Below are 57,671 nucleotides of genomic sequence, written 5' to 3' on the forward strand. Positions count from 1 at the left end.
GCCGCCGCCTCCTCCGCCACCGCCCAGCAGCGGCGTCGCGTCGGGGTTGAGCACGTTGTACTGGACGGAGACGGTGCCGGTGAGGGTGGGCAGCAACGCGGCCAGGGCGACTCGCTGCACGCCCGCCGCGGACTCCACCTGGGCCAGCGCGGTGTACAGGCGGGTGGAGCGTTGACGCAGCAGGTGCAGCGCCTCCTCCCAGGTCGCCACCTGCATGTCGGCCGGGGGAACGGGCTCCAGCAGCGGGTCGGACACCGGGAACCGCGGTGGCTCGGGTGTCTCCGGGGAGAGGGCGGGAGCGCGAGCCGCGGGGGGCTCCACGCCCGCGTCGGTGCCTGGGCCCGCCTGGGCCAGCAGGAGGCTGGAGGTGTGGGACAGCAGGACTGCGAGCAGCAGGGCATTCATGGGAGCGCGCGCACAGGTAGGAAGCGCGTTGCCCAGCCACCACGGCCGACGGGGCTGCCCTGCGTCTGGTGGACAGAATAAGGGACGGGGCTGTGTGTCAGTGCATGGAGAAGGGCATGACATGCAGCCCCTGGGGCAGGGCTGCTGTCATGCACGGCCTCCAGGGGTGATGCGAATGCGCGAGCTTGGACAACAGCTCAGAGCTCCGCGTCCCAGTCGTAGTCGAAGCGCAGCATCTTCGTGAGGGTGCGTGCGTCCGTTCTCGGGAGGCTGGGCGCGAGAGGGGCCTGTGGCCGGCCGAAAGCGGCGCTGGGGCCAGCACGCCTGCGAAGCCTCGCGCGTTGACGTGCTCGCAGTCGAGGTTGGCGGTCATGTCGAACGAGGGGCCCAGGAAGGCCAGTGCCTTCAATACGCCCGCGCCCGCCGACCAGGCGCGCAGCTCGGACTCCAGGAGGTTCAGGCCTTCGACGTGGGTGAGCGTCGAACCGCTCAGGTGCGCTCGCACGGCGATGGTGGGTCACGCATGCGGATGCCAAGGCGCTGGACAGGGCGCCGCCCCGTGTCGCTGCATCACGGGACCCTCATGGATGGCGTAGCCTTGCGTCCTTCCTCCGCCACCATGGAGTCGGAATGAGAGTGGAAGAGTTTCGCCGTGCCCTCGACAAGCGAAGCGCCTCTCGTGGGCTGGAGGTGGTCTTCCACCCACCCGCTTCAACCGAGGCCCTCCAGGCGCTCTCGGCGCGGCTTGGCGGACCGCTTCCATTCCAGGTCGAGCTCTTCTTGCGCGCGCATGATGGACTCGTCGTGCGGGAGCCCGCGCTGAGCGTCCTGCCCTGTGCACAGTGGGTGCCGGTGGGCGGCTTCGTGCATTTCGCCACGTTCGACGGCAAGCATCGGCTGGGCTTCGACACCCGGAGCCGGAATGTCGCGGACCAGTGGGACATCGTCCATGTCGATACGGGCGACTGCGTGACGCTGACGATGGCCAGCTTCTGGTCCAACAAGGTGTTCGCGTGGGTGGACAAGCGCCGGCCCATCTGGGAGTCCCAGGAGGCCGTGCCGCCGTGCGGCGCGAGTTGACGCTGACGCGCCTGGGGAGCCAGTCTTCCGGCTGATGCTCAAGCTCCAGTGGCTCCAGGTCCACCAGTTCCGCTCCGTGAAGCCCGGGACGCGGTTGCTCTTCAGCCCGTCCCTCAACGTGCTGCTCGGAGAGAACGGCACCGGGAAGTCCACGCTGCTGGACCTCGCTGCCGCCGTGGTCAGCTCGGACTTCACGCCGCTGCGGCATGAGGCGTTCGATCTCGAATATGCGCTGGCCGCGGACACCGGCCGCATCACTGTGCGCGTGCGCAACGTGCCCTCGGGCGCGGAGGGCACGAGCGGCCTGTCCATGGACATCACCGTGGCCCCGCGCGACATGGCCTGGCCGTTGGTCATCCACCGCGAGGGCCAGCAGCTCCGCGTCTCCCGCGAGGACGACACCACGGACGTCGTGCATGAGCGCATCGCCCCCGAAGTCGGTGGCCGGCTCTGGCTCGTTTTGATGTCGGGCGGCATCGCCTGGGTGGAGAAGACGGGCGAGGGCACCGCCGCCGTCGAGCCGATGCTCGCCATGGCGCGCGAGGTCTCCGCGCAGGCCGACCTCCGCCGCTTCGACGAGGGGCTCGCCCACTTCGACCAGCTCTGGCGCGCCGAGCTGCGGCTCTCCCGCCGAACGGAGGGCGTGCTCGCCACGGGCACGGGCGTGGCTTCGGAGGACCTGCTCGACGGCCTGCGCAAGGTCGCCGCCGCGCAGTGGGGTGCCTCCCGCTACGTGTTGTCCTCGGAGAACGTCCCCTTCCTCCGTGACGCCGCCCGGCTCCTCGGCTTCGCGTCCGCGGAGGCGCTCCTGTCCCTGTTGGAGACCCAACCCCAGGGCAAATACGAAACGATGTCCCTGGGAAACCTGGACCTCTGCTTCGTCACCGCCGCCGGCCAGCGCCTCTCCGCCCGTCAGCTCGGCTACGGACAGAAGCGCCTGGTGGCCTTCCTTCACTACCTGGCCCACGCCCGCGCCGTCGTCATCGCGGATGAGGTCGCGCACGCCTTCCACCCCCGGCAGGTCCGCGCCATCCTCGAACAGCTTGAACCCCGGCAGGCCCTGCTCACCAGCCAGAGTCCGGAGCTGCTCGACAGTCTCACCTTCGACTCGCCCGAGCAGGTGCGCTCCACCTTCGTGCGTTGCCGCCGCGAGGAGGACACCGGCCAACTCGTCTGGGAGAACCTGTCCCCCGACGCAGCCGGGGACTTCTTCACCGCCTGGCGCGCCGAGCCCCGCCGCGTGGGCGAGCTGCTTCAAGCCAAGGGTCTCTGGTAGCCAGTCGCGTGGGCCCCGAGGGCCGCGGGACGTCAGCCGGCCAACGGCTCCGCGAAGAGGTGTACCCGTCCGTGCGTGTGGCTCGCCTATCCTCACCAGCCGGGGAGGGTGCCGCGCATGCCGATGCTGACCGTCAACGGAACGGAGCTGTACTACGAGGATTCGGGTGGCACGGGCGTGCCCGTCGTGTTCAGCCACGGCCTGCTGTGGAGCAGTCGCCTCTTCGATCCGCAGGTGGAAGCGCTGTGCGGACGTTACCGATGCATCGCCTATGACCACCGGGGCCAGGGCCAGAGCGCCGTGCCTCCGGCGCGCGTCATCGACATGGAGACGGTGTACCTGGACGCGGTGGCGCTCATCGAGCGGCTGGGCGTAGGGCCCTGTCACTTCGTGGGCCTGTCCATGGGCGGCTTCGTCGGCATGCGCATCGCCGCGCGGCGGCCGGACCTGCTGCGCTCGCTGGTGCTGATGGAGACGTCCGCAGACCCGGAGCCCCTTCACAACGTGCCGCGCTACACGCTGCTCAACCTCACCGCGCGCCTGGCGGGCCTGCGCCCGGTGGCGGACCCGGTGATGCGCATCATGTTCGGCCGCAGCTTCATGACGGACCCCAACCGGGCCGAGGAGCGCAGCCGCTGGCGCACGCGCCTCATGGAGAACCGCCGCGACATCTGGCGCGCCGTCAACGGCGTCATCGAACGGCGCGGCGTGGCCCACGAAATCCCACACATTCGCGTGCCCACGCTCGTCGTCGTCGGCGCCGAGGACACGGCCACTGTCCCCGCCAAGGCGCAGCGCCTGCACCGGCTCATCCCCGGCTCACGCCTGGTGACCCTGCCGCGCGGAGGGCACTCCTCCACCGTGGAGGAGCCCGCGCTCGTCAATGCCACCTTGGGAACATTCCTGGACGCGCAATCCGAGACGCGGACCTCCAGGGCGGTGTGACGGACTGCCGCCAGCGGGAACGAAATGCCAGCTCAGCGTGGCGTATTCCTGCTGTCAGTCGCCCGCGTCACGGGCGAGAGGAGCTGGGCCCAGAAGCGCCGGGGAAACGGCTCCACGAGCCCGAGCGGATACTGCTCGGGCCCGGTGGGCCGGTGGTAGGTGCCGAAGAGCCAATCCGTCCACGGCGCGAGGTTGCCGAAGTTGTGCCGCGTGTGCCGTTCGCGCGCGTGGTGCCAGTGGTGCAGTTCGGGCGCGCCGAAGAGGAAGCCCAGCGGCCCCAGCGGCAGCCGGACGTTGGCGTGGATGAAGATGGCCCACAGCCCGCGGAAGGCGATGAGCATCGCCAGCGTCTCGAGCGGAAAGCCCATCATCATCGCGGGGAGGTTCACCACCAACTGCGTGAGCAGTCCGTCCACGGGGTGCTCGCGGTGCGCGGCGAGCCAGTCGAGGTGCTCGGCGGAGTGGTGGACGGCGTGGAAGCGCCAGAGGAAGTCCACCTGGTGTGACAGTCGGTGGAAGCCGTAGACGAGCAGGTCGCAGAGCACCACCGCTTCAAGTGCCTGGAGCCACCAGGGCTGGCGTGCCACGGTGGCCTGGAGCCCCGACAGCAGGTCCAGGTGCAAGAGCGCCTGCACATGGCTCAGCATCAGCAAGGCCAGCGGCGCGAGCACCAGGTACTGCGCCACGAAGTAGGCGAGGTCGGTGCGGAAGGCAGGGCGCAGCAGCGGCTGTCCGGGGCGCGCGGCCCAGGCCTTCTCCAAGGGCCAGAAGACGCACGCGAGCACTCCGAAGGAAATCGCGGCTCCCCCGCCTAGGACCTCCAGGCTCATCACGGCGTGGCCGGGGGCGCCGCGTCACCGGCGTCGAGGGCGTGCAGGCCGCCCTCCGGCATGCCGAACAGCGGGCGGATCTTGGTCCCACCGAAGAAGGTTCCTGCCGCCGTCGCCACCACGAAACCCAGCAGGAGGACCGCGAGGACCACCGTCACCGTACGAAGAACCTTGCTGCCTTGTGATTGCATGGACATGCGCACTCCCGTTGTCCGGGAGGCTACACCACACAGGTTCTCAGCCCGACCGCATCTGGCAGTCCACCCGGTGCGTGCTGCAGGCGGGACGTCAGTACACGTAGGGCGTGCGCTTCGCCCAGCTCGTCTTGCCATAGTGCTTGTGGAGATAGCGGAAGGCCTCCCGTGCCTCGCGCGTGGCCTGTCCGCAGCCGCGCTTGCTGGCGCGGACCGCGCGGAACAGGGCGATGGGCGAGCGCGGGTCCTCCGGGTGGGCCTGGGCCCAGGCGATGGCGACGCGGGCGAAGTAGGGCACCGAGTTGCCCGCGTCCTGGAGGGCCTTCCACTCCCGCGCCGCGTCCGGTGCGTCGGGCGTGTCCTCGAAGTGTACGGAGGGCACGCTCGCGTCTGGCTTCAGGCCGCACCACCAGTTGCGCTGGTAGGAGATGTCCATGGTGAGGCTGAGGCTCGGATGGGTGTTCGCCAGCCGGTCCTGGCCCGGGTAGAGCCGCGCGGAGACGACGGGCAGTCCCATGAGGAGCAGTTGGGCCTCGAATTGACGCTCTTCGGGCGTGGGCTTGCCGGCGAGCGCCAGCAGCTCCGCCTTCGCCTTGGGCTCCGTCTCCGCCAGGCGCTTCGCCACGGCCTGAATCGTCGCGTCGTCACCCGCGACGGTGGCGCGCGCGAAGGCGGTCCACATGAGCTGCCGCCGAAGGGCGGGAGGCAGGATGTCCCCCGCCGCCAGCTCACCCATGCGCTTCGCCGTCAGCCGGGGCTCCAGCATGGCCACGGCACGCGGGCTGAAGAACTGGGGCCGTTCGGCCAGCGGCGTGGTGTAGGGCTCGGAGTAGCTGCTGCTCATTTCATAGTCGGCGACGATGTTGACGGCTTCCCGCATGGCCTCGTCCACGTCTCTGGCCACCGCGAGCCGCTCCTCGCGCAGCAGGTTGTCCGTGGAGGGAAGGTCCCGAGTCAGCTCGGCGGGCACCGTCGCGAGCCGCGCCCGCGCCGCCTCCACCTCGCCTCGGCCGTGCAGGAGCCGCGCGGCATGGTACGCCACCGTCAGGCCGGCGGGAGACGTGGGCGCGACCTTCGCGGAGGCGGAGAGCAGCTCCGGTACGCCCGGAGCGTCTGGCGTCGCCTTGACCAGCGCGGCGACGAGCCACGGCATGTGCGCGGTCTTCTTCCAGCGGGCCAGGGCTCCGTCGTATTGCGCGCGGCGCTCCGCATCGGGCGCCGCGCTGTAGGGCGTGTCCTTCATGGCGTGGAGCCACGCCTGGAGCGCCTCGGCGGGCGCGGGGAGGCCCTCGCAGGTGCTCGCTTCCCGCAACATCAGGTCGAGGTCGCCCAGCTCCGAGGTGAGGGCGGTGCCCGTCCCGGGTTCGAGCACGTGCGACAGCAGCTCACAGTGCCAGGTCTTGGGTCGCAGCCGGTAGCGCACCAGGCTCCGCAAGCCGCGCGCGGGCGCATGGACGCTCCGCAGCTCCGGAGAGGCGAGCACGGCATCGAGCACCCGGTCCGCCTCGCCCAGCCGCGAGAGGAAGACGGCGTCTTCCCGCGACTCGAAGTGATACTCACCCTTCTTCTCCATCAGCGCCTGCCGGACGTGGGTACGCGCCACGAGGTAGGCGGCGAGCGCCCGGTAGGGCGATTCCTGCGACGCAGCGAGCTTCTGGAACGAGGACAAGGCGCCGGGATAGTCGTCGCAGTAGAAGCGCGAGGCCGCCTCCTGATAGGCGCGCTCGTCCCGCCGGCGGGCCTGGTGCTGCGCGCTCACGCCTTCATCCAGCCGCGGGTCAGGCTCCGGCAGGATGGTGCAGGGGCCGAAGACGGCGTCCTGGTTGCGCACCCACTCCTCCACCAGCGCGGGGTGCTTCTTCCACGTCTGGGCCAGGTCGGTGGCGGTGTTCGCGGCGCGCTGGAACGCGTCACCCTGGATGCGGGGGACCTGTGCATAGCTCACCTGCCGGGAATGTTCGGGCGAGGCTTCCGGGAGCTGAGGCGCCACCTGCTTCCGTACCGCCAGCCAGCGCTGGAATCCGGGCGTCAGGGAGATGTGCTCCGGCAACGCCTGGTGCATGAGCTCCCAGCGCGTCACCAGGGGCTGTTGCTCCTCGGGCGTGGTGGGAATGCCCATCATCGTCCGATAGGCGAACGCGAGGTAGGCGGTGCGCATCGAGCCGTGCACCACGCCCAGCCGCCCGGACGCGAAGGTGGAGAGCGGCCAGTCGGGATGGCTGCTGGTGACGAACACGGGCCCGGCGGAATCGTAGGCACATGCCCGCGCTTCGGTGGGGGCGAGCAGGAACGCGAGGCCGCTGGTGACGGTGATGAGCAGCTTCTTCATGGATGGAGCTCCGCGACCGCGCGCGTGAACGCCTCGGGCGTCCAGGGGCGGGGGTTGAAGACATAGAGGGTGGAGACGCCAGGGGGCACGGCCTGCCACTCATCGAGCGCCAGCCCCACGCTGCCCCGGCAAGGGGCGGGCAGTCCGCGCGCGAAGCGGGCCCGCCACGTGGGGGCCTCCGGACCCATGCGGAAGAGCTGAGGCACCACCTCGTCCACGGGCGCGTGCGTCAGCCAGCTTCCGGGCGTGCACCATGAGGCGAGGCCGGTGATGGACAGCGCCATTGATGGGGGCAGCTTCTGGCGGAGCGCCTGGAGCAGCGCGACGTAGGCGTCGTATTCGGACGCGCGGGCATCGAAGTCAATCTGGAGCGCCGTCAGCTCCGGAAGGCGCGCCAGCGTGGCGAGCCGGTCCGCCAGCGCGTGCAGTCGCTCGGGCGGGTACTTCGCGAGCGACGCGCCCGGACGGGCCTCCATCCGCACCGTGGCCCTCAAGGGTGTCCCGGGCGGAACGTGGAGCGGCTGCCTGCGCGGGTGTTCGCGCACCTCCGTCTCCGTGAGCGCGAGCGTGGCGCGCAGGAAGGCCACGGTGACCGGGCGCCCCGTCCGCGCGAGGAAGCGGAGGTCTTCCGGCCGCTCCCAGGCCCAGAGCACCACCTGTGGAGGCTCCGGCGGCGTGGGCGTGCTGCACGACAGGAGCACGGCGAGGGTGGCCAGCAGGCCGCGCCGTGTCCGGGGTGCCACGAGGGGCGAAGGGGATGGGGGAAGCATCGTGGTCGTCGGGCCGCACTCGCGCGGTGGACCGGACTGTTTGCAACGCGCGTTCCGGGGGCGCGCCGCCTCAGGCCTGGGCCGCGCGCTTGTTCTGGGCGCGGCGCCGGAGCCAGTTGCGGAGGAAGGCCATCACCGCGGGGTGCTTTGACTCACGGAAGGCGTCTGGCGGGCCGTACTCCACGATGCGGCCTTCGTGCATCAGGGCCAGGTGGTCCGCCATGCCAAAGGCGGAGGCCACGTCCGGCGTAATCACCAGCGAGGTGGCGCCGAGCTGCTGCTTGCCGGTGGTGATGATTTCATTCACGGCCGCGGTGGTGAGCGGATCCAGTCCGGCGGTGGGGTCGTCGTAGAGGAGAATCTTCGGCTGGAGGATGGTGGCGCGCGCGAAGCCCACGCGCTTCTGCATGCCGCCGGACAGCTCGCCGGGGAAGCGCTGCGTCGCGTGCGACAGGCCCACGCGCTCCAGCGTCTTGTTCACCGTCTCGGCGATTTCCGCCTCGGGCATGCGGGTGCGCTCGCGCAGGGGGAAGGCCACGTTGTCGAACACGGTGAGCGAGTCGAAGAGGGCGTTCGCCTGGAAGAGGATGCCCTGCTTGCGGCGCATCTGGTCGAGCGCGGCCTCGTTCATCCGCGCGATGTCCTCGCCATCCACCAGGACGGTGCCCCGGTCCGGTCGCAAGAGGCCCATGATGTGCTTCATCAGCACCGTCTTGCCCGACCCGGACACGCCCATCAGCACGCAGGTGGTGCCTTCGGGCACTTCCAGGTTCACTCCCCGCAGCGCGTGCTGGTCCCCGAAGGACTTGTGGAGGTCCCGCACTTCGATGGCCAGCTTGCGGGAGGACGGTGGGCTCGAGGGACTCATGGCCGCGCGAACATAGTGCGCGTCCGCTGCCTTCCGCCTCCAAGAAGCGGCTGCCTGGCGTGGGGAAGGGGCGCCCGGCCGCCCGGCTTCCAGCCCGGTGTGGAATGGCGGTCAGAGGCGGGGCGGCCCCTCGCCACGGGGCTTGCCCTGGGCGCGGAGGGCGCGATGCTTCGAGGTCCGAGGGGGAGAGGGAATGACACATGAGGCGTCCAGAGGCCGGGCGCCGGGGAGGCAAGGCGTTTGGCGACGGTGTCCCTGGAGGACGTGCGCAAGGTGTACCGGGGCGGCGTGGCCGCGGTGAAGGGCGTGAGCCTGGACATCGCGGACGGCGAGTTCATCTCGCTGGTGGGCCCGTCGGGCTGCGGCAAGTCCACGACGCTGAACCTCATCGCCGGGCTGGAGGAGACGTCGGGTGGCACGCTGCGCATCGATGGCGCGGTGGTGAACGACATGTCACCGCGGGAGCGGGACGTCGCCATGGTGTTCCAGAGCTACGCGCTCTACCCGCACCTGGACGTGGCGCGGAACCTCGCCTTCCCGCTGAAGGTGGCGGGGATGGCGAAGGCGGACATCGACGCGCGCGTGCGCGAGGTGGCCTCGCTGCTGGGGCTGGAGGGCCTGCTGTCGCGCAAGCCGAAGGAGCTGTCGGGAGGCCAGCGGCAGCGCGTGGCATTGGGGCGCGCCCTGGTCCGCCGTCCCAAGGTGTTTCTCTTCGACGAGCCGCTGTCCAACCTGGACGCGGCGTTGCGCACGCAGATGCGGGGGGAAATCAAGAAGCTGCACGAGCAGCTCAAGGCCACCTTCGTCTACGTCACCCACGACCAGGCGGAGGCGATGACGCTGTCGGACCGCGTGGTGGTCATGAACCAGGGTGAGGTGCAGCAGGTGGCTCCACCGCGCGAGCTGTACGACGCGCCGGCGAACCTGTTCGTGGCGGGCTTCTTCGGCGCGCCACGCATCAACCTGGTGAGGCCCCGGACGCTGGGGCTGCCGGACGCGGACGTGGTGTTGGGGCTGCGCCCCGAGCACCTGGAGGTGGGGCAGGGCACGCCGCCCCCAGGCGCGCTGGAGGGCCGCGTGTACCTGGTGGAGCTCATGGGCGCGGAGAGCTGGGTGACAGTGGACGTGGCCGGGGAGCGCATGGTGGCGCGCGCCGCCGGGGACTTCCGTGTGCCCACGGGCGCTCCGGTGTGGCTGCGGTATGACGCGGCGAAGCTGCGGCGCTTCGACGCGAAGTCGGGCCGGGCCCTGTAGCGGGCCTCAGGCGTAGACCTGTTCTCCCTCCAGGCTCATGTCGAGCCGGCGGTTGAGTTGGTCCAGCCGCTCATATCGCTCGCGCAGCAGGTCGCGATGGGCGCGCGGGTCCGCATGGGCCATCTCTTCCAAGAGCACGCGCAGCGCTGTGTCCAGCGCTTGCTTCACGTCGCGCGCCTCCACGGCGGACAGTTCCAGCAACATGGTGCACCTCCTGCCTGGAACGTTAGGCACGCACCTGCCCATGTGGTCCCGATGCCTGCCCGGAGTTCGCCAGGGCTGGCGGCCTGGCGCCTCGCGCTCTCCTGGCAGGACATGCGGCTCGGCGGCCCCCGCGTTCGCGCGGCGGTGGAGCGGCGGGCCGTCGTCGCGAGCGCTCCACCGTGTGCGCCGTCGCAGGTGCGTCCCGTCACGCCCGCTCGCACTGTTGTCTGGGAGTCCCGGACGGGCCGGGCACCCGAGCGCGAGGAGGCCGGAATGATTCGGACAGATGACGTACACGAAGGCATGACCGTGCGGACGGCGACGGGCCGTGTCATCGGGCGCGTGGCGGGCATCGGAGACACGCACTTCGAACTGGAGCAGGGGCTGGTGCCCATTCCCCGGCGCGACTACCTGGTGGAGTTCTCCGACGTGGACTTCATCCGCGGCCATGACGTCTACCTCGTCAACGCGGACCACCCACTCCTCACGCTGGAGGTGGATGACGACGGCGGCGCGCTCCCACCTCGCCATTCCAACGGACTGGAGCGCGAGCCCGTGAATATCGACGTGGAGTCTTGAGCCGCGAGAAAACGAGTGACGCAAGGCGTTGCACGCTCGCTCTGGCCCGCTCTGGAAGGGTCGCCGGACAAGCCCTGAGTGCCGGGTAAGCGTCGGGAATCACTCAGGTTGGGCCGCCCTGGAATGTCAGACGGTCAGTCTAGACATGACTGCTTCGACGGGCATTCCAGGTGGGGTCATGCAACGGTTTTCGGCATCATGTGTCACGGTCATTCTCTTCGCTTTCGCGTTCGCATGCAGCGCGGGTCCGCGCGCGGAGGACGGGGGAAACAACGGGGCGGCGGAGCAGGGGCTGTTCTTGTCCACACCCCGCAAGCTCCTGCCCTTCGTGGTGATGGAGGGTGGGCGTGTGCTGGCCTCGGGCGGGCATGACGGGAGCCGAACGCTGGGGAGCTGCGAGGTGTTCGAGCCGGAGACGGGCCGGTGGCGTGAGACGGGGGCCCTGCACACGCGCCGACGCAACCACGCCGCGGTGCGGCTGGCGGACGGCCGAGTGCTGGTGATGGGCGGCTCCAACGGCGTGGCGATGGGCGCGCTCGCGGACGCGGAGGTGTATGCGCCGGCCACCGGGACGTGGACGGAGGTTCGCCCCATGGGCGTGGCGCGCAATGACCCGGCCGCGGTGCTGCTGGCGGATGGGCGCGTGCTGGTGGCGGGCGGGACGGATGTGGACCAGCGGCCGTTGCGCTCGGCGGAGCTGTTCGATCCTGCGACGGGGATGTGGAGCGCCGCGTCGCCTCCGGGCTTCTCACGGGGTGGGGCCCAGACGGCGGTGGTGCTGGCCAACGGCAAGGCCCTGTTCGTGAGTGGCCTGCAGGCGGAGCTGTATGACCCGGTGACGGGACTCTGGGAGAAGGCGGGACTCCCCGGTGGGGCGGCGGGCACGCACCGGCTGGCGCACTCGGTGACGTTGCTGCCGGATGGGCGCGTGTTGGTGGTGGGGGGAACCACGGCACGCGCGGCGGCCACGGCGGAGGTGTATTCGCCGGAGACGGGTGTGTGGACCCTGGTGGGCGCGCCCAATGTGCCTCGTGAGCATCATGCGACGGTGGTGCTGCCGGATGGCGCGGTGCTGATGATGGGCGGCGAGCACTACACGACGGGGGCGCTCGCGTCGGTGGAGCGCTTCGATTTGAAGACGGAGACGTGGTCTTCCGCGCCCGCGCTGGACGAGCCGCGCGAGAAGCTGGGCGCCCTGGCGCTGGGAGATGGCGCGGTGCTGGTGATGGGCGGCGGCAACGAGGCGGCGGGCATGCTGTCCGAGAGCGAGCGCTATGTCCCGGATGCTTGTGGCGTGGTGCCGTGTGTTGCGCGGGAGATGGGGGCGCCGAGGCCGTGATGGAGCTCTCCGTGGCCAGGCAGGTCGAGTGACGCGCGTCTCGCGGGCCTCGCTGTGTGTGGGTGAGCGCGGCGAGGCTCGAGCTCGCAGGGGGGCGAACGGGCGGGCAGGCGTTGAGGGTGACTCCACCGTTAGCGCCGGGTGAGATGCGGGTATGAACCCGTGGAAGGCGTCGCTGGTGGTGTGCGTGTGGCTCGTGGCGTGTGGTGGCCCGGAGGCTCCGCAGCGCTCCTACGCTGGCTGGTCGGAGCGCGTGGCGGCATCCGCGTGCGCGTATGAGGAACAGTGCGGAACCCTGGCGGTGTCACGCGAGCAGTGCGAGGCGGACCGCATCGCGGCCTACGCGGCGGTGGAGGCGGACCTGTCGCGAACCGAAACGGGCGCGAAGGCGGGCTGTGTGCAGTGCATGCGCGTGCGCATCGATGAACTCGACGCGGTCACCGCGAGCGGTTGCCTGCAATCCATCGACGAAGCCCGTCTGCTCGCTGTGTGCGGCGTGGATGGCGCGGCCTGTGCGGGCGTGCCCTGACTCCGGCGATTTCACGGCTGCTCGCTGCGTTCCGGAGTCGCGGGCCTCTCGGGGCGTGAGCCGCTGACGGCGTGTGGACTCCGCGCGCACCGCGTGCCGGTGCGTGACAGACTGCGCGGCCATGCGCACCCGGACCCTGTTGCTTGCCCCGTTGCTGCTCTCCACTTCCTGCGCCACCGTCTCTCCGAAGGCACAGGCACCGGACGCCACCACCGCCGAGGCGAAGTCCCCGGTACCCGAGCGTCCCTTTGGCACCCTGCGCGAGCAGGCGAAGCGCCAGCAGGCGTGGCTGGCCGAGCGCGTGGAGAAGGCCCTGCCCCAGCTCATGCGTCAGCACGGCGTGGACATGTGGGTCATCCCCATGCGCGAGTACAACGAGGACCCTGTCTTCAAGGCGCTCGTCTCGCCAACGACGTTCGCCGCGCGCCGCCGGACCATCTACGTCTTCTTCGACCGAGGTCCGGAGCAGGGCGTGGAGCGGCTCGCGCTGGGAGGTGGCTCGCAGGGAGGCCTCTACACGCCGCGACGCGCGCAGCGGCAGGTGGACGGCGGCGGTGTGAGCCGGCAGGCGGAGCTGTGGGGGCCTGAGCAGTGGCAGGTGCTCAAGGAGGTGGTGGAGGAGCGCCAGCCCAAGCGCATTGCCCTCAACGTGTCCCGCACCTTCGCGTTCGCGGACGGCCTCAGCCATGGTGAGTACAAGGGCATGGCGGAGGCGCTCGGGCCGGACTGGGTGAAGCGCTTCACGTCGGTGGACGGGCTGGCGGTGGACTTCATCGCCTGGCGCAGCGCGGACGAGGCCCGCTTCTACGAGGAGCAGACGAAGCTCGCGTGGAACATCATCGAGACGGCCTTCTCCAACCAGGTCATCACCCCGGGCGTCACCACCACCCGTGACGTGGAGTGGTGGATGCGCCAGCGCCTGGCGGACCTGGGCCTGGAGACGTGGTTCCATCCCTCGGTGGACATCCAGCGGCAGGGCGTCACGGAGCAGGAGCTGGGCGACGACCCCATCATCCAGCGCGGAGACGTACTGCACTGCGACTACGGCGTCACCGCGCTGGGCCTCAACACGGACACCCAGCACATGGGCTACGTGCTGCGCGAGGGCGAGCAGGACGTCCCCGCAGGGCTGAAGGCCGCGCTGAAGACGTCCAACCGGCTGCAGGACATCGTCTTCGAGGAGCTGCGTCCCGGCCGCACGGGCAACGAAATCCTCCGCGCCTCCCTCGAGCGGATGCGCGCCGAGGGCATCGACGGCACCGTGTACTCGCATCCCATCGGCCTCCACGGCCACGGCGCTGGCCCCATGGTGGGCCTGTGGGACCGTCAGGAGGGCGTGCCCGGCAATGGAGACCACCGGGTGATTGCGAACCAGTGGTACTCCATCGAGCTGCAGGCCACGTCCGCGGTGCCGGAGTGGAACGGCCAGCGGGTGCGCTCGGCGCAGGAAGAGGACATCACCATCGACGCCGAGGGCCGCGTGCACTGGGGCTGGAAGCGCCAGACGGACTTCCATCTGGTGCGCTGAGCACGGCGCCGGGATGCAGGGCGAGCGGCCTCACTCCGGGGCCGCTCGCGGCGAGCCCTACTGTGGCCGCGCGACGGTGAAGCCCGACAAGACCCAGGGGAACGCGTTTGCGTCGAGCAGGAACGTCGACAACGTCTCCCCGGAAATGAGTTGCTTGGGCTCCCAGGCTCCGGCGCGGCGCCTGCGGTAATAGGTCTTGTTGTCCTGGGGAAGCGGATATTCAGTCCAGGCCAACCAAGGCTCGTTGTCGCGGTCCACGACGAGCCTGAGCGATGCATGCGTGCTGGTCTGGCTCAGGACTTCGATTGATTCGGGCGTGGACCAGTTGGATGACCAGGAGTGCAGCGCCGCGGATGAGAATCGGATGGTGCTGACATGGGTCGTGGGGTTGAACTCGCTCCATGCGAGGGCGGCGCGGTTGTTGGGCTGAAACGCAAGCTCGATTCGATCCACGGATGTGTCCGCCGGGATGGGGATGGACGAGCCCACGGGAACCCATCTTCCGTTCTCGAACATGCTGACGTGAAGGTGGAGGGAGCCGGTATCAGCGGACGTCTCCAGCCAACTCACGAAGACTACGTTGTAGGCGGCGATGGCTGCCCGCCACGAAGGGGTGCGAGGCGCGGGGTTGGCACTGAGCGGCTCTCCCAGGGCAATCCACTCCGTGCCGTTCCACTCGATGACGCGCACTTCGGTTTCGTTCAGCTCAGGCATCTGTTCCAACGCGATGACGGGACGTCCCTTCCAGTTCAATGCCAGCTTGACCTGGGTGTACTCAGATTGTGTGTCGTAGGGCGTCCCCAGGCGTCGCCAGGCTGTTCCGTCGTAGCTCACCACGTGAATCTGGTCGAAACCGGTTTCTTCAACCTCTTCGCGCCAGGTGGCGACGAGGGTCTCTCTCGTCGCGGCAATCTGGAGGTCCAGGGCGCGCCGGGAGCGTGCATCTTCCGCCCGGAGTGGAGGGAGCTGCTGCCATGCATGACCATCCCACTGCGCGACGGCCGGCTCCGCCGTCTCCGATGCGCTATCGGTGTAGCCGACGACGGGCATTGTTCCGCTAACGCCGCTTCCCAGCACGAGCGACATGGGGACGACGGAGGAGTCCGTCGGGTCCAGGGGCTCCGTGGCGCGGGCGAAAGGCCAGTAGGTGGCGTTGTGGGTGAGGGAGAAGGCCGTCAGGCGCGGGTCGAGCAGGTTGCCGGCCCGGTCGGTCAGCGTTCGCTGGAGCAACACCGCATGGAGCGTGGTGGGAGGGCGGACCGGCGATGTCGGCACCAGCTCGAGGACCGTTCCGTCCTCACTGAGGACCGCTTGATGGGCGACGGAGAACCCGTCCGGGTCGCGCAGTTGGGTGGGCACGGACTGGAGTGAGCCCGGCAGCAGTGGCTCGGAGAAGACGAACGCCAGCGGCGACGTCGTAGCCGGGTGGCTGAGGCTTGGGCGCCGGGAGACGATGGTGGGGGGCGTGCGGTCCACCACCACGGAGGCGCTCTCCGCCTCGAAGTTCTGTTCCTCGCCCACGGCTCGTGCCACGAACGAGAAACGGCCCTCGGCATGCGTGGCGCAGTCGATGACGTGTTGGTAGGGCGACTCCAGCGTCATGGGCTCCTGCGCGTTCGTGAGGAGCTCCACGCGCTCCGGCGTGCCGCCTTCCACGGAGACGGAGAGCGTCCACTGTCCTTCCCGGCAGTACTCGGGTCCTTCGGTCCGCACGGTGACGCGCAGCTCGGGAGGTGGCTCCTCTTCGCCAACGGGAGGCGGCTGGACAGGCTCTGACTTCAGGGTGTCACAGGCGGTGGTTCCCAGTGCCATGTAGAGCAACGGGAGCGCCCAGCGGGCGCGAGTGCGGCGGGGAGTCATGAGGAGCCTCTCGGGTGGAGTTTCGCGTGTCGTGCCTTGGACACGCGAACCCGCGAAGTTGGGACTCAGCGCGCGAAGCTGATTCCCAGACTGCCCCCGAGCGACAGCGCGGACGCGGTGCCCGCCTCCTCACGGACCCAGGTATGTCCCGCGTTCAAGAGCAGCGACACGCCAAAGGGCCCGTGCACGGGCAGCCATGCGCCTCCCGCCGCGCCCACGGTGGGTTGCAGGGCGAGCGCTTTCTCTCCATTGCTGGGCTGCCATTGCTGGGACAGGGTGGCGCCCACCTCCACCGCGCCGTGGAGCCGCAGGCTCCGCCAGACGCGCGCGTCATGGCCCACGCCCAGCCGCAGCGTGTGGTCGTTCTGCCGGAGGTTCCCGGAAGGATGCCGTCCATGTCGCACGTCCATGCCTGCGGTCATGACGTTCGCCCAGGCCGCCGCCCACGTGTACTGGAGCGCGGCGGTGCCACCCATCATCGCTCCGAAGGACGGAACGAGCGGCCTGCCGACGCTGGGCCCCACGTGTATCCGCAACGCTGACGCCTGCTCGCCCTTGAGCGAGTTGACCTCCAGCCGCTGGGGGCGGAGCTGGGCCCGCGTGAGCTGCGCGCGCCCGGCGTCGGGCACCTGCACGCGCGCCGTCATCGCGGTGTGCTCGCCGCGAGTGGTGACGATGTAGCCACCCGCGGGAAGGGCGAGCGTGGCTGTGCCCGCGCCCTTGCGCAGGTTGCCCAGGAAGGGTTCTCCCGCCAGTGTGAAGACGGTCCAGTCCCCGGGCTCGTCGATGGCGAGCGTCAGCAATGACGTGGCCTGTGCGGGAGAGGAGAGGACGAGGTCCCCCTTCCCCTGGAGGTCGAAGTGGAAGCTGGGGTGCTGCGCGCCCGCGCGGGACATCAGCGAGGACTCCACCGTCCGCGCGTAGGAATAGGTGTAGGCCTCCGCGAGCGTGACGCGGCCATCCCCGGACACGTCCGCCGCCCCGCGCAGCGCGGCGACCAGGTGGTGCGTGAAGACGGAGCCCCCGAGCGCGTCCGACTCCTGCGCGGCCTCATCCGCGGCGGAGGCGGTGATGATGACCCGTCCCGCCAGCTCCGGCCGCTCCACGCTGACCAGGACGCCGGGGATGGGCTTCAGCCCCTTGAGCCGCACCGCCTCGCCGGATTGGCACGAGTCCACCACCAGCAGCGCGACGCTCACCGGCGCGCGCTCGATGAACCGCACCAGCTCATGCAGGGGCAGGTTCGTGCCGGACAGGTGCAGCTCGCCCGCGTCCGCATGGCTGGAGACGTAGACGAAGAGCTGATCTCCCTTCCGAGCCTGCGCCTGGAGGTGGCGCTCGAAGCGGGACACCGCCTGTCGCACCGTGTCCGCGTCATTTCCCAGGACGAGCACGGCATCCTCGCGCCGCACGCCGCCCACCTCGTACAGCACGTCCATCAGGGTGCGCGCGTCACGCTCCGCGTAACGCAGCACCGCGTCCGCGCTGGAGCCCCGGTTGTTGCCCACCGCCAGGGCGAACCGGCGCGGGCCGCCGTCCGCGACCGCTGCCGTTGGCTGCGCCGCCACCACCGCCGCCAGGAGCAGGGCGAGCGTCATGGACGGGCCTCGACCTGGAGCGCCACGGCCGCGTGCGCCACGCCCGGTGGGACGCCGGCGAGCGACAGACACGCGGCCGACATCGGCGCGGCGCGGCACTCCGGCTTCAGCGTGCCCAACCAATCCCGGACGGTGTCGAGCCGCAGCGGCGTCTCCGAGTACAGCGCGTGCACCACGAAGTCTCCTTGGGTGACCTGGAACAGAGGGGCGGGCTGCGCGGCGGCCAGCTCGCCGCTCTGACGTCCTTCGGGGGGCCACAGTGCCTCCACCTGTTTTCCGTTGTCCATGGCGACGACCAGCGCGTAGCGGTGCCCCCCACTCCTCAGCCGGAGCGCCACCTCGTCTCCTTCCTGGAGCAGGGGATTGATTTCGCCGTCCTTCAGCCGGAGCAGCTCCACCTGGGGAGGCCCCTTGATCCGCATGCCCAGGAGCGGCTCCAGCGTCTCCGGACGGACGAAGGGGGCCTCGGGGGAGGGGCCCTCGGGCGAGGTCACCGGGTCCACCGCCCGTGCTCCGCGGACCACCACCACGGTGGCCAACGTGGCCAGGGCGGGGACGAGCAACCACCGAATGCGCCAGGGGGCGCGGGGCTTCCGTGGCGGGGCGGCCCGCTCTGACAGGACGCGAGCCCGGACGCGGGTGAAGTGGGGCCCGGCACGGACCTTCTCGGCGTGCGATTCCAGCAGCGCCAGCCGCTCACGGCAGGCGGCGCAGGACTCCAGGTGTGGCGGACTCATTCCGCCCGCGACCACCTCGTCCAAGACGAGGTCCGACAGGTGTTCACTCATCCGGCACCTCTTCGAATCCCCTCGGGCTCACCCAGCGCGCGGGCCAGGGCGCTGATGCGCTGGACGTCGCGGACAATGGTCTTCCGGGAGAGCCCCAGGACCTGGGCAATCTCCTCCTGGGACATCCCGTCCAGGTAGTGCAGCGTCGCCACCGTGAGGGCGCGCTCGTCCAGCTCGCGCGCCAGCTTCATCAGGAAGTCGCGGCACTCGGTGGCGGCGAGCGCGTCGACGGCGCCCTCGTGTCCGGCGTCCTCCGGAGCGACGTCCCGCAGGGCCCGGGCGCGGAGCATGTTGAGGCAGACGTTGGTCGTCACCCGGTAGACGAACGTCATCGGCCGGGCCTCCCGCCGGAAGTCGGCGGCGGACTGGAGGACGCGGATGCAGGACTCCTGCACCGCGTCCCAGGCGTCTGCCTCGCGTTGAAGCAAGGCGAAGGCCCTCCGGTACATGCCAGGGGCATACCGGTCGTACAGGTCCTGGAGCTCCCTGGCGCTCAACCCTGGCGGCATCTTCGCCACCTTGGACACGGGGGGCGGGACAACTGGGACATTTCCCGTGCGAAAAGGTGCCGGGGCCCCAAGGGCCGCCTCGCCTGCATCAGGGGGGCGGCGTCCCCGTCATGGACTGGAGCAGCGTCACCAGCGCGCGCTTCTCCCCGTTCGTCAGCTCCAGCGGCACCATGGTCACCGTCTTCTGACCCACGAAGCCGCCGGCCGCGTCGCCGCCCGCGTTGTAGAAGTCGATGACCTCCCCCAACGTGGCCTGCTCGCCGGTGTGCATGTACGGCGCTGTCAGGGCCACGTTGCGCAGCGACGGCGTGCGGAACGCGCCTTCCAGCGTCGCCGGGTCCGCCTGGGTGCGCAGCGTCTGGAGCCGCGCCGCGATGGTGCCGGTGGGCGCGTCGCTGTAGCGGCTGGCGGCGTTGAACTCCCAGTCCAGCAGCGGCGTCAGCGCGCTCCACTGCCCGCCCGCGCCCGGGCTGCTGTCCTGCACGCCGATGTTGTGGAACAGGTCGTCGGTGAGCGCCGGCCCCTTGTGGCAGACGATGCACTGGCCCTTGCGCAGGAACGTCTTCAGTCCCAGGTACGCCGGGTCCGCCTCCGCCTGGCCGGCCTCGGCCGCCGTGATGAAGCGCCGCACGTCCGTGTCGAAGGGGGCGTCGATGCGCACGAGCGTCCGTTGGTAGGCCGCCATCACCTTGCCCACGTTGGCCAGCAGCGCCGAATCCGTTTCGTCCGCGGGCGCCTTGCCGAAGAGGGCCTGGTACTCCGTGGTGTACGACTCCACCGCGGTGAGCCGGGCGCGCACCACCTGCGCGTCCGTGTTCATCTCCACCGGGTTGAGCAGCGGCAGGATGGCCTGGTTCCAGAGCCGGTCCGCCCGTCCGTCCCACATGAACCAGCGGTTGTAGGCCACGTTCAGCAGGGTGGGCGGGTTGCGCTCGGTCAGGTGCCCGTCGCAGCCCTTCGCCTTGGCGGTGGGCACCGTCAGGCCCTCGCCGCCATGGCAGCTCGCGCAGGACACCGTGCCGCAGCGTGACAGGCCGCTGTCGTGGAACAGCACGTCGCCCAGCGCCTCGGCGCGCGCGAGCCCGTCCATCCGGTTGGTGCTGTCCTTCGGCGGCTGCCGCCCCAGGCTGTGGAGGCTGCGGAGCTGGTCCAACTCGTCGAGGTTGGGGAACGGCTCTTCGGATTCACACGCCATGCCCGACCCGCCCAGGGCCAGGGCGAGCGTCACGGCGCGCAAGCGGTACGAATTCATCACCCAACTCGTCTTTCTGCGAAGGACCCGGGAAGCTTCGCGTCCCCTTCGACGCGAATCAATCCACAAGGGCCTCTTGCCCGTCGGACGAGTTCGTGCTGATGGCGTGACGCCGCTACGCCTGCCCCATGGGGAGGGCGGGGCGGGCGGCGTCACGGGCGTGCTTCAGAACCTCAGGCGCCGCAGCTCAGGGTGAAGTCGCGCGTGGCGGTGCCGTAGTCGCCCACCTTCACCGTGGAGGGCTCCGGGGTGATGGTCGGCGTGGCGCCCGTCTCGCACTTCAGCCCGCCGCCCGCCGCGAGCCCGACCTGGAGGTCGGTGTTGCTGGGCACCCCCGACACCGTGAAGGAGCAGCGGTTGCCGCGGCTCGGCTTCAGCATCGTCCGGCCGAGCCCGTTGGTGGGCGCGTCCGGCGAGGCCACGATGACCTGGAGCTGCCCGCAGGCTTCATCGGCACGCAGCCCGCTCTCCGGCAGGCGGATGACGCCGGCGATGGTGGCGTTGCCTTCACGGCCACCACCACCGCCCGTGGTGGCGCAACCGGACGCGGCAAGGACCAGGGCGGCTACGGCAATGCGATACATGAATTCCTCAATTCTCGATGGTTGAGATGGCGGCAAGGTCGCCGTGCAAGCGGTCTACGATGCGCGCTCAAGACAATTGCGATGGGAATTCATTCCAGCCACCCCTCGCATTCTTCGCGGGGCCGGGATTTGAACAGTTCCCCAGGAGTTCAGGGCGGTTTTGAACGCCATGTGTCTCCGGCGGAGCACGCCCCGTAGCGCTCCATCAGATGGAATCATCGGTCGAATCAAACACAAACGCTTGACGCGTTTGGCTGTCACCTCGGTCCCAAAGACGGACACGCAAGTCCCGAATCCGGGCATGTCTGCTCTTGGCGCGGAGGCTCATCCCACGTGACGGGCGGCCCTGCCTCCGCCGCGCGGTCTGCTGTCAGCGCTCCCGCGCACCCCCACGGTGAAGGGGCAGGGAGAGGAGACGACACCATGTCGATACAAAAGCAGGAGCGCACGCCTTCGTGGACGGGACTGGGCGTGGGGACGGACCGCAAATCGTTTCTGGACGCAATATCCTCCCAGATTCCGGATTATGAGGCGGACAAGGCCGCCGAGGCGGTGTTCTGTGCGTTGTCGGAGCGCCTGTCCGGTTCGTGGGTGGCGCACCTGCGCGAGCAGCTCTCGCCGGACGTGCGCGAGCTGATGCGCGGCTGTCACAGGCACCGCGGCGAGGCGCCCGCGAAGCTGGACCGCGACGACTTCTATTTGATGGTGGCCAACCACCTGAACGCGGAACCGGAGAACGTTCGGTTGGTGCTCCACGGCGTGTTCTCCGCGCTCCATGCCCAAATCACCGAAGGGGAGGCGAAGAAGCTGGAGCAGCAGCTCCCCGCCTGGCTCCAGGGGACGTGGGCCGCCGCGCGGATGCATGTCGACCGGCCCTACTGAGGCCGTACAGGGGGGGCGGGGCACCGGGGGTGAGAAGGCCCCCGGTCGCTTCCGCCGCCGCCGTCAGTAGGTTCCGCCCAGCGAGAGCATCGCCGAGTAGCGGCCGTCCAGCGCGCCGGGAGCCCGGCCGCCCGGGGCGAAGTCCTGGTCGAACAGGAAGTTGTAGTTCACCCGGGCGTCGGCGGTGATGAGGTTGCCCATCTGGTAGCGCAGGCCCGCGCCGGCGGGCACGTAGCCGCTGGTGTCATCGGAGAAGCCGCGGACGGCGCCCCGGGCGTCGTTGCGGACATTGTAGCGGTCCAGGCCGATGCCCGTCAGGACGTAGGGCTGGAGCCGGGTGTCGGTGAAGCTGCCCACGACGACGGCCTGTCCGGCGTTGCGGACGATGTCCGGTCCGCCCTCGCCGTCGTCGAGCAGCCCCATGCGGCTGTCGATGTCGCTCAGGCCGCCGCTGTAGCCCAGCTCGACGGCGAAGAATGCGTGCGGCCGGTAGCCCAGCGCGGCGCCATAGGAGAAGCCCGGCGTGACCTCCGGGGCGAGCTGACCGGTGTAGCCCTCCAGGCCGCCGCCCAGCTGGGCATAGATGCCGGTGTCGGCCCGCTTCCGCCCGCGGTCGTTGAACTCCACCGACTCCGCGGACCGCATGCGCGGCTCCGCGATGGGGCGGTCCTCCGCCTGGGCCAGCGCGGCGCCGCCCCAGAGCGCCGCCGCGCACAGCGCGCCACGTACGAGTGCCTTCATGACGGACTCCTTGGTTTGCGTCCGAAAGGCAACGTGGTCCGCGCGGGAGGGCCTGGCAATCAGGCCCACGCGGGCCGTGGGGCACCTGGTGCGGCCGTCCTTCCCACCCCTCAGGGCAGCTGGGTGAGGACCTCCAGCGCGCCGCGGGCCTGCACCAGCCCATGGCCAAAGTCCTCGTCATGGCCGGAAGGCCCCAGGTCCTTCGCCGAGGACAACAGGGCGTGTTTGACCTGGTCCGGCGTGGCGGAGGGACGGGCGCTGAAGAGCAGCGCGGCCACGCCGCTCACGTAGGGCGCGGCCATGGAGGTGCCGGACATATAGGCGTAGTCCGCCGGGCTCATGCTGATGCGGGCCAGCTCTCCCAGCATCCGGTGCAGCACGGTGCCACCCGCCTGGGAGATGGTGACGGCGGGCACCCACTGCCCTCGCCGAGGCATGGCGAGGATGTCCACGCCCCCCTCCCAGCTCGAGTTGCCGAAGATGACGGCGCGCGCGCCCTGCTTCATCACGTTGACCATGGCCATGTCGGTGGGCACCTCGCCGTGCCGCACGTACGCGACGAAGCCGCTGCACGTGCTGCCCTTGCACGAGTCCAGCGTCGCGCCGCCCCCGCAGTCCACCAGCTTGCCCCACTTGTTCTCGATGGGGGCATGCAGCAGTGAGCGCGACAGCGGCCGGGTGTCCCGCACGTCCACCGTGGAGAACGCGCCCTGTCCGCGCGGGAAGGTGGACAGCACGTCCACGCCCGGGGCCACCAGCGCCAGCTGGCTTCCGCCGGAGGAGAAGGTGGCCCGCTGGTCCAGGGCGTCCACCGCGCCCACCGCCAGCACGTGCGGGTCCGACGCGGGGTAGTCCACCCGCTGGGCGTTGCTGTTACCCGACGCGGCCACCACCAGGATGCCCTGGGCGTGGGCCGCGGCGAAGACCTCGAACGTCGTCTTGGAGGGCACGCCGCCGCCCAGCGACAGGGAGATGACCTTGGCGCCCTGCTCCGCGCAGTACTCCACCGCCGCCAGGACGAAGCTCATGTGCGTGCGGCCGTGGATGTCCAGCACCCGGGCGATGATCAGCTCCACGCCCGGTGCCACGCCCATCACCCCGGTGTCCGAAAGCTGGGGCGAGCCGCGCCCGCCGTGGCCTGGCCGCGCCGCGATGATGCCCGCCACGTGCGTGCCGTGGCCGGTGCCCCAGCCGTGGCCGCTGCTGAAGTCGGAGGGGGCGTCATCGTCCTCCAGCAGGTCGCGGCCGGCGACCACCGCGTCGCGCAGCTCCGGGTGCTCCAAATCCAAGCCGCTGTCGATGACACACAGCCGCACGCCCGCGCCCGTGGGCCGGTCCGGGTCCGGCAGTCCGTCCCCATCCACGTCCCACACCTCGTGCGCCTGGACCTTGCGCAGCCCGGGGGTGAACTCGCGCGGCGTGGTGCCCCGCGCCACCGAGGCCAGGACGGGATGAATCGGCGCGGTGGCGGGGGCCAGGGCGCGCCACTCCTGGTCCTGCTCGATGCTCTCCACCGTCGGGTCTTCGGCCAGGAGCGCGCGCTGCTCCTGGAGCGACATGCGCGCCGCCACCGCCGGCGTGGAGCGGAAGGTGGCTGTCACCTGTCCACCCACTTGATGCACGCGGGCGGTGGCCATCACCCCCTGATTCCGATAACGGATGATGACCCGCTGCCGGCCGTCGTCATCCGTCAGGGGGGCCTGGACGTGCCGTGTCTCCACGGGTTCGGACAGGGAGCCCGCGATGATGTTCGGGCAGACCTGGCTCTGGGCTCCCTTGTCCGAGGCGTCGTCCGGCCCACATGCCGCGAGTGCCAACAGCCCCATGAGTCCCCACCGCTTCATGAGCCGCTCCTTCTCGAACGGCACCCGGCGGAGACACCGGGCGCGCATTCCCCAGGGAGCGCATTTCGCGAAAGCGTGGCAACGGACTGGGGGGCGCCCCCCTGCCTGAGGTGCGGCGGTTCACACCGCATGTGTTGAGCGCCGGATGGGGACCCCACATCAGGGTTGCCTTCACGCACGCACCCGGCATTCGCCTCGCTCCTGAACACCCACCCCGCCCGACGGGTGCGCGGCGGGCGCACTGTCGGAGGGCGAGTTTCCGTCCAAGGCCCTGGCGGTGTCAGAGGGAAGGAAGTTGCCCGCTGCTTGATTCCGTCCGCTTTCGGGTGCTTCGCTGCCGCCAGACGCCATGAGTACCGTCCCTACAGAGTCCTCTCGCTTCCTCGGGCGCTATGAGCTCGTCCACCCCCTGGGCCAGGGGGGCATGGGGGAGGTGTACCTGGCGAAAATCAGCGGCGCGGCCGGCTTCGAGAAGCCGTGCATCGTGAAGACGATTCTGCCGACGCTGCTGAAGGACCGTCAGTTCCTGGACCGGTTCCACCACGAGGCCAAGGTGCTGGTGCACCTGGTGCACTCGTCCATTGCCCAGGTCTACGACATGGGTGAGGCGGACGGCACGTACTTCATGGCGTTGGAGTACGTGGCTGGCGTGGACCTGGCCTACCTGTTGGAGCAGGCGCGCTCGCAGGGCGTGGCGGTGCCGGTGCCGGTGGCGTTGTTCCTCGGTCAGCGCATCGCGGAGGGCCTGGGCTACGCGCACCGCAAGACGGGGCCGGACGGCTCGCCGCTGGGCATCGTCCACCGCGACGTGTCCCCGCACAACGTCATGGTGTCCTATGAAGGTGAGGTGAAGGTCATCGACTTCGGCCTCGCCAAGTCCGCGGCGCGCAGCAAGTACACGCTGCCGTCCACGGTGATGGGGAAGCTGGGGTACATGTCCCCCGAGCAGGTGCGCGCCGAGCCCCTGGACCACCGCAGCGACATCTATTCGTGTGGCGTCGTGGTGTGGGAGATGCTGGCCGGCCGCTCGCTCATTCCCCACGGGACGGTGGGCGAGATGATGGCGGCCATGTCGCAGCCGGTGGTGCCGTCGCTGAGCGAGCTGCGGCCGGACGTGGACGCCGCGCTGGACGCCGTCGTGCGCCGCGCGCTGACGGCCCGCCCGGACGACCGCTACATGCGTTCGGACGAGCTGGCGCGCGCGCTCAACACGGAGTTGGTGCGCTCGGGGACCGCGATGGGCGCCGAGGAGGTGGGGCACTTCGTGCGCGCGCTGTGCCCGGAGGCGTTCGACGCCCAGCGCAAGCTCATCTCCAAGGTGTCTTCGTCCTCCAACCACCGCCGCACCCCCGCGCCGGGCTATGGCACCGGGCCGCAGCCAGCCGCGGGCTTCGAGCCCACGCTGATGCGGGGCCCGGCGGGGCAGCCCGGGTTCGGCTCGGGAGGCGTGGCCCGTCCCGGCGCCCTCCATGCGGACGGCGATGACCTGGGCACCGGGAGCACGACGGTGCGGCCGCCCTCCGGCGTCGGGGTGGCTTCGGGTGGCGAGCCCTCCGACTCGCCCTCCGGCGTCGCGCCCACCGTCTTGTCCGCGGCGACGCTGGAGGAGCGGGCGTCCCGGAAGCGGCCGGTGGGGCTCTATGCCGCCATCGCCGTGTTGCTGGTGATTGCCACCTCCGCCGTCACCGCGCTCTTCGTCCAGTCGTCGGGCGTGGCGCCGGTGGCCACCGGGCCCGTGGCTGGTGCTTCGGGGCAGGTCGCGCCGTCCCCGGCTCCGGATGAGGGAGGGGAGACGCCCGTCGCCGCGCGGCAGGGGGCGACCGCGGAAGCCGCGCCCTTGTCCGACGAGGGCACGGGCGCTGACGCCGGTGCGGAGGTGGTGGCCGCGGGCGGGCCGGGTGCCGCGGAGGTGGCGTCCGCGCCGTCCCCGGTGCGCGCCGAGAACGACAAGGTGGAGCCCGAGCGGGCTCGGACGCCACGCCCCGCGTCGGTGAAGACGTCCGCGAAGAAGCCGGCGGTCCCCGTCGAGCCCGCCGTCGTCTATGCCACGCCGGCGAAGGTGCTCCCGATTCAGAGCGCGAACGGGCGCTACTTTGTCGACCGGAGCATCATCGGGCGGGGCTTCCTCCCGGGGGTGGAGATGGACGTGCTGGGGCCGTTGAAGAACGGCAAGCGCGAGGTGCTGGGGCGGGCCCGGGTGGTGCGGCCAGGGCGGGGCGTCGTGATGCGGCCCACGCGGGCGTTCATCGAACTGGATGACCGTGCCCTGGCGGCTTCGGGGGACCTCTTCGTGGCGGCGCCTGGACGGGATGACGCCCCCGCCGGCGCGTCGGCGACCGAGGAGGCCCCGGCGCAGGCCGCCGAGCCCGACAAGGGCGAGGTGGAGGCCGTCGTGGCCGCGGCCCCCGCGAAGCGCACGCTGCGCGGCCACGCGAGCGTGCAGGGCGGGGTGGGCGGCTTGTTGGACCCGGGGGTGGAGGTCCAGAACCACGAGTCCATCGACTGGACGGACTGCTACGTGGTGAAGGACATCCGCAAAGCGGCGTGGCTGGGCGTCGTGAAGGCCGGGGAGCGGAAGACGGCCAGCCGTTTCCGCCACAATCCGAACTTCGACGTGGGTTCCGGCTACCTGGGCGTCATCTGCAAGGAAGGCGAGCTGCGGGTGAAGGCGCGCTGAGGCGCTCCGCGCCGTGACGGACGCGGAAGGCTCACGGCCCCAGCCGCGCGCCGGCGACGGGGCAGTCGGCGACGAGCGCCTTCACCTCCGCGTCCCCACTCCGGGCGTTGCGCACCGCGCGGTCCAGGGACGTGCGGCACTGCCACGTCACCTCGCGCGTGCCGTGGCAGCAGTGCCAGCCTGTCAGCGTGCGGCCCAGGTACTGGAGCATCTCCGCCTTGGTGGGGGTGACGAGCAGCCACACCGCGCCCGCCAGCACCGCCAGCCAGGGCAGTTGGAGCGCCACGCCCTTGAGGCGAGGGCCCGCGCCGGGAGCAACGGGCTCCGCGTGGAGCCCGAGCAGCGCGTCCAGGGGACGGCGCAACAGCACCCCGTTCAGCAGCAGGTCCAGCGGCGTGGTGAAGGCGCGGGCCAGGCCGCGGAGCAACCCCGGCGTGTGCTCCGCGTGCACCAGCTTCACCCCGGCCACCTGCCTCCAGAAGGTCCGGCCCGTCAACCCGCCCACGGCGGACGCGGTGAGCCACGCCAGGGCCATGGCCAGGGGCATCGATAGCGGGGTGCGGTCCTGCTCCAGCGCCCGTAACGCACCCCAGCCCACGAGGACGGACGTCCCCAGGTCCAGCACATCCGCCACCCACAGGTGCCACTGGTACCGCGCCTGCGTGGTCACCTGGTCCGTCTCAAACAACGACCCGTTGCTCATCCACCCTCTTTTCGGCGCGCGGAGCATAGACCGGACGGGAGGACGTGCGCCTCATGGCTCCACTGGGTTCGACCGGAGGACACCCGGGGTGTCGCATTCCCGCAGTGGCGCGGTGGGGGCGCGGCTCGCATCTTCACCCCTGCGCGACGCGTCGGAGGCCTCCGCCACCACCGGGGCCTCCTCGCCGGGCGCGCAATGGCCAAGGCCATGACGGAGTCGGGGGTGCGGTTCCCGGCTCCACAGGTGGTGGCGGCGCGGCGGCAGCGGCGGGGGGAAGTCGGTGGGGCTGTACAGGGGGAGGAGGCCGGTCCCTCGCCGCTGCCGCCAAGACCGTTCACTGAACGTTCCATCTTCGGTGAATTTGGCGGCGTGTGGCCTCTGGGCCGTTTCTGCTGGACACTGCGGGCGACATGCGCACTCCGGGGCAGCGAGCCCGCGCTCTCGGGCGGGGGTTCATCGGGTGGTTCTTCTTCGTGGGGCTCGTCCTGGCAACGCCGGGCATGGCCCTGGACCCCCAGCGTCGTGTCTCGCAGTACAGCCAGGACATGTGGCGCAGCGACGACGGGCTGCCGCAGAACAGCCTGCTGTCCATGGTGCAGACGCGCGACGGCTACCTCTGGCTGGGCACGTGGGAGGGGCTGGCCCGCTTCGACGGCGCGCGCTTCACCGTGTTCGACAAGCGCAACGCGCCGGAGCTGCGCAACCACACCATCAAGGCGCTCGCGGAGGATGCGTCGGGCACGCTGTGGGTGGGCACGGGCCAGGGGCTGGTGGCGTACCGCAAGGGCCACTTCGAGCGCGCGCCGGGCGCCACCGCGCCGCTGGATTCCGCGCGGGTGGAGACGCTGGTGGCGGTGGATGGCGTGCTCTGGGTGGGGACGACGACGGGCCTCTGGCAGGTGCTGCTGGGCGAGGGCGTGGCGCGGCAGTACACGGTGGCGGATGGCCTGCCTGCCTCTCACATCACGGCGCTGACGCCCGGCGAGGGCACGTCGCTCTGGGTGGGCACGCCGGAGGGGCTGGCCCGGTGGGTGGATGGGCGCGTGGAGCCGGCGCCGTTCCCCTTCCCCGGGCCGGAGCCCCGGCCCTATGTCATGGCGCTGCGTCGCGATGCGACGGGCGTGCTCTGGCTGGGGACGAAAGCGGGCCTCTATTCGTGGAATGGCGTGGTGGCTCAGCGCTTCACGACCGACGATGGCCTGCCGTCCCTGTCCGTCAACGCGCTGTACGCCGACGGTGACGGCAACCTCTGGGTGGGCACGCATCGCGGCGGCCTGACGCGGCACAACACGAAGGGCTTCAGCGAGCCGGTGCCCGGCATGGAGTGGATGGCGGAGTCCGCGGTGCTGTCGCTGCTGGAGGACCGGGACGGCCACCTCTGGGTGGGCACCTATTCGGGCCTGATGCGCCTGCGTGACGGTCCCTTCGCCACATATGGCATCCCCGAGGGGCTGGCCGACGAGACGGTCAGCGCCGTGCTGGAGGACCGCCGCGGCACGCTGTGGGTGGGGACCACCAGCGGCCTGTTCCGGTACGAGAACCACACGTTCCACCACGTGGGCACCGAGCAGGGCCTGCCGGAGAGCGTCATCCCCGCGATGCACGAGGCGCATGACGGGACGCTGTGGGTGGGCACCCTCACCGGTGCATACCGGTATGACGGCCAGCGCTTCACCCGGGTGTCGCGCGCGCAGGGGCTGCCGCACGACGTGGTGACGGCCATCCTGGTCGACTCGCGGGGGGACACGTGGCTGGGCACGCAGGCGGGCCTGGCGCGGATGCATGGCGGCGGCGTGACGGTGTATGGCCCGAAGCAGGGCTTCACCAACCCCATCATCGTCATGGTGGAGGACTCGCGCGGCCGGGTGTGGTTCGGCTCGGACACGGGGCTGGTGCGCTGGGACGGCGAGCAGAAGGGCTTCCAGCGCTTCACGCAGCAGGACGGGTTGCCGGGCGACCTGGTGCTGGCGCTGCACGCGGACCCTGACGGTACGGTGTGGGTGGGCACGGAGACGGGGCTGGGCCGGTGGCGCGAGGACACCTGGGCGCGCTTCACCGTCGCGCAGGGCCTGTACGACGACGCGGTGTTCAGCCTGGTGCCGGACGGGGACGGCTCGCTGTGGATGAGCAGCAACAAGGGCGTGTCCCGCGTGTCCCGGCGCGACCTGGAGGACGTGGCGGCTGGTGTGCGTCCGCGGTTGACGACGATGGACTTCGACACGCGCGACGGCATGCGCAGCGCGGAGTGCAACGGCAACACGCAGCCGTCGGCGTGGCGGGGGGAGGACGGGCGGCTGTGGTTCACCAACCTGCGCGGCGCCATCGTGGTGGACCCGGTGCGGGTGCGCGAGAGCCGGCAGCCGCCCGAGGTGCGGATTGAAGAGGTGCGTGTCCAGGGCACGCCGGTGCCGATGGAGGGGCCGGTGGAGCTGGAGCCCGGGGCCTCGCGGCTGGAGATTCGCTTCACGGCCTTCACGCCGGTGGACGCGGCGCGGCTGCCCTTCCGCTACCGGCTGGCGGGCCATGACGACACCTGGGTGCACGCGGAGTCGCGGCGGGCCCTGTACAACGGCCTGCGGCCAGGCAGCTACCGCTTCGAGGTCCAGGCGAAGGGCCGGGGCGGCGGGTGGACCGAGCCGGTGTCCCTGGACGTCGTGTTGGAGCCGAAGCTGTGGCAGCGCACGGGCTTCTGGCTGCTGTGCGTGCTGGGCGTGGGGATTCTGGGCGTCAGCGTGTACCTGCTGCGCGTGGGGCAGTTGAAGGACCGCGAGCGGTGGCTGGCGGAGCGCGTGAAGGACCGCACGCAGGCGCTGGCGCGGGCCAACGCGGAGCTGGAGGCGAACATGCGCACGCTCCGGCAGGCGCAGGCGCAGCTCGTGCAGACGGGGCGGCTGGCGGCGGTGGGACAGCTCGCGGCGGGCGTGGGGCACGAAATCAACAACCCGCTGGCGTACATCGTGTCGAACCTGGAGCACGCCAGCGAGGAGGCGGACGCGCTCGCGCGGGAGTTGGACGGGACGCGCGACGTGGGCGCTCGCTTGAAGGATGTGAACCAGGCGCTGCGTGACGCGCTGCTGGGCGCGGACCGCGTGCGGCGCATCGTCCAGGACTTGAAGATGTTCTCCCGGCCGGATGACGAGAAGCAGGGGCCGGTGGAGCTGCACGCGGTGCTCGACTCGGCGGTGAAGATCGCCATGGGCGAGCTGCGCCCGCGCGCGAAGCTGGTGCGCGACTACGGCGACGTGCCGTGCGTGGAGGGCAACGAGGCGCGCCTGGCACAGGTGTTCCTCAACCTGCTCATCAACGCGGCGCAGGCGCTGCCGGAGGGACAGGCGGAGTCGAACGAGGTGCGGCTCGTCACGCGCAGGGGCCCGGATGGGCGGGTGGTGACGGAGGTGCGCGACACGGGCAGCGGGATTTCGCCGGAGCTGCTCGGCCGCATCTTCGACCCCTTCTACACGACGAAGCCGGTGGGCGTGGGCACGGGGCTGGGGTTGTCGCTGTGCCACGCCTACCTGACGGCCATGGGCGGCACCATCGTCGTGGACAGCGAGGCCGGGCGGGGCTCGGTGTTCCGCGTGACGCTGAGGGCGGCGGAGGCGCAGCGGGTTGGCGGGGACGGCGCCTCGGTGGCGCCTCCCGCGACGTCGGAGCGAGGCGTGCCGGGGGCCGCGGTGTCTGTGACTCCAGCATCTGCGGGACACATCGCAACGGCGCCTGACGTGTCTGCCGAGCACGGCGAGGCGGCGAGCGACGCCACCACGCTGCGCCCGCGTGGCGAGTCAGCCCCGCGTGCCGAACTGGACTCGACGCCGCGTGCCGCTGCTCCGGAGCGGGCGCAAGACGCTGGAGGGGGCATCGCTCCTCCACAGGCGAAGTCCACGGACGGCCGGGCAGCGGATTCCGACGCCCGGGCGGCGAGCCAGGAGCGTGGAGGGCGGACGGCCGCGCAGGACGCCAGTGTCACATCCGGCATGTCGCGGTCATCGGATGCGGGCACCGTGGGCTCGCACCTGGGGGAACCGTCGTCCGCCCACGCGAGCGCGGAGGAGGCACCTCCAGGCGGCATGGGCGAAGATGGACGGTCCTCCGTTACCGAGGCGGCGACGCGAGGCCGCGTGCTGGTGGTGGACGACGATGCCCTGGTGAGTGGCGCCATCCGCCGCACCCTCGCGCGAGAGAACGACGTGGACGTGTTGGTGAGCGCGCGGCGAGCCCTGGAGAAACTGACCGGGACAGAGGCCCGTTACGACGTGGTGCTCTGCGACCTGATGATGCCGGAGATGACCGGGATGGACCTGTACGACGCGCTCGCGCAGGTGGACTCGCGAGCGGCGGAGCGCATCGTGTTCATCACCGGCGGCGCCTTCACGGCCACCGCGCGGACGTTCCTGGAGCGTGTGGGCAATCCGCGCGTGGAGAAGCCCTTCGACCCGGAAGCCTTGCGTCAGCTCGTCCGGTCGGAAGTGGCGCGTGCTCGCCGGGAGGCGTCGGGCCGGGCGGCATAGCTCCCGGCCCGGCCGTGTCAGAGGTCCAGCACCAGCCGCTTGGAGCGCGCGCGTGACACGCAGACGAGCATGCGCTGGTCACCCGCGGGCTCCGTCTGGAAGAAGGTGTCGCGGTGGTCGGGCTGGCCATCGCAGACCCGCGTGACGCAGGTGCCGCACGTCCCGGCCTCGCAGTCACTGGGGATGCGCACCCCGTTGCGGCGCAGCACGTTGAGCACCGACTGGCCCACGGGCACCTGCAGCACCTGGCCCGTGCTACGGATGGTCACCTCGAAACTCCGCTCCTCCCGGCCCGTGGCGGCGCTGGTGCCTTCGGCGGTGAAGGACTCGAAGTGCACCTTCTCCCAAGGCCAGCGGTGCAGGGTGGCCGCGTCGCGCACGGCTTTCATCAGCCCCGTGGGACCGCAACAGTACAGCCGGGCCCCTGGCAGCCGCGTGGCCAGCAGTCCCTTCACGTCCAGGCCCCGGACCGGGTCCCCTCCGTCGAAGGAGAAGCGCACGCGTTCGGCGAAGGGCGCCTGGGAGAGCAGCTCGTGGAAGGCGGCGCGGCCGGGCGCGCGCGCGCAGTAGTGCAGCGTGTAGTCCGCGCCGGTGCGCTGGAGCACGCGCGCCATGGACAGCATGGGGGTGATGCCGATGCCTCCCGCCACCAGCACGTAGCTTCGCGCGAACAGCAGGGGGAAGTTGTTGCGAGGCGGTTTCACCTCCAGCACGTCCCCCTCGTGTACCCGTTCGTGCATGGCGTTCGAGCCCCCGCGGCCCTTGGCGTCGCGGGCCACGGCGATGACGTAGCGGTGGGTCTCCTCCGGGTCGTTGCAGAGTGAATACGCGCGCAGGAAGTCGCCCGGACCCGGGACGCGGACCTCCAGGTGGGCGCCGGCCTCGAAGGGGGGCAGGGTGCCTCCCTCCGTCGCGACCAGCTCGTACGACAGGATGTCCTCGGCCTCGCGAGTCACGCGCGCGACCCGGACGCGCAGGATGTCATTCATCACGGTGCTCTCCCTTCCCCAGTCCCACCAGCGGCGCACCCCATCCTCCCGAGGTACGGTGGCACGGACATTGGCCCGCGAAACGCCCACGGGTGATTGCCCGGGAGTCTCGGCGCCCGTCGCATCCTCAGCGGCGTGGCGGGTTGCCCGTTGAGCGGCCGTGCGGCCAGGCCGTCTGTGCGCCGCCCGCGCATCCACGCGGCGTCATCCACACCATCCACGACATGCCGCGCTGCGCCAGGAAGCCAGCGGCCAACGAACGCTCAGGGAGGTGAGACCATGGATGCCATCGCGCTGCTGAAGGCGGACCACAAGACGGTGGAGCAGCTGTTCCGGAAGTTCGAGAAGGCGGGCCCCAATGCGCACAAGTTGAAGCGTCGGCTGGTGGACCAGATGGTCACCGAGCTGTCCGTGCACGCCGTCATCGAGGAGCAGGTGTTCTACCCCGCGGTTCGTTCACGCTCGGAGGCGTTGGGGCCGGACGTGCTGCGCTCGCTGGAGGAGCACCACGTGGTGAAGTGGTTGCTGGCGGAGCTGGACGGAATGTCTCCGGAAGCGGAGCGTTTCGACGCGAAGGTGCAGGTGTTGATGGAGAACGTGCGCGCGCACATCCTGCAGGAGGAGAGCGCGCTCTTCCCGGCGCTGAAGAAGGTCTTCCGTCCTCAGGAACTTCGGACGATGGGCGACGTGCTGGAGATGTCGCGGAAGACCGCGCCCACGCGGCCGCACCCGATGGCGCCGGACACGCCGCCCGGCAACCTGGTCGTGGGCGCGGTGTCGGCGGTGATGGACATGGGCCGGGACGCGCTGAGGGCCGCGCGGCGCAAGGCCACCACGAAGGTGCGCTCGGTGGCGAGCCGGAGCCCCGGACAGGTGGTGCGGGAGATGACCGGCGCCGAAGCCGCCAGTCCGTGACATTCCGCCGGGACAGGATTCCGGGCCGTCCGGCGCTCTTTCTTCCAGGAGGGAGAAGGAGCGCCCCGGGTATGGGCACGAGGAATATGAATGTCACGCGTTGACGGCCGTTCCAAGGGGTAAGGACGTTGCAGTACGACCCGCAGCGGCCCATTCCTGAGGAGGCACCATGTTCGCTCGACCTGTTCGACCCCTGTTGCTGACAGCGATGTTGCTCACTGGCCTGACGGCCTTCGCGCAGCCACAGCCCGTCTCCGCGCCGCGTGCGCAGGCCCCGGCGGGCATGCGGACGATTCGCGTGGAAGGCACCGGTGAGGTGAAGGCGCAGCCCGACGAGGCCTTCATCGATTTGGCGGTGGAGACGTTGGCGCCGAACGCGAAGGCGGCGGGCGAGCAGAACGCGAAGCGGATGGAGAAGGTGATTGCGGCGCTGACGTCCGCGGGCATCGCGCGGCGGGACATCCAGACGCGGAACTACTCGGTGTACCCGGAGTACGCGCCGCCGCTGCCGAACCAGACGGAGCCGAAGCTCAAGGGCTACCGGGTGAGCAACCTGGTGAGCATCCACGTGAAGGACCTGTCGCGGGTGGGGAACCTGCTGGACCAGGCCCTGGCGGCGGGCGCGAACCGGGTGGACTCGGTGCGCTTCGGGCTGAGCCGCCAGGAGGCGGTGCAGGGCGAGGCCCTGCGGCAGGCGGTGGCGCGGGCGCGCAAGTCGGCGGAGGTGCTGGCCGCGTCGCTGAACGTGAAGCTGGGCGCGGTGCTTGACGCGAGCACGGTGACGGAGCCGCCGCAGCTCTACCCGGCGCGCTTCGCGATGGCCGAGGCCGCGGATGCCCGCGCGATGGCGACGCCCATCCAGCCCGAAGAGCAGACGGTGCAGGCGAAGGTGACGCTCATCTTCGCCATCGAGTAGTCGCGGTCGTCAGCGGCCCAGCAACATCAAAGGCGTGCTGGGGTGCTCCATTGCCGTGGTGCAGGCGTGGGCCCCCAGTGTGCCCCTTCGGTGGCGTGACCCGAAGCGGCCTGTTGGAAAGGGCTGGGCTGGTCGAGTTGCTGCACGGCGTTCTCGCGTGTCTCTGGGGAGAGGTGGGCGTACCGCATCGTCATGTCGATGGTGGCGTGGCCCATCAACTCCTGGATGACCGTCAAGGGGGCGCCGCGCATGGCGAGGTGGCTGCCATAGGTGTGACGCAGGTCGTGCCAGCTAATGTGGCCTTGCTCGCGGTGGATGGTTGCGCGCCGCAAGCAACGCTCGAGTGGGCGCCGCATCGCTCCTGCGCCAGCGCGAGCACCTGGTGGAGCACGCTGCGCGTGTTGTTGATGGACCTGAGACTCATGCGCGGCGGACCCGAAGATGTCGTGGACAGGCCCAGGTGCTCCAGACTCGCGCGCACCCCTCCCGCCTCCTTCACGTACGCCAGCACTCGCGACCTGCCTCCACGCCTCGCGCAGGAGAACACGTCGACGTCGCACGTCCTGCTGGCGTCCTTCTTGGTGCGAAGTCGCTGGCCTTGAAAGCAGCCCGAGCATGTCTCGCGTCCATCTCCCGATGCCGCTCGCATGCAGGCTCCGGCGCCCCCCGGGTTGGAGGGGGCCGCGCCGCACGTGAAGACCCGGCCGAGGTGCGGCCCTCGGAGCAGGTCCGAGGCGGGTCGGGGCGTGAACTCCTCCACGCCTCGTTGCCAGGCAGGGCACCGCGAACGCCGCCCTGGACCTACGCCCTCTTCTGATTCGCGTCACTTGCCGACATCGGACACCCTTTCCATCCCATTTCGAGGGGACGGAATCGGGGCAAGCCCAGCTCACGCCGCGGACCCCGCTGAAGCAGGCAGGCCTGTGCGGTCCATCCCTCCTGCCTGCGTTTGTCATTGCCCCCCAACCCGGGAGCAGATGCAGCGTCTTGGGGCTCGCCCAAGCTTCCGGTCCGCCGTGAAGGGCATCACGCCTTGCCGGGAGGGGGAAGTCATGAGGAGCAGGTGGGGACGGAAGTCGTGCGCGTGGCTGCTGGGGCTCGGGTTGGCCGCATGCGGAGTGACACCTTCGGAGCCAGGCGAAGTGCCCATGTCTCAGGAAAAGCCGGACATGCTCGCGAACGGCGGGGACACGTGTCCCTCCGCCACGCGGCTCGCGGACTTCTCGGCTGGAGGGGAACTCGCGGGGCCCTACGAGCTGACGGGCGTGAAGGGGACGCTCTACTTCTCCGTGGATGATGGCGTCCACGGCCCGGCGCTATGGAGCAGCGATGGGACGCCCGGCGGCACGCGCTTGTTCCGCGACTTCGGCGTCGCCCCCACCAGCCTGACAGAGGCGCGCGGGCTGCTCTTCTTCATCGTGGGCGACACCCTCTGGAGGACGGACGGCACCGCCGCCGGAACCTTCCCGTTGGTCACCGAGCCGTCGTCACCCCCCATCGGTACGGGCCTGTCGGTGCTGGGCGAGTTCCGCGGCCGGCTGTTCTTTCGCATGTACACCCCGGAGTATGGCGTCGAGCTGTGGGCCAGCGACGGCACGCGTGCGGGGACCCGGCTGTACCTGGACGTCAACCCGGGCACCCCCTCCAGCTTGCCCGACGAAATCGTGGAGACGTCCAGCGGCAATCTTGTCTTCGAGGCGTACGTGGACGAGGCCATGGAGACCCACGCGGTGCTGGAGGTGTCCCCTGCCAAGTCCGTCGAGGAGCTCTTCCGTGTAGGCGGCGGCGGGGATACCTCCATCTTCCGATTGACTGCCGTGGAGGACAGGGTGTTCTTCCTGGTGGACGAGAGGGACGGCACCCCGTTCCTCTATGTGAGCGACGGCACCCCGGGCGCCGCCACGCCGCTCTACTTCTGGGACGAGGTGGACACGCCGGGGCATTTCACCGCCTATGCCGGCCGCCTCTACTTCACCGCCGTGGAGAGCGACTTCCCTGGCGCCGGCGTGGAGCTGTGGGTGAGCGACGGTACGCCCGGGGGCACGGGGCGGTTGGTGGACATCCGCCCGGGCGAGGAAGGCTCGTATCCCACCGGGCTGACCGTGTTCGAGGGCCTGCTCTACTTCGCCGCGGACGACGGGGTGCACGGGCGCGAGCTGTGGGTGAGTGACGGCACCGCCGCGGGCACGCGGCTCGCGCGGGACATCCGCCCGGGCGCGGAGGGCTCCTCGCCCGACGGCCTCATGGTGGCCAGCCGCAAGCTCTACTTCGTGGCGGACGACGGCGAGCACGGGCGCGAGCCGTGGAAGGTCTTTCACGGCCGCGTCCGGCTGGTCGAGGACATCTTCCGCACCGAGGCTGGCGCGGTCGACGTCTTCGCCCGCGCGGGCAGCTACCTCTTCTTCTCCACCGAGTCCCACGAGCTCTGGTCGATGCTGACGGGCGCCTACTGCCCGCCGTCCGGCACGCGCTGATGCATGCGGTCATCCCTCTCGGCCCGGAGCGAGTCAAACAAGACGATTCTGCGCCCATTGGCTGCGCGGCCGGGAGGGATACAGACGGCAGGGCCACGCGTATCCTGGAAATGATTCGTAGAGGCTCGCAGTGCCGCGTCCTGGCTCGAAGTTGAGTGGTGTAGCCCCCTGAAGAGTCGGGCAGGCTCGTTCGGCGGCCGTGGGCTGGAGGGTGTGTTCACGCGCTCTCTCGACCACGGCTCCAAGCAACTGACGTGGCTCCGAGGAACGCTCGGGATGGCCACGGCGCTCGCGGGAGCGGCTTCGGAGGTAGGGGCTTCAGGAATGGAGCTGGGCATCCTCCGCATGTCGGGACCTCGAATCCAGGCCGAGATGTTCGGAACCCTGCTGCTGGCCACGTGGGGGACTTCCTCCAACTCGCTGACGCAGTGCTTCGCCAATGCCCCATGTACGGCGTCGAGACGCCGTTCACGGACTTGCATCGAGTTCAGGGCATCCGAGTGGATGGAGATGATGTGAAGGCTGGTGCGGGCGGGCATCATCTCCCTTCCAGTCGTCAGCGCGGCTGGCCGCATTCACGGTGGGCAGGTGATGATGGCCCAGGCGCAGCAGGACTTGCCCAAGGGCGTGCGTGATGCGCTGGGGGACAGCCCCGAAGCGCGCGGCATGCAGGTGATGGGCCGAGCGGGCACGGGCATGTCCAGCGCACCGAAGCACCACGTCCTGCCGAAAGAGCACCGGGAGTGGTTCGAGCGGCGGGGCTTCAAGGGTGACAGGGACATCGACCAGTTCTGCGTGCGGCTTGGGCGGGCCGAGCATGAGGTGATTCACGGAGGAGGAACTGGAAGCTGGGGCGCACATGGCCCGGCGAGTGGAGCCGGCTGGTCATGCACGGTCTCCGTGACGCTGAGGCTGGCCGGATGTTGACGCGGAATGGGTCCTGGACATCTTCGCGGACCGCATGCCGGACGACAGGAACCCGATGAACTTCACTCCCGGGAGAGGACGATGAGCGTGGAGAGGCTTGGCGGGGCAACATCAAGGCACGCCTTTCCGAGAGGGTCCGCGAGCGAGGCTGCGACTCACCCACCGCTTTCGCCGAGGGCGCTGAGCTGCCCCCAGTGTGCCCCTCCATCGGGGTTCGAGGGGGCACACCGAGGCACCAGCGGGTAACAGTGCGTCCTGCTTGGGGTTTTCTGGTGCCTTGTCGAAGGTGCCGCTCATCTTCGCCATCGAATAGGTCCGAGGGCCGTCGGGGGCTGGCTGGTGCCCTCGACGGGAATGCGCGCGTCGAGTGGTGGGACGACGTGTGGCTTCGTCCCCTTCCTGCACGGCGGTCCGGACGCGCGCGTGGATGTCGATGCGCTGCGGTTTGAACTCCGCTCCCTCCGCTTCACGAAGGGGCTCGGCACGCCGCAGGCCGCCCCGCCGAGCAGGCCGATGGGCCGTGCGACGGAGCGCTCTACCGCCTCCCTGGCCACCATCAAGGCGCGCCTTGGGAGGCACTGGGTTCTCGGCCGCCAGGGCCATCCGCATGTTGAGGAAGAGACAGGCGCGGGCCGGGGCGGGCTGGCCGTCGCGATGAACTTCCACACGCGGGGGGCACGGGCGCATGAGGGCAACGCGCGGTTGGAGGCTGATGGCATTCGGGCTGCTCGCCGCGTGGCTCGGTTGCGGCCAGCGGAGCGAGACCCGAGGGCCTCCGTCCGCGAGCGAGCGGAAGGGCCGCTCGGATGTCCTTCGCGGCCTCATGGCCTCACGCGAACGGCCCCCAGAATCCGGGGCGCCTGGCTCTGGCTCGCCTCCCGTGGGCACGCTGGGGGCGGGGCAGGGCGGTTCAGGAGGGCCAGCGCCCACGGACCAGCTTCCGCCCACGGACCAGCTTCATGGCCGAGTGGAGTGGGTGGGCGACAACGAGCTGCTCATCCGCGGCAACGACGGCGTGGAGTACGACGTCGGAGTGGATGAGCAGACCCGCCTCTTCATGAAGGGCGAGCGCGTCACGGGCCTGCGGGAGTATCACGAGGGAGACGAGGTTCGCGTCACCTACGGGGATGGTCCCGGAGGTCTGGTGGCGCACCTCGTGGATGGGATGCCGGGGCCTGGTGCCGGCCCCCCGCGCCAGCAAGAGTCAGCCCCACGCGAGGATGCCGTGGGGCCTGGCTCGCCGCTCGATTCACTTCGCTGAAACCGGGGGCGGAGATGCCTCTCACGGGCGCGGGTCAGAACGCCCGGCCATCCACGCGGAGGCCCGGGGATGAGCTGAGACCCGGGGTTATCAGGTGGTGGTAGTCGAACGCCGCGCCGGGCGTGGCATCGGGCGACCGGTTGAAGGAGATGTTGTCGAAGGTGCCTCCGTAGGACATCTCATTGACGTTGCTCCCATCGGGCGAGAGGAGCCTGACGACGTCGCCATCGTTGTTGAGGCCCAGGCCGCCCGAGGATGCGGCGACGGTATCGGGCGCACCGGCCGGGAAGCCTCGAGCGCCACCAAAGACGACGAAGACCCGGCCCGGAGCGAGCGCGGTGCCAGGGGCGAAGACGTGCCGCACGGACGCGGAGTCCGACAGGCTCCAGCCGGACAGGTCCGCGGTGGAGGTCCCCGCGTTGTACACCTCGATGAACTCGTAATGGGTGTCCGACACGGTCTGCCCGGGCGGAATGGGCTCGTTGGGCAGGACCTCGTTGATGATGAGGTTGGACAAGGGCTCCGGGTCCGTGACGCCGCCGGAGTCTCCCAGGTCGTAGCTGCTGATGACGGGGTAGTGGTCGCTGACGATGTCGCCGTAGTTGGGAATCCACGCGTCCGGGCGGAGGATTTCGACGGAGCCGGGCAGGTAGTTCGCGGCCATCTCGTTGGAGACGAGCGTGTGGTCGATGGCGTCGGGATAGTCGACAGTGGTGCGCAAGCCGCGCAGGGACAGGGGCTCGGTGATGAAGGTGTAGCGCTGCGTGTCGGCCACGAACGGCGCGAAGGGGCTGGGCAGCGGGGCGCCGTCGCTGCCTTGGGTGATGGACTGGTCGACATCGTCATTCCAGTCGCCAATGACGAGCACGCGCTCGGTGGGCAGGGATGTGTCGAGATACGACTTGAGCGCCGCGCTGGAGCGTTGCCGCTGCCCGTAGGCGGTCTCGTTGTCGAACGCCTTCAGGTGAACGACGATGACGACCAGTGGGGTGCTCACGCCTTGGACGGTCGTGGTGAAGTCCACGCGCAGCGGCGGCCGGCCACCGAAGTCCGGGGCGTTCGCGGTGAGGATGAGCTGCGCCTCCTGAAGCGTGAGGGTGCTGTCGTAGAGGATGCCGGGCTTCTGCTCGCCATTGGTGTAGTAGGCCGTTCCGTCGGGGACGAAGGACGTGTCATTGGCGAGGAAGCCATTGAAGCCGGGGAGCTGCTCCTTGAGGGTGGCGAAGTCCGCGGCGTCCACCATCTCCACGAGGCCCCACACGTTGGCCCCCGAGTCGCGAATGATGTCGCGCGCGTGGGCAATCTGAAGGTCGTCCGGCGGGCCCTGGGTGGGGGCACCGAACCACTGGAGGTTCCAATGGCCCACTGTGAGGGGCGCGCTGGCGGTGCGCACGTGGAGGACCATCGCGCGCCAACCCTGCTGGCCCGTGGCGTCCGTCACTGTGACTGTGAATGCCGAGTACCCGAGCTCCGAGAGGGTGCCGCTGAGGGTTCCTGATGTTGAGAGCGTGAGCCCCGAAGGCGGCATCCCCGACACGATGTGCCAGGAAAGCGGCGCCTTTCCGCCGGATGCTCGCAGTTGGGTTGCGTAGGGCAGGTCCTTGCGCGCATCGGGCAGCGATGGGGTGACGATGGTGGGGAGTTCGTAGACCGTGAGGGTGAAGGCGCGTGTGCCCGTCCGTCCGTTCGCGTCGGTGACGACGGCCTGTCCGCTGGTGGTGCCGGGAGCGGGGGGCGTGCCCGAGAGTCGTCCGGAGGCGGAGAGCTGCAGCCAGGAGGGGAGGGGGCTGGCTGGAGCGAACGAATATGGCGCCTTTCCTCCGGTGACGGAGTACGTGGCGCTGAAGGACTGCGAGACATACCCGTCGAGCTGAATCGCAGAGCCATCCACGGACGGAGCCCGGTACACGACAAGGTTGAGCGCCCGGGTGGCGACGCGTGCGTCGGCGTCGGTGACTTTGACGGAGAAGGAGAAGGTACCCGTCGTGGACGCGGTGCCTTCGAGCAGGCCGGCGCTGGTGAGCCGGATGCCGGCGGGAAGCGAACCCGCGCTGAGCACCCAGGCATAAGGCGCGCGTCCGCCCATCACCAACAGGCCTTGTCGATACGCGGCATCAGTATAGGCATCCGGTAGCGCGCTGGGGGTGATGGTGACGCCGCCCTGGACGGTGAGGTTGAACGTGGCGGACGACGCACGGCCATTGGCGTCCTGGAGCTCGACCGTGAAGGCGGCGGCTCCTGGTTCGCTGGGTGTCCCTCGGACAAGGCTGGCATCCAGTTGGAGGCCCGTGGGCAAGGCACCCGAGGTGATGCGGAACGTGAGCGGTGGTCGCCCGCCAACGGCGTGAAGCTCCGTGGAGTAGGCCGCTCCGAGCGAGGCGGAGGGGAGCGTGCCGCTCGCGAGATAGGGCGCGGTGAAGGCGGAGAGCGAGAGGACCCGCTGGCTCGAAAGCCCGGTGGCGTCCTGCACGTGGACGGTGACGGAGAAGGTGCCGGAGCTGGCGGGAACGCCGGAGATGTGCCCCTGTGTGTCGAGGCGCACGCCCGACGGGAGGGTGCCCTCCGCGAGGGCCCAGGTGTACGGCGCCGTGCCGCCCGAAGCGTCGAGTTGTGCGGCGTAGTGGTCGCCGACATAGGCATCGGGGAGCGTGGACGACGCGACCTGGAGGCCGGCGTTGAGCACCTCGAGCTCGAACGTGGCGCGAACAGTCCGTCCGCGCGAGTCACGGACCTCCGCGTCGAAGGATGAGGTGCCTGCCGATTGGGGCGTCCCGGTGAGTTCGCCCAGGGTGGAGAGGCTGAGTCCGGTGGGCAGTGCGCCCTGCGCGACGCGCCACGAATAGGCAGGCGTGCCACCCGAAGCGGTGAGGGAGCTGCGATAGGCCTGCGCGACGGATGCGGCGGGGAGCGCCTCCGTGGTGATGGCCAACCCCGGTCCAGTGTCGTCAGTGCGGGGAGGCGCGGAGTCAGAACATGCGGTCAGCAGCAGCGCGAGGATGGGGATCAGGGCGTGATGGACGCGCATGAAGACTCCGGCCCGCGAAGGACTCGGGCCCACGGATGAAGTGTCGGCACAGTAGAGGCAGCCGTGGCGTCGGCGCACAGGGTCCCACTGTACCCAGGGCAAAGAAAAGGGCCGCGGCTCACAAGGAGCCGCGGCCCGGAGGCTTCAGGTGGAAGCCGTCAGACTAGAAGTTGGGCAGGCCCCACGAAGGAGCGCCCACCGCCCAGTCTTCCTTCGTGTTGGTGTCCGTCGCGCTGAGGCGGCGGACGCTGTTGCTCGTGGCTTCAGCGTTGTTCGGAATGCCCGCCCAGGATGCGGACACGTCACCAGCGGAGGGCGTGGACGTGTTGGTGCAGGGGGCACCGTTGCAATCCACCGGGGACCACTGACCAGCGGCCTGAATGGCCTGCAGGTTGCCCGGGAATGCACCAGGCGGAGTTCCCGCGGCACGGAAGGGCACCGCATCCTGGATAGCGCCTGCGGCGTCCTTCACGAGGATGACGCGGCTGGAGTAGGTGATCGCGGAGTCCGTGCCCTTGCTTTCGCCGACGAAGTCCCAAGCCGTGTCGTAGTTGCCAGTCGCGGTGCTCGTGGGGAACTGGTCCTTGGACGTGGTCTCCGCCTTCACGGTGGCGGGCGCATTGATATGCACCACGATGATGTCTCCCGCAGCGACGTCCACGTCAGGGAGCCTCGCCAACAGCCGAGCAGTAGTCACATCCATCTCAACGGTGATATTGTTGGTTGTTCCCGCAGTAATGACCTGCAGCTCGACCAGATCCTGGTGCGACGCGGCGTTCGGCTGCACCTCGGTCAGCTGGAGAACGGCCGGCGTGCGGTAGCCACGGAACGTCTGCGTGCTGGCCTCCGGGGCCACAGAGCCGCCAGCCAGGTCCGTCACGGTGTTCGCGACGGTGACGGAGTAGGTGGTGCCCGGGGTCTGCTCGCTCGTGGTCAGGATGACCCGCTTACCCTCGACGCGGAAACCGGAGATCGTCAGCCCCTCGGTGAGCGTGAACTGCTCCGGCGCGTTGGTGATGCTCGCCGCCGAGATGCTGCGGCTGAAGCTCAGGACGACCTCCGTCAGTGACGTCGCCGAAGCCGACGCGAACGTCGGAGCGGCGCAGCCCGACAGGGTGAGCTCGGAAGCCGTGAACGCGGACGGCTGGGCGTTGCCATCGAACCGCCAGATGGGGCCCGCGTTCAGCGTGAACGTGCAGCCCTGGGTGATGTCGAGCTCGGTGGCGAGCGTCGCGGGCACGCGGAGCCGGAAGTTGGCGGCGGCGGTGGTGACGCCCTCGGTCGTGATCTGGAAGCCGGAGAAGCCGGCACCGATACCACTGGCGTTGGCGGCAATCGTGCCCGTCAGGTAGGTCAGCTCGGACTCCACGGAGTCCAGACCGGTCACCAGCGTGTCCGACGTGTCCGCGGAGCGATTGACCGCGAGGCCGGCCGGGGTGGCGGTCGACTGGTTCTGAGCCGGGTGGCCCCGGCTGATGACCGTGATGCCGGTGACGGCGGACGCGGAGCGCAGACCGCCGTCGGTCGCCTTCGACGACACGGAGAAGCTGACCCGGTCACCCACGGTGACTTCGGCCAGCGCCGTCGCGTCGGACACGAACAGGGCGGGGCCCTGGGCCTCGGCCTGGACGAAGAAGCCGGGGAGTTCGCTGCTGCCCGTGACGGCAGGCTTGATGAACGTGACGAACGCACCCTCGATGGGCAGCGCGGGGTCGAGCGCGCCATCCGCCGCATCCCGGACCGCCTGGATCTGCGTGCTGGTCGTCGCGACCGGCGTGGCAAAGCCCGAGTCCTCGCACGTGCTCGTCGTGGTGTTGCAGGTCTCGGTCAGGCCGCAGGTCGCGTTGCTGGTGCAGCCCTCCGTGCCGGCGTCCGGGTCGGTGCCCGCGTCGCCTTCGCCGGCGTCCGGCTCGGTGCCCGCGTCTTCCTCGGTGCCCGCATCCGGGCCCTGGGTGATGTCGCGCTGCTCGCACGTGCCAGAGTTACAGGTCCACTGCTTGCCGTCGGCCGGCGGGCCTTTGTCACTGCGGCAGTCAAACTGGTCAACGCATTCGTCGCCACATCCCGTGCCCATCGTGACCATCACGGCCGTGACGACCGCCGGGAGCCAAAATCGTCTCTGCATGAGTTCCCCTCCATGGGAAGCAGGTTGCGTCCCCCTTACACCTGAACCGGAGGGCAATCCAATGTCCGCTCCTGGTGACATGGGCATTTCACACAAGAGGTGTCCGGATTTTCAGGCGTTCAGGGATTGGCCTGAGGAGACCTGACGGGAGGGCCGGAATACAGGTCGATGACTTCGGAGATGGCGCTCTGACACACCGCGCAGAATGGGACGCGATCCCGAGTGAACATCACGCAGTCTGCCTGTGGCCGGTAGTAGCCCTTCGACTCGTACATGGCCCCCTCGAAGGCCCCGACCCGGCCTGAGTACTTCTGAGAGGAAAGGAACTTTTCCTCCCAGTCCCGCTGGGCCAGGAAGAGCTTGTCCATGTCTGACTCGGGCTTTCGCTGCGCCCGAATCTGGCCGCGCTGTTTCTGCACGGCGGTGGCATGCTTTTCGTATCCATCCTTGTTCCAGGGGGTAGGCAGGGGTGTTCCTGGTGACACCAGGTGCTTCCACTTCAGGCCTTCCGGGGAGTGGAGCGCGGTGACGTTCTTCTCCCAGGGCTCCAGGCGGTCTGCGGCGGGCGCATAGACGGATTCGGAGGTGTAGTACTCGTCCGCCAGCCCGGCGAAGTGGTGGCCGAACTCGTGCACGAAGACGTAGGGCGCCCACAGGCTGTCCGAGGCGACGGTGCCGTAGAGCCCGAAGATGCCGCCGCCGCCGTAGGTGTTGCCGTTGACCAGGATTTCCACGAACTCGTAGGGCGCGAAGGCCGCTGCCTCGCGGAAGGCCTTGTTGTCGAAGGTGAGCACATAGCGCTCACTGCCAAAGGCGTCGTAGGTGGCGCCGATGGGCGAGCGCCGGTGGACTCCCGTCGAAGGGCGAGAGATGCCGGACTGGGCCGCGGCGGGGACGAGCCCCCACACGTTGAAGTCCGACTTGCGCTCCTTGAAGGGAGAGAAGGTGAAGAGGATGTCCACCATGTGCCGGGCATCCTTCTCGAACTTGGCGTGCTCGGCTTTCGTGTAGCCGTCCCCCAGGATGAGCAGGTCGACCTTCTGCGCTGACGGCCCGTTCTCCAGCAGTTTCAGCAGCGGCCCGGGTGCGGGGGGAGACGAGGCGTCGACGAACATGTCCTTTGGGTCGACAACCAGCGACCACACTTCGCGGAAGGCATTCTGGGCATCCCGCTTCTTGAGGAGCACCTGCACGGGGCGCTCCGGCGCGGGGAAGCGGAGCGACTCATGGAAGGTGCGGTTGCTGCTGCGCGCCTCGTTCGTGACCTCCCACTCGCCGTAGATGGACGCAAAGCCTCGCGAGAACAGGATCCGGTTGTTCTCCCGGTCTCGGACCTCGAAGAGGTACTTGCCGAGGTTCGTCTCGTCGATGGCCCGTTCCGGGTGGCCGGGCCAGGGCAGCGGCTCGATGACGACCTTGTCGAGGCTGAACCGTTCCTCGGTGGCGTTCCCGGTGTGGAAGTAGTCGACCCGGAGGGTTCGGGGAGAGGCCGCGGAGGCGCTCGTGGCCAGCAGCAGGACGAAGAGGGCTCGCATCATGGGCGGCACTCTATGCGCCGTGATGGCCCGCGGGTGTGTGCTGACGCTCCTTTCCCATCCAGCACTCGACGTGTCTGCTTGTCTGCTCAGGAGGTGGACTGGCTCGGATGGTCCACCTCTCGCGGAATGCGTGTCCTTGGATTCGTGAATAGTGCGTCAGAACGAACCAGACAGTGAGGCCGCCGCGCCGTGGCTGTCCGCGGAGAGTCCGACTGAGACGGGCGGTGCCGAGCTCGAATCAGGAGACAGGAGGTAGAGCACCGCGCCCGTGACAACTGCCGCGCCTCCACCGACGAGCAACCCATTGAGGACATTGCTCTTCTGAACCAGCGAGTCGCGAAGCCCCATCGCCTCCTTGTCACTGGACAGAATTCGGCCGTTGTCGAGCCGCTTCTCCAGCGCGTTCACATCCTTCTGGGCAAGAAGGCGGACGATGCCCGCGCCACCGAATGCGGCCACACCCGTTCCCAGCGCGACATACGAGGCCGTGCGAAGTCCGGAGGTGGAGCGTGTTCTGGACGCGTCGCCCTCTGACAGGAGGTTGGGGGCCGTCAGGTCCATACCGCCTGCTGACGCGCTCCCGTTCCGGCCCACGCCTCCGGGCGCGTCCCATGGGGCCTTTCCATTGGCGTTCATCACCACGAGGTTGGAGGGTGAGCGGCCGGTGGTGACGAAGTCGACCAGCGCCGCGAGTGCCTCGTCCGGAGCGTCGGTGCCCTGGGCCTTGAAGCCGCCTTCGCGGAGCTTCTGTCCTCCTTCGACATTGAGGACGGTGGCCGCGAACCACTTGGGCCCGCTGCTCGGGCGCTCGAGCCGGACGACGATGACCTCTTCCACGCCGAGCGTTCCACCCAGCCGGACCGCATGGCTCAGCGTGCGCTCGTCGTTGCCGTCGGAGGTTGCGAGGCAGGGGAAGGGGCTCGCGGAGACAGCGCCCTCATAGGCCACGTCAACGAGCAGCGGCGTCTCCGTGCCCTGTACCTGGACGTGCCGTGGGAAGCTCGTGGTGGCGCCTTTGACGAGCGTGAGGTGATAGGTGCCCGGGACCGCATCGAGCGACAGCGGCGTCTGGCCCACCTTGAGCCCATCCAGGTACACGTCCGCGGCGGGCAGCGTGGACTTCACGGACAGCTTCACCTTGCGCGTCTGCGCGAGTTCTTTCCGGAGCTTGTCGAAGTTCTGTCGAACGGAAGGGGCGAAGTAGTCCGGGCTGAGCTGGTACTCGGGCTGGAGCCGCAGCACGTTGCGGAATGCGGTGTCGCTCTCCTTGGGCTTGCCCATCGCGCGGTAGTTGAGGCCGTGGAGGAGTTGGGCTTCGACGTAGAGCTTCCAGCGGGCGTCTCCCACGGGAAGTCGAGTGATCTGCTGCAGGGCTTCGTCGACGGCCTGGAGCGTCCTTGCGTTGCGGCCTTCGTAGAACTGGTCCTGGGCGGCTTCGAGCTGCCGCTGGAGGTCCTCATAGCTCTTGGTGGGCTGCGGGAAGAGCCGGTCGCTGAACTGGTTGGCGGTGAGGGTGTCCTGCTCGGGGCGCGAGGCGAGGGCTCCCAGGAATGCCTTGGCCTGCCCGCTCAGCTCCGCGTCCTTGCAGTCGCCGCTGGCCACCACCGTGCGGCGGGGCGCTGAGTACGCCAGTGTCGATATAAGGCATGTGGCGAGTACTGGTGCGATCCTCATCTTTGACTCTCTTGGGTACGAAACTGATGAGCTGGGGGCTGGCTACTGGTTTCGACGATACACGACAGTTTCGACGTATTGTTCTTCTCGGGTCTCGGTCCAGACCAGTGCCATGTTTCCGGATGTGTCTGCGTCGAAGCTGTGAGCGCCAATCGAGATTTGCTTCCAAGGAAGGGCTGCCCTGCTGTTCCATATGAGCTGCCAATGTTCGTTCTCTTGACGATGGATGCTTGTCATTGTCCCCGTAGAGTCGCGTTCGGTCGATGCGAGGAGGAGTGCATCGCCTGTAGTGATGGCGCTCCCGAGAACTGTTCTGGTGCTCGTTGCGTCCGTCCGTGGTGGGGCTCCTAGAGAGCGCCACTGATTGTTGGACCACATGGTGGAGAATAAATCGTCTTGGGTGTCTGTGTTGTTGCGGCCAGTCCAGGAGATGATGGGCTCATCCTTCGAATTGAAGAGGAGCGATATGAACTCAGTGGAATAGGAAGTTCGGTTTCCGCTGCTATTGGCAAAATTCCCCAGTTGTTCCCAGTCGCTTCCCGTCCATCGCCAAGCGACGATGCGTCTTGTATATGCGTCTTCATTGAACTTAAGGGAGACCGTAGGGTTGTTACGAGAGTCGAGCGCGAGTTGAGGCGCCGACATCCTGGACGTGTAGAGGGAGCCATACACGGGGAGGCCAATTCGCTGCCATTGCTGCTCATGGGTCCATTGATAGACCTGGATGCCACCCTCAGAGTCTTCTGGTTCCATGTTGGTTGCAACGACAGGCCGACCGTCGCTGGTAACTGCTAGTGCTACGTCCATGGCATGGGGGCGTTCGGGAACGATTCCTTTGTCGCCACCAAATCGTTCCCATGTCGTGCCATTCCATTGGGTGACGTGAATGTAATTGTTGAACTCTGCGCCCAGGTTTTCCGACCAGGCGACGATTGGGTTTCCGTTTGGGAGAATTTGGAGGTTGGGGGAAAGAAGGTAGATGTTGTCTGCGTTCGCTCGCAGCCCGCCTCCAAGTTGTTCCCATTCGTTGCCATTCCAGCGGCTCACGAAAAGGTCTGCAGTTTCGCCAACAGGACGGCGCGTCAGGATTGTGGGGTGGCCATTGGGACCTAGTTTGACATAGATGATAGGGGGGCTCAGGGGATCTCGTGGGATGAGCATGGGGGGCGGATACGGCACGAACTCAGGAACAGCCCAGCTCCACGCCTCCCCCAGATTCACGGCGGCATTCCCAGCCAGGTCCGTCACCGTCCCATAGAACGCCAGGGCCACGGTGCTCGGCGCCGTCATCTGCGTCACGGGAACCACCGTCACCGTCTTCCCATCCTCCGACAGCGACACCGTGTGGGCCACGGCTACGTCGCCCACTGTCAGGTGCACGGACTCCGTCGTCACGGTGCTCTGCTTCACGGGCTCGGAGAACTCGGCGCGGATGGGGCTCTGCACCCAGACCTCCTGGGCGCCCTGCTCTGGAACACGGGACACCACCCGCGGCGGCGTCCGGTCCACCACCACCTCGCGGCTCGTGCTCACATACGCGACATCTCCCAGCGCCGCGCGTGCCTCCAGCCGGTACGTCCCTTCTGCTTCTCCCGCCGTGTCCCAGGTGTACGTGTAGGGCGGCGCCAGCTCCGCCATCACTTCGCCGTCCTTGAGCAGCTCCACGCGGTCCGGCGTATGGCCCGTCACGTCGAGTCGGACCTCGACCACACCATTCGTGTAGGCCGTTCCCGCCGGCGCGGTGATTCGCACCTCTGCCTGGGCGGGCTCGACGGCCGGCACGTTGATGCACGCGGACGCACACAGGAGGACGACGGCCGCCGTCCAGGGCGGCGGAAGGAAGCGTTCGGGGATGTTCATGGCTCGAGGGCCGAGTGCAGGTTGCGTTCCGCTTCCTGCCCGACAGTCGCTCGCACATACCAAGCCCGCTCCGCTTCCTCCAACCCACCCGTGCTCCGCGAAAAGCCGAGCCATCTCCACCCCTTGCCCGCGTGGAACCCCGCCTCCACGTCCCGTGCGGACGCACCGCTTCGCGCCCAGACCCCCGTCCCGGCAGTGGACCCCCATCCCCGGCGGCGGCCTGCGACGTGGACCCTCGCGTCGCTCCGACGCCTGCCCTCCGGCCAGGTGTTCGATGACCCGGTGCGTCGCTGTGTGCAATCGCCATCTTCGCGAGGGGAACTCAGGCCATGCGCTGGGGCTCGGCCCGACAAGGAGAACGCGGACATGAAGCGAGCCTGGAAGAACCAAGTCGTCGTCGTCACCGGCGCGTCCAGTGGCATTGGCCGCGCCACCGCGCTGGCCCTGGCGAAGAAGGGGGCCCACGTCGTCCTGGCCGCCCGGCGCGAGGAGCCGCTGGAGGACCTGGCTCGCGAGTGCCGGGGGCTCGGCGTCCAGGCCCACGTCGTGCCCACGGACGTGTCCGATGTGGCCGCTGTGCAGCACCTGGCGGACGAGGCGCGCAACGTCTTCGGCCACTTCGATGCGTGGATCAACAACGCGGGCGTCTACCTCATGGGCCGGCTCGAAGAGACACCGGATGACGCCTTCCGGCAGGTGATGGAGACGAACTTCTTCGGCACTGTCAGCGGCGCCCGCGCCGCCGTGGCCCAGTTCCGCCGGCAGGGCTACGGCACCCTGGTCAACGTCTCCTCGACCTTCGGGACGGTCGCCGCGCCGTATGTCAGCGCCTACGTGGCCTCGAAACACGCCGTGCGCGGCTTCTCGGCGTCTGTCCGCCAGGAGCTGCTCGGCACCGGCATCGACGTGTGCACCGTGCTCCCCGCGGCCATCGACACCCCGCTGTGGCAACACACCGCCAATTACACCGGCTGGCGCATCCGTCCCGTGGAGCCCGTCTACACGCCGGAGCGCGTCGCGCGCGCCATCCTCCGGGTCCTCCGCAGCCCCAGACACGAGGTCTTCGTCGGCCCCGCCGCTCGGAGCTTCGCCGCCATGCACGGCCTGCTGCCCCGCACCTTCGAGCGCACCATGAACGGCATCACCGAGGCCCATCACTTCGAGAAGGAGCGCCAGGGCCACACCTCTGGGACGCTCTTCCGTCCGATGGCGGAGGGAACGGGGACCTCGGGGGGCCACCACGCTGCGGGCAAGCAATGGCTGCGCCGGCTGCTGGTCGCCGGGGGCGTGGCCGCGGCGGCGTTCTCCCTCGGAAAGAAGCGGGAGGCACGGGGGCTGAAGGCCCGTTTCGCCCATGCACTGGGAGTATGAGGGTCGTTTTTGCGTCACGACGCGTCACCGGTTGCTGCGCCGTGACCGGGCCATGACAAAGCGTGGAGAGAGTCCCGCTCGCCATGAATGACATCGCCGTCCTCGTCAACCTGCGTGCACGCCGGGGCTCCGAAGGCATGGGAGGGCTGGTCCAGCGCTTCCTACCCCGGGCTCGCGTGGCGCTCACCCGTTCGCTCGACGAGGCCCGTGCCTGGATTTCGGACACCCTCCGGCCCAATCCGCCCTCCCTCCTCCTGGCGGGCGGTGGTGACGGGACGATTACCGGGCTGCTCAACGAGCTGCGCACCGCGGGGGTGGCCCTGCCGGCCATCGGTGTCCTCCCCATGGGCACCGGTAACGCCTGGGCCCGCGTCACCGGCGCGCCCCGGCCCGCGGAGGCCTTGAAGCAGATTGCCGCCGTGGGCGAGCGCCTGCCGCCCCTGCGCCCCTTCGCCCTGGTCCGCGTGGAGGGCAAGGTGGCCCCCTTCGCCGGCACCGGCTGGGACGCGGAGATGATTCAGGACTTCAAGAACCAGCTCGCCGCCTCCGGGCCGCTGCGCAGCACCCAGGCCGGCCTGCGCGGCTACCTGGGCGCCATGTTCACCCGGACGGTGCCTCGCCACGTCTTCGGCGAGGGCAACCCCACGGTGTCTGTCTACAACCTGGGCGACCCCGCCCTCACGGTGGACGCGCGGGGCTCCGTGCAGCCCGTGCCGCATGGGGACAAGGGCGCGCTCCTGTACCGCGGGCCCGCGGGCGTCGCCGGCGCGGCCACCACGCCCGAGTGGGGCTTCGGCTTCAAGGCCTTCCCCTTCGCGCAGGCGGTGCCCCACCGGCTGTCCGTGCGCGTCTATGGCGCCGGCGTGATGGAGGCCACCCGGAACATGTTCCGGCTCTGGCGCGGGGAGCACCCGATGCCCCACATGCATGATTGGTTCGTCCAGCGCCTGCGCATGGACTTCGACCGGGAAGTGCCCTTCCAGATGGGCGGCGACGTCATCGGAATGCGGCGCTCGCTGGAGTTCGACCTGGCCGAGGAGAGCGTTCAGCTCGTCGACTGGCGCCAGCTGTCGCGCATGGTCCGGACCTAGGCCGCGCGGGTCCGGCGGCCACTCCGTCCGCGACTTGACCCGGGTGTGTTCCGGACACTATGCCGGGACCCGTGAGCTACACCTATGAGTACCCGAGGCCGGCGCTGACGGTGGACTGTGTCGTCTTCGGTCTGGATGACGAGGACCTGAAGGTGCTGCTCATCCGCCGCGGGGTGGAGCCCTTCGCCGGGCGGTGGGCGCTGCCGGGGGGCTTCGTGCGGATGGAGGAGTCGCTCGACGACGCCGCGCGCCGGGAGCTGGATGAGGAGGCAGGCATCCGGCCGAACCACCTGGAGCAGCTCTACACGTTCGGCGCCCCGGGGAGAGATCCACGCGGGCGCGTCGTCACGGTGGCGTACTTTGCGCTGGTGAAGCTCAGTGACCATGTGCCGCATGCGGCGACAGACGCGCGGGACGCGGCGTGGTTCTCCGTCTGGGATACGCCGAAGCTGGCCTTCGACCACGCGGACGTGCTCGGCACGGCGTTGCAGCGGCTGAAGGGCAAGGTCCGTTATCAACCCATTGGCTTCGAGCTGCTGCCTCCCAAGTTCACGCTGACGCAGCTCCAGCGGCTGTACGAGGTCATCCTGGAGCGGGAGCTCGACAAGCGGAACTTCCGCAAGAAGATCCTCGCCATGGACCTGCTCGAGGAGCTGGACGAGGTGGAGCAGGACGTCTCCCACCGGGCCGCGCGCCTCTACCGGTTCGACCACAAGAAGTACAAGCAGTTGGAGAAGGCGGGCTTCAACTTCGAGCTCTGACCCGCTGCGGGCTCGAGGGAGGCCCCGGCAGCTCGTGACATTGACATCGTGTGATTTGGACACTATGTTGGTGTCATTGAGACACGAACATGGGCGCAACCCAGGTTCGTGAGAGGCCGCTGCCCGTGGGGTGTCCACCGGCTGGAGCGTGCCGCCGTATCGACGCCTGTCTCGCCGCACGTGCCCTTTCAGGGCCACGGGAGAGCCATGTCCGCGCTGCCCTTCGACGTCGCCGCTGCCTCGGTGCTGGGCCGGGAGCACGCCCGAGTGGGTCGCAACAACCAGGATGCGCTGTGCATCCGCGCCAGTGAGCATGGCCTGGTGGCCGTGGTGACGGATGGCTGTGGCAGCCAGCCCTGCAGTGAGCTGGGCGCACAGCTGGGCGCGCGCAGGTTGGCGCGGGCCGCGCTGGTGCGGCTCGCGGACGGTGAGCGCGTGGATGAGCCCACCTTCCTCCCAGGCCTTCGTGAGGATGTGTTGTGTCTGCTCAGTGAGCTCCGGGCGGACCTGGGGCGGGAGGTGATGGGGGACTTCCTCTTCACCGTGGTGGGCGCGGTGGTAACGCCCTCGCTGACGCTCGTCTTCTCCGCGGGGGATGGCGTGTGGGCGCTCAATGGCGAGGTGCATCCGCTCGGGCCGTTTCCGGGGAACGCGCCGCCGTATCTCGCCTATGCGTTGATGCACGGAGAGGACGTCGCGCTGACCCCGCGGGCCCTGGTGCCCACGGAGGACGTCCACGCGCTGCTGCTGGGCACCGACGGTGTGGCGGACCTGGAGCGGCTGGCCACCACGCGCATGCCGGCGGGGGACGAACTCGTCGGGCCGCTGTCTCGGCTCTGGACGGAGGACCGGTACTTCGCCAACCCCGATGCCCTGCGCCGCCGGTTGGCCTTGCTCAACCGGGAAGCCGTGCGCGCGGACTTCGCCTCCCAGCAACTGTCGCGAACTCCGGGGCTGCTGCCGGATGACACGACGCTGGTGGTGCTGCGCCGCCGCATGGGGAGGGCGTGAAGCCATGGACGTCTGGCTCGAAGGCAAGAAGGTGCGGCTGAGCCCCGCGCGAGCGCTGGGCAAGGGCGGCGAGGCGGACGTGTTCGACCTGGGGGATGGCCGCGCCCTCAAGGTGTTCAAGCCACCCGAGCACCCCGACTACACGGGCCTGCCCACGGAGCAGGCCGCGGCGCGCGTCCGGTTGGACGAGCACCAGCGCAAGCTGCGCGCCTTCCCGGCAGGACTGCCCGGCCGCGTGGTGGCGCCCCAGGCCCTGGCGACGGACAAGAAGGCGCGCGAGGTCCTGGGCTACGCCATGCGCAAGCTGGACGACGTGGAGCCCTTGCGGCGCTTCGGAGAGCCGTCGTTCCGCAGGGCAGGCGCGGCGTCCGGGCGGGTGGTGGACGTGCTGCGCGAGCTGCATCGGACGCTCGATGCGGTGCATGCGTCGGGCGTGGTGGTGGGGGACTTCAACGACCTCAACGTGCTCGTGGCGGGGACGTCGGAGGCGTACCTCATCGACGCGGACAGCTTCCAGTTCGGCGGGTTCCTCTGTCCGGTGTTCACGGAGCGCTTCCTCGACCCGCTGCGGCTCGGGAGCACGGGCACGCAAGGGTTGGTACCCAGCCGCCCCGCTTCCATCGAGAGTGATTGGTATGCCTATGCCGTCGCGGTGATGCAGTCGCTGCTGTGCGTGGGGCCGCACGGAGGCGTCTACAAGCCCAGGAGCGCGGCCGCTCGGACGACGTCCGCGGGCCGGGTGCGCCAACGCATCACCGTGTTCCATCCGGAAGTGCAGTATCCCAAGCCCGCGCTGCCGCTGGCGACCTTGCCGGACGACGTGCTGCACCACCTGCACCGCGTCTTCGTGGAGGACCTTCGTGGCGTCTTTCCGTATCCGCTGCTGGAGGGGCTGCGCTTCACCCCCTGCGCGTCGTGCGGCGTGGAGCATGCGCGAGCGGCCTGCCCGACGTGTCAGCCCCACGCCACCGCGACCGCCACGCCGGTGACGTCGGTCCGAGGCCAGGTGACGGCGACGCGGTTGTTCTCCACACGAGGCGTGCTGGTACACGCCAGCAACGAGGCGGGCATCCTTCGCTGGCTCTACCACGCGGAAGGCGCGTACCGGCGCGAGGACGGACGCGTGGTGCTTCGCGGGGCGTTGGACCCGTCGCTGCGCTGGGCCTTGCAAGGGGACGTGACGCTGGTGGGCCGGGGCGGTGAGGTGGCGGTGCTGGCGCCCGGCCGGCCCCCGGACCGGATGGGCGTGGATGCGCCGGAGGGTCAGTCCGCTTTCGCCACCAACGCGCGGCACCGGTACTGGGCCGTGGGCGGCGGGCTGTGGCGGGACGGCGCATATGGGCCGGAGCGCGTGGGCGCGGTGCTGGAAGGACAGACGCGGCTCTTCGTGGGGCCACGCTTCGGGTTGGGCTTCCATCGCGCGGGCGGCCTGCGCGGCGCCTTCGTCTTTGATGCGGAGCGCCTGGGCTTGAAGGATGGACTGTCGCTCCCCTGGCCCACGGGAAAGCTCGTGGACGTGGACTGTGTCTTCGATGGGCCCTCCGCCTGGCTGTTCCTGGTGGAGGAATCCGGTGGGCGCACGCTGCATCACTGTGTGGTGGTGGGCCACGACGGGGCCGTGCGCGCGAGCGCGGTGGCGGAGGCCGGGGACGGCTCGTGGCTGGGCAGCGCGCCACGTGGACGGTGCGCGGCGGGCGACGCGTTGTTCTGCGCCACCGATACGGGACTCACCCGTGTGGAGCTTCGGCAGGGCCGCCTGGAGGCGGTGCGCGAGTTCCCGGATGCCGAGCCCTTCGTGGACGCGGGCTGCTCGCTCTTCCTCGTGCGGCAGGGGCTGGCGGTGGTGGGGCGGCAGGGCATCACCGTGCTGCGAATGAACTGAAGGGACGTTTCTCAACCGCGTGGAGCGGGTGCCTCCACGCCTCACAGGAGGTAGGACGATGAAGACGCAAGTGAAGGCGCTTCCGCTTCCGAGGTTCTACGACGCGGCCCATGCCGGGCAGTTCGGATACAGCCCTGACGCGGGAAAGCTCCAGGTGGAGGCCCAGCGCTGGCGCGCGGCGAACGACGTCTCCATGTCGGCGACGGACGCGTTCAACCTGCACCTGTTGCTCATCGACGTGCAGAAGGACTTCTGCTTCCCGGAGGGCTCACTCTACGTGGCGGGACGCAGCGGGCGCGGCGCCGTGGATGACAGCCGTCGCATCGCGGAGTTCATCTACCGCAACCTCGGCGCGCTGACGAACGTGACGGCGACGCTCGACACCCACTTCGCGTACCAGATTTTCTTCCCATCCTTCTGGGTGGACCAGGACGACCAGCCGCTGACGCCGTACCGCGAGGTGACGCGCGAGCAGATTGAGCGTGGGCAGGCGCGGCCCAACCCCGCCATGGCGAAGTGGCTGTGCGGTGGCAACTACCCCTGGCTGCTCAAGCAGGTGAAGTACTACTGCGAGGAATTGGAGCGGGCGGGCAAGTACACGCTGTACCTGTGGCCGCCGCACTGCCTGCTGGGCAGCGACGGGCACGCGCTGGCGGGGGTGGTGCAGGAGGCGCGGCTGTTCCACGCCTTCGCGCGTGGCATGCAGTCGTGGGCAGAGGTGAAGGGGGGCAATCCGCTGACGGAGAACTACTCGGTGCTGCGCCCGGAGGTGCTGGGGCGGCATGACGGTCAGCCGCTGGCGCAGCGCAATACCCAGTTCCTCAAGACGCTGCTGACCGCGGACGCGGTGGTGATTGCAGGGCAGGCGGCGAGCCACTGCGTGAAGAGCTCCATCGACGACCTGCTCGGGGAGATTGTCGCGCAGGACGCGGCGCTGGCTCGCAAGGTGTACCTGCTGACGGACTGCATGTCGTCTGTGACGGTGCCGGACGGCAAGGGGGGCTTCGCGGCGGACTTCACCCCGCAGGCGGAGGCATCGCTGAAGCGCTTCGCGGACGCGGGGATGCACCTGGTGAAGTCCACGGACCCTCTGGCGAGTTGGCCGGACCTGCGCATCGCCTGAGCCTCGCGGCGCGAGGCGTGACGACACACAGCAATCGCTTCGCCTGCGCTCGCGCGAGCGGGACAGGCGGAGCCCTGCCCTCGGGAGAGGGAGAAGGAGCACGGGACATGAGCAGCAAGGCGAATGGCGGTGGCATCCGGAAGCTCTTCGATGACGCACACGCGGAGGGCGTGCTGAGCCCGGCGGGCTTGCAGGCGCTGACGGTGGTGGACCTGGGCGCGCAGATTCAGGCGGGGCTCGGCGTCTGCGTGGAGGACGTGCAGTCCAGCGAGGTGGTGCTGGTAACGGTCATGCCGGATGACTCGGGGAGCATCGACTACTCCGGGCATTCGAAGACGGTGTGTGACGGGCACAACCTGGTGCTGGACGCGCTGCTGGCGAGCAAGCAGAAGGACGGCGTCCTCTTCCACACACGCTACCTCAACGGGTTCGTGCTGAACCCGTACCGCCCGGTGGAGGACGTGGTGCGGATGCATGGCAAGAACTACCGGGCGGACCATGGCACGCCGCTGTACGACCAGTCGGTGGTGCTGCTGGGCACGGTGCTGGCGAAGGCGCAGGAGTTCAGCGCCAACGGCGTGCCGGTGCGGACAGTGACACTGTTGATTACGGATGGCTCGGACCAGCACTCGACGTCGGCGAAGGCAAAGGA

45 protein-coding genes and 3 pseudogenes (1 of these 48 running past the window's edge) are annotated in these 57,671 nt (G+C 69.5%); 25 read left to right on the forward strand and 23 right to left on the reverse strand.

Features of this window, described 5'->3' with window-relative positions:
- Positions 1-405 (reverse strand): annotated as a pseudogene (locus HNV26_RS09215) (TolC family protein); the annotation flags it as partial.
- A gap of 630 nt (positions 406-1,035) precedes the next feature.
- Between HNV26_RS09215 and HNV26_RS38265 the strand changes: the two are divergent.
- The 3 genes from HNV26_RS38265 to HNV26_RS09230 all read left to right on the forward strand — a co-directional run bounded on the left by HNV26_RS38265 (position 1,036) and on the right by HNV26_RS09230 (position 3,706).
- Positions 1,036-1,485, forward strand: coding sequence for an SMI1/KNR4 family protein (locus tag HNV26_RS38265; RefSeq protein WP_253816372.1), 450 nt, complete (start codon positions 1,036-1,038; stop codon positions 1,483-1,485).
- Positions 1,486-1,519: 34 nt separating this feature from the next.
- Entirely contained in the window at positions 1,520-2,761 is a 1,242-nt protein-coding gene (locus tag HNV26_RS09225) for an AAA family ATPase (protein ID WP_171444091.1), read from the forward strand.
- 117 nt (positions 2,762-2,878) lie between these two features.
- Complete coding sequence (locus HNV26_RS09230) at positions 2,879-3,706, forward strand: alpha/beta fold hydrolase (RefSeq protein WP_171444090.1); 828 nt, start codon at positions 2,879-2,881, stop codon at positions 3,704-3,706.
- Between the two features lie 32 nt (positions 3,707-3,738).
- On the opposite strand, the gene HNV26_RS09235 is transcribed toward HNV26_RS09230, so the two are convergent.
- The 5 genes from HNV26_RS09235 to HNV26_RS09255 form a co-directional block, all read right to left on the reverse strand.
- Positions 3,739-4,491: a sterol desaturase family protein gene (locus HNV26_RS09235; protein WP_366816819.1), complete on the reverse strand. Its 753-nt coding sequence runs from the start codon at positions 4,489-4,491 to the stop codon at positions 3,739-3,741.
- A gap of 44 nt (positions 4,492-4,535) precedes the next feature.
- A complete protein-coding gene (locus HNV26_RS09240; RefSeq protein ID WP_171444088.1) occupies positions 4,536-4,733 on the reverse strand; it encodes a hypothetical protein in 198 nt (65 codons plus the stop codon).
- 91 nt (positions 4,734-4,824) lie between these two features.
- Entirely contained in the window at positions 4,825-7,059 is a 2,235-nt protein-coding gene (locus tag HNV26_RS09245) for a hypothetical protein (RefSeq protein WP_171444087.1), read from the reverse strand.
- On the reverse strand, positions 7,056-7,829 hold the full coding sequence (locus tag HNV26_RS09250; RefSeq protein WP_171444086.1) for a DUF3142 domain-containing protein: 774 nt from the start codon (positions 7,827-7,829) through the stop codon (positions 7,056-7,058). The genes HNV26_RS09245 and HNV26_RS09250 overlap by 4 nt, the downstream gene beginning before the upstream one ends.
- A gap of 70 nt (positions 7,830-7,899) precedes the next feature.
- The gene (locus tag HNV26_RS09255; protein WP_171444085.1) at positions 7,900-8,697 is read right to left on the reverse strand and encodes an ABC transporter ATP-binding protein; all 798 of its coding nucleotides are present in this window, start codon (positions 8,695-8,697) and stop codon (positions 7,900-7,902) included.
- A 240-nt stretch (positions 8,698-8,937) separates the two neighbouring features.
- Here HNV26_RS09255 and HNV26_RS09260 point away from each other — a divergent pair, with 240 nt between their 5' ends.
- On the forward strand, positions 8,938-9,951 hold the full coding sequence (locus tag HNV26_RS09260; protein ID WP_171444084.1) for an ABC transporter ATP-binding protein: 1,014 nt from the start codon (positions 8,938-8,940) through the stop codon (positions 9,949-9,951).
- A gap of 6 nt (positions 9,952-9,957) precedes the next feature.
- Here the strand turns inward: HNV26_RS09260 and HNV26_RS09265 are convergent, their stop codons facing one another.
- On the reverse strand, positions 9,958-10,155 hold the full coding sequence (locus HNV26_RS09265) for a hypothetical protein (protein ID WP_171444083.1): 198 nt from the start codon (positions 10,153-10,155) through the stop codon (positions 9,958-9,960).
- A gap of 51 nt (positions 10,156-10,206) precedes the next feature.
- Between HNV26_RS09265 and HNV26_RS38270 the strand changes: the two genes are divergently transcribed.
- The 4 genes from HNV26_RS38270 to HNV26_RS09285 all read left to right on the forward strand — a co-directional run bounded on the left by HNV26_RS38270 (position 10,207) and on the right by HNV26_RS09285 (position 14,130).
- Positions 10,207-10,734, forward strand: a complete 528-nt coding sequence (locus HNV26_RS38270; RefSeq protein ID WP_253816373.1) for a hypothetical protein — start codon at positions 10,207-10,209, stop codon at positions 10,732-10,734.
- A gap of 298 nt (positions 10,735-11,032) precedes the next feature.
- Complete coding sequence (locus tag HNV26_RS09275; protein ID WP_253816374.1) at positions 11,033-12,073, forward strand: Kelch repeat-containing protein; 1,041 nt, start codon at positions 11,033-11,035, stop codon at positions 12,071-12,073.
- A 154-nt stretch (positions 12,074-12,227) separates the two neighbouring features.
- Positions 12,228-12,602 carry a hypothetical protein gene (locus tag HNV26_RS09280; protein ID WP_171444081.1) on the forward strand — a complete coding sequence of 125 codons (375 nt, stop codon included), beginning with the start codon at positions 12,228-12,230 and terminating at the stop codon, positions 12,600-12,602.
- 121 nt (positions 12,603-12,723) lie between these two features.
- Positions 12,724-14,130, forward strand: a complete 1,407-nt coding sequence (locus HNV26_RS09285) for a M24 family metallopeptidase (protein WP_171444080.1) — start codon at positions 12,724-12,726, stop codon at positions 14,128-14,130.
- A 57-nt stretch (positions 14,131-14,187) separates the two neighbouring features.
- Here HNV26_RS09285 and HNV26_RS09290 read toward each other — a convergent pair whose 3' ends face one another.
- The 6 genes from HNV26_RS09290 to HNV26_RS09315 all read right to left on the reverse strand — a co-directional run bounded on the left by HNV26_RS09290 (position 14,188) and on the right by HNV26_RS09315 (position 20,721).
- Positions 14,188-15,990 (reverse strand): Ig-like domain-containing domain, encoded by a 1,803-nt coding sequence (locus HNV26_RS09290; RefSeq protein ID WP_253816375.1) that lies wholly within the window; start codon positions 15,988-15,990, stop codon positions 14,188-14,190.
- A 65-nt stretch (positions 15,991-16,055) separates the two neighbouring features.
- The gene (locus HNV26_RS09295; RefSeq protein WP_171444079.1) at positions 16,056-17,588 is read right to left on the reverse strand and encodes a caspase family protein; all 1,533 of its coding nucleotides are present in this window, start codon (positions 17,586-17,588) and stop codon (positions 16,056-16,058) included.
- Positions 17,585-18,376 (reverse strand): hypothetical protein, encoded by a 792-nt coding sequence (locus tag HNV26_RS09300; RefSeq protein ID WP_171444078.1) that lies wholly within the window; start codon positions 18,374-18,376, stop codon positions 17,585-17,587. Before HNV26_RS09300 ends, HNV26_RS09295 begins: the two co-directional genes overlap by 4 nt.
- Entirely contained in the window at positions 18,373-18,903 is a 531-nt protein-coding gene (locus HNV26_RS09305; protein ID WP_171444077.1) for an RNA polymerase sigma factor, read from the reverse strand. The genes HNV26_RS09300 and HNV26_RS09305 overlap by 4 nt, the downstream gene beginning before the upstream one ends.
- Positions 18,904-18,973: 70 nt before the next feature.
- Positions 18,974-20,137 carry a cytochrome-c peroxidase gene (locus HNV26_RS09310; protein WP_171444076.1) on the reverse strand — a complete coding sequence of 388 codons (1,164 nt, stop codon included), beginning with the start codon at positions 20,135-20,137 and terminating at the stop codon, positions 18,974-18,976.
- A gap of 173 nt (positions 20,138-20,310) precedes the next feature.
- The gene (locus tag HNV26_RS09315; protein WP_171444075.1) at positions 20,311-20,721 is read right to left on the reverse strand and encodes a hypothetical protein; all 411 of its coding nucleotides are present in this window, start codon (positions 20,719-20,721) and stop codon (positions 20,311-20,313) included.
- Positions 20,722-21,144: 423 nt separating this feature from the next.
- Between HNV26_RS09315 and HNV26_RS09320 the strand changes: the two genes are divergently transcribed.
- Positions 21,145-21,603: a DUF2267 domain-containing protein gene (locus HNV26_RS09320; RefSeq protein ID WP_171444074.1), complete on the forward strand. Its 459-nt coding sequence runs from the start codon at positions 21,145-21,147 to the stop codon at positions 21,601-21,603.
- Between the two features lie 63 nt (positions 21,604-21,666).
- Here the strand turns inward: HNV26_RS09320 and HNV26_RS09325 are convergent, their stop codons facing one another.
- On the reverse strand, positions 21,667-22,344 hold the full coding sequence (locus HNV26_RS09325) for an outer membrane beta-barrel protein (RefSeq protein WP_216611971.1): 678 nt from the start codon (positions 22,342-22,344) through the stop codon (positions 21,667-21,669).
- 110 nt (positions 22,345-22,454) lie between these two features.
- A complete protein-coding gene (locus HNV26_RS09330; RefSeq protein WP_253816376.1) occupies positions 22,455-24,188 on the reverse strand; it encodes a S8 family serine peptidase in 1,734 nt (577 codons plus the stop codon).
- A 349-nt stretch (positions 24,189-24,537) separates the two neighbouring features.
- Between HNV26_RS09330 and HNV26_RS09335 the strand changes: the two genes are divergently transcribed.
- Positions 24,538-26,865: a serine/threonine-protein kinase gene (locus HNV26_RS09335; RefSeq protein WP_171444071.1), complete on the forward strand. Its 2,328-nt coding sequence runs from the start codon at positions 24,538-24,540 to the stop codon at positions 26,863-26,865.
- Between the two features lie 31 nt (positions 26,866-26,896).
- Here the strand turns inward: HNV26_RS09335 and HNV26_RS09340 are convergent, their stop codons facing one another.
- A complete protein-coding gene (locus tag HNV26_RS09340; RefSeq protein ID WP_253816377.1) occupies positions 26,897-27,568 on the reverse strand; it encodes a hypothetical protein in 672 nt (223 codons plus the stop codon).
- A 410-nt stretch (positions 27,569-27,978) separates the two neighbouring features.
- On the opposite strand from HNV26_RS09340, the gene HNV26_RS09345 reads away from it, so the two are divergent.
- On the forward strand, positions 27,979-32,076 hold the full coding sequence (locus HNV26_RS09345) for a two-component regulator propeller domain-containing protein (RefSeq protein ID WP_216611973.1): 4,098 nt from the start codon (positions 27,979-27,981) through the stop codon (positions 32,074-32,076).
- A gap of 17 nt (positions 32,077-32,093) precedes the next feature.
- On the opposite strand, the gene HNV26_RS09350 is transcribed toward HNV26_RS09345, so the two are convergent.
- On the reverse strand, positions 32,094-33,065 hold the full coding sequence (locus HNV26_RS09350; RefSeq protein ID WP_171442820.1) for a PDR/VanB family oxidoreductase: 972 nt from the start codon (positions 33,063-33,065) through the stop codon (positions 32,094-32,096).
- Between the two features lie 279 nt (positions 33,066-33,344).
- Between HNV26_RS09350 and HNV26_RS09355 the strand changes: the two genes are divergently transcribed.
- On the forward strand, positions 33,345-33,980 hold the full coding sequence (locus HNV26_RS09355; RefSeq protein WP_171442818.1) for a hemerythrin domain-containing protein: 636 nt from the start codon (positions 33,345-33,347) through the stop codon (positions 33,978-33,980).
- Positions 33,981-34,149: 169 nt separating this feature from the next.
- Complete coding sequence (locus tag HNV26_RS09360; RefSeq protein ID WP_171442817.1) at positions 34,150-34,896, forward strand: SIMPL domain-containing protein; 747 nt, start codon at positions 34,150-34,152, stop codon at positions 34,894-34,896.
- Between the two features lie 26 nt (positions 34,897-34,922).
- Here the strand turns inward: HNV26_RS09360 and HNV26_RS09365 are convergent.
- Positions 34,923-35,243 (reverse strand): annotated as a pseudogene (locus tag HNV26_RS09365) (tyrosine-type recombinase/integrase); the annotation flags it as partial.
- 801 nt (positions 35,244-36,044) lie between these two features.
- Between HNV26_RS09365 and HNV26_RS09370 the strand changes: the two are divergent.
- The 5 genes and pseudogenes from HNV26_RS09370 to HNV26_RS09385 all read left to right on the forward strand — a co-directional run bounded on the left by HNV26_RS09370 (position 36,045) and on the right by HNV26_RS09385 (position 39,558).
- The gene (locus tag HNV26_RS09370) at positions 36,045-37,370 is read left to right on the forward strand and encodes an ELWxxDGT repeat protein (protein ID WP_171442816.1); all 1,326 of its coding nucleotides are present in this window, start codon (positions 36,045-36,047) and stop codon (positions 37,368-37,370) included.
- Positions 37,371-37,583: 213 nt separating this feature from the next.
- Complete coding sequence (locus HNV26_RS09375) at positions 37,584-37,889, forward strand: hypothetical protein (protein WP_171442786.1); 306 nt, start codon at positions 37,584-37,586, stop codon at positions 37,887-37,889.
- A 6-nt stretch (positions 37,890-37,895) separates the two neighbouring features.
- Positions 37,896-38,297, forward strand: coding sequence for a TIGR02269 family lipoprotein (locus tag HNV26_RS38275; RefSeq protein WP_253816378.1), 402 nt, complete (start codon positions 37,896-37,898; stop codon positions 38,295-38,297).
- 110 nt (positions 38,298-38,407) lie between these two features.
- Positions 38,408-38,494 (forward strand): annotated as a pseudogene (locus HNV26_RS38280) (NUDIX hydrolase); the annotation flags it as partial.
- Between the two features lie 626 nt (positions 38,495-39,120).
- Positions 39,121-39,558 (forward strand): hypothetical protein, encoded by a 438-nt coding sequence (locus tag HNV26_RS09385; protein ID WP_253816379.1) that lies wholly within the window; start codon positions 39,121-39,123, stop codon positions 39,556-39,558.
- A 34-nt stretch (positions 39,559-39,592) separates the two neighbouring features.
- Here HNV26_RS09385 and HNV26_RS09390 read toward each other — a convergent pair whose 3' ends face one another.
- The 5 genes from HNV26_RS09390 to HNV26_RS09410 form a co-directional block, all read right to left on the reverse strand.
- Complete coding sequence (locus HNV26_RS09390) at positions 39,593-42,583, reverse strand: putative Ig domain-containing protein (RefSeq protein ID WP_171442814.1); 2,991 nt, start codon at positions 42,581-42,583, stop codon at positions 39,593-39,595.
- Positions 42,584-42,746: 163 nt separating this feature from the next.
- Positions 42,747-44,708 (reverse strand): Ig-like domain-containing domain, encoded by a 1,962-nt coding sequence (locus HNV26_RS09395; RefSeq protein ID WP_171442813.1) that lies wholly within the window; start codon positions 44,706-44,708, stop codon positions 42,747-42,749.
- A gap of 119 nt (positions 44,709-44,827) precedes the next feature.
- On the reverse strand, positions 44,828-46,246 hold the full coding sequence (locus HNV26_RS09400) for an IgA Peptidase M64 (protein WP_171442812.1): 1,419 nt from the start codon (positions 46,244-46,246) through the stop codon (positions 44,828-44,830).
- 156 nt (positions 46,247-46,402) lie between these two features.
- A complete protein-coding gene (locus HNV26_RS09405) occupies positions 46,403-47,920 on the reverse strand; it encodes a PEGA domain-containing protein (RefSeq protein WP_216611975.1) in 1,518 nt (505 codons plus the stop codon).
- Positions 47,921-47,962: 42 nt separating this feature from the next.
- The gene (locus HNV26_RS09410) at positions 47,963-49,780 is read right to left on the reverse strand and encodes an Ig-like domain-containing protein (protein ID WP_253816380.1); all 1,818 of its coding nucleotides are present in this window, start codon (positions 49,778-49,780) and stop codon (positions 47,963-47,965) included.
- Positions 49,781-50,146: 366 nt separating this feature from the next.
- Between HNV26_RS09410 and HNV26_RS09415 the strand changes: the two genes are divergently transcribed.
- The 7 genes from HNV26_RS09415 to HNV26_RS09445 all read left to right on the forward strand — a co-directional run.
- Positions 50,147-51,151 (forward strand): SDR family NAD(P)-dependent oxidoreductase, encoded by a 1,005-nt coding sequence (locus HNV26_RS09415; protein WP_171442809.1) that lies wholly within the window; start codon positions 50,147-50,149, stop codon positions 51,149-51,151.
- Between the two features lie 83 nt (positions 51,152-51,234).
- Positions 51,235-52,242: a diacylglycerol/lipid kinase family protein gene (locus HNV26_RS09420; protein ID WP_171442808.1), complete on the forward strand. Its 1,008-nt coding sequence runs from the start codon at positions 51,235-51,237 to the stop codon at positions 52,240-52,242.
- A 59-nt stretch (positions 52,243-52,301) separates the two neighbouring features.
- The gene (locus HNV26_RS09425; RefSeq protein WP_216611979.1) at positions 52,302-53,003 is read left to right on the forward strand and encodes an NUDIX hydrolase; all 702 of its coding nucleotides are present in this window, start codon (positions 52,302-52,304) and stop codon (positions 53,001-53,003) included.
- Between the two features lie 207 nt (positions 53,004-53,210).
- Positions 53,211-54,014 (forward strand): protein phosphatase 2C domain-containing protein, encoded by an 804-nt coding sequence (locus tag HNV26_RS09430; protein WP_171442806.1) that lies wholly within the window; start codon positions 53,211-53,213, stop codon positions 54,012-54,014.
- Between the two features lie 4 nt (positions 54,015-54,018).
- A complete protein-coding gene (locus HNV26_RS09435) occupies positions 54,019-55,896 on the forward strand; it encodes a hypothetical protein (protein WP_171442805.1) in 1,878 nt (625 codons plus the stop codon).
- 58 nt (positions 55,897-55,954) lie between these two features.
- Positions 55,955-57,019, forward strand: coding sequence for a cysteine hydrolase family protein (locus HNV26_RS09440; protein WP_171442804.1), 1,065 nt, complete (start codon positions 55,955-55,957; stop codon positions 57,017-57,019).
- Positions 57,020-57,126: 107 nt separating this feature from the next.
- On the forward strand, positions 57,127-57,671 hold the 5' portion of the coding sequence (locus tag HNV26_RS09445) for a hypothetical protein (RefSeq protein ID WP_171442803.1). The gene runs 253 nt beyond the window's last position; the window shows 545 of its 798 coding nt (coding positions 1-545); the start codon lies at positions 57,127-57,129; its stop codon lies beyond the right edge, outside the window.

The organism is Myxococcus xanthus (genome assembly GCF_013116825.1).
Lineage (GTDB): Bacteria > Myxococcota > Myxococcia > Myxococcales > Myxococcaceae > Myxococcus > Myxococcus xanthus_B.

Coding starts and splice junctions, on each gene's coding strand:
- HNV26_RS38265 (WP_253816372.1), top strand. CDS start 1,036: ATGAGAGTGGAAGAGTTTCGCCGTGCCCTCGACAAGCGAAGCGCCTCT.
- HNV26_RS09225 (WP_171444091.1), top strand. CDS start 1,520: ATGCTCAAGCTCCAGTGGCTCCAGGTCCACCAGTTCCGCTCCGTGAAG.
- HNV26_RS09230 (WP_171444090.1), top strand. CDS start 2,879: ATGCCGATGCTGACCGTCAACGGAACGGAGCTGTACTACGAGGATTCG.
- HNV26_RS09240 (WP_171444088.1), bottom strand. CDS start 4,733: ATGTCCATGCAATCACAAGGCAGCAAGGTTCTTCGTACGGTGACGGTG.
- HNV26_RS09245 (WP_171444087.1), bottom strand. CDS start 7,059: ATGAAGAAGCTGCTCATCACCGTCACCAGCGGCCTCGCGTTCCTGCTC.
- HNV26_RS09250 (WP_171444086.1), bottom strand. CDS start 7,829: ATGCTTCCCCCATCCCCTTCGCCCCTCGTGGCACCCCGGACACGGCGC.
- HNV26_RS09255 (WP_171444085.1), bottom strand. CDS start 8,697: ATGAGTCCCTCGAGCCCACCGTCCTCCCGCAAGCTGGCCATCGAAGTG.
- HNV26_RS09265 (WP_171444083.1), bottom strand. CDS start 10,155: ATGTTGCTGGAACTGTCCGCCGTGGAGGCGCGCGACGTGAAGCAAGCG.
- HNV26_RS38270 (WP_253816373.1), top strand. CDS start 10,207: ATGCCTGCCCGGAGTTCGCCAGGGCTGGCGGCCTGGCGCCTCGCGCTC.
- HNV26_RS09280 (WP_171444081.1), top strand. CDS start 12,228: ATGAACCCGTGGAAGGCGTCGCTGGTGGTGTGCGTGTGGCTCGTGGCG.
- HNV26_RS09285 (WP_171444080.1), top strand. CDS start 12,724: ATGCGCACCCGGACCCTGTTGCTTGCCCCGTTGCTGCTCTCCACTTCC.
- HNV26_RS09290 (WP_253816375.1), bottom strand. CDS start 15,990: ATGACTCCCCGCCGCACTCGCGCCCGCTGGGCGCTCCCGTTGCTCTAC.
- HNV26_RS09295 (WP_171444079.1), bottom strand. CDS start 17,588: ATGACGCTCGCCCTGCTCCTGGCGGCGGTGGTGGCGGCGCAGCCAACG.
- HNV26_RS09300 (WP_171444078.1), bottom strand. CDS start 18,376: ATGAGTGAACACCTGTCGGACCTCGTCTTGGACGAGGTGGTCGCGGGC.
- HNV26_RS09310 (WP_171444076.1), bottom strand. CDS start 20,137: ATGAATTCGTACCGCTTGCGCGCCGTGACGCTCGCCCTGGCCCTGGGC.
- HNV26_RS09315 (WP_171444075.1), bottom strand. CDS start 20,721: ATGTATCGCATTGCCGTAGCCGCCCTGGTCCTTGCCGCGTCCGGTTGC.
- HNV26_RS09320 (WP_171444074.1), top strand. CDS start 21,145: ATGTCGATACAAAAGCAGGAGCGCACGCCTTCGTGGACGGGACTGGGC.
- HNV26_RS09325 (WP_216611971.1), bottom strand. CDS start 22,344: ATGAAGGCACTCGTACGTGGCGCGCTGTGCGCGGCGGCGCTCTGGGGC.
- HNV26_RS09330 (WP_253816376.1), bottom strand. CDS start 24,188: ATGAAGCGGTGGGGACTCATGGGGCTGTTGGCACTCGCGGCATGTGGG.
- HNV26_RS09335 (WP_171444071.1), top strand. CDS start 24,538: ATGAGTACCGTCCCTACAGAGTCCTCTCGCTTCCTCGGGCGCTATGAG.
- HNV26_RS09340 (WP_253816377.1), bottom strand. CDS start 27,568: ATGAGCAACGGGTCGTTGTTTGAGACGGACCAGGTGACCACGCAGGCG.
- HNV26_RS09345 (WP_216611973.1), top strand. CDS start 27,979: ATGCGCACTCCGGGGCAGCGAGCCCGCGCTCTCGGGCGGGGGTTCATC.
- HNV26_RS09350 (WP_171442820.1), bottom strand. CDS start 33,065: ATGAATGACATCCTGCGCGTCCGGGTCGCGCGCGTGACTCGCGAGGCC.
- HNV26_RS09355 (WP_171442818.1), top strand. CDS start 33,345: ATGGATGCCATCGCGCTGCTGAAGGCGGACCACAAGACGGTGGAGCAG.
- HNV26_RS09360 (WP_171442817.1), top strand. CDS start 34,150: ATGTTCGCTCGACCTGTTCGACCCCTGTTGCTGACAGCGATGTTGCTC.
- HNV26_RS09370 (WP_171442816.1), top strand. CDS start 36,045: ATGTCTCAGGAAAAGCCGGACATGCTCGCGAACGGCGGGGACACGTGT.
- HNV26_RS09385 (WP_253816379.1), top strand. CDS start 39,121: ATGGCCTCACGCGAACGGCCCCCAGAATCCGGGGCGCCTGGCTCTGGC.
- HNV26_RS09390 (WP_171442814.1), bottom strand. CDS start 42,583: ATGCGCGTCCATCACGCCCTGATCCCCATCCTCGCGCTGCTGCTGACC.
- HNV26_RS09395 (WP_171442813.1), bottom strand. CDS start 44,708: ATGCAGAGACGATTTTGGCTCCCGGCGGTCGTCACGGCCGTGATGGTC.
- HNV26_RS09400 (WP_171442812.1), bottom strand. CDS start 46,246: ATGATGCGAGCCCTCTTCGTCCTGCTGCTGGCCACGAGCGCCTCCGCG.
- HNV26_RS09405 (WP_216611975.1), bottom strand. CDS start 47,920: ATGAGGATCGCACCAGTACTCGCCACATGCCTTATATCGACACTGGCG.
- HNV26_RS09410 (WP_253816380.1), bottom strand. CDS start 49,780: ATGAACATCCCCGAACGCTTCCTTCCGCCGCCCTGGACGGCGGCCGTC.
- HNV26_RS09415 (WP_171442809.1), top strand. CDS start 50,147: ATGAAGCGAGCCTGGAAGAACCAAGTCGTCGTCGTCACCGGCGCGTCC.
- HNV26_RS09420 (WP_171442808.1), top strand. CDS start 51,235: ATGAATGACATCGCCGTCCTCGTCAACCTGCGTGCACGCCGGGGCTCC.
- HNV26_RS09425 (WP_216611979.1), top strand. CDS start 52,302: ATGCCGGGACCCGTGAGCTACACCTATGAGTACCCGAGGCCGGCGCTG.
- HNV26_RS09430 (WP_171442806.1), top strand. CDS start 53,211: ATGTCCGCGCTGCCCTTCGACGTCGCCGCTGCCTCGGTGCTGGGCCGG.
- HNV26_RS09435 (WP_171442805.1), top strand. CDS start 54,019: ATGGACGTCTGGCTCGAAGGCAAGAAGGTGCGGCTGAGCCCCGCGCGA.
- HNV26_RS09440 (WP_171442804.1), top strand. CDS start 55,955: ATGAAGACGCAAGTGAAGGCGCTTCCGCTTCCGAGGTTCTACGACGCG.